Consider the following 56,359-nt stretch of genomic DNA (forward strand, 5'->3'; position numbering starts at 1 on the left):
CAGGCCCGGCGGCGCCTTGGCACTTGCGGCCGATCGTAGGGCATCGATAAACAGAACCTCCAGCAGCCGGTGAAGCACCATCTCGCGCGCGACCCGGTCAGCCCGCGTCTCCTCGTTGATCATGCGGACCAGAGCCATCAGTCGATCTTCACCGTGAACATGGATGACTTCTGGCAGCAGCGACACGAGAAGAGCCCTGTCATCCGAGCCGAAAGCACAATGCCCGACCAGGGCCTTGATCTCTGCCGGTGCTTCGGGGTCGCCCAAGCGAAAGACACCGGGGCTGGTCTCCAGACGTTGGGCAAGTGCGCCGCGTGGCGGCGGCTCCATGCTGCTCATCGTGAAGGAGAAGATCTTCGGGACCAGGACGAAGTCACCCTCACCGAGCACCATTGGGTCACGACCGGCAATCGTCATCAGGCAGTGGCCTTCGACGACAGCGCAGTAGAAGGGACTCCCGAGCTCCGTGCGCTCAACCAGCCACCGACCGCCGCCCGTGACCAGCTTTGAGATCGACGGGCTTGGTTTCAGCAATGATACGACTTCGGCAACCGGATCGGTCATGTTTTTCGGACTCCTGCTAAACAGTACCGGACCTACGCATATAGCAAGTCCGGGTGACCAGGTCCATCTTCAGCCTAGTTAAATGTCAGGAGACGGAAGATGCCAAAGATCCTCATCACCGGTTGCTCGTCCGGTTTCGGCCTCGCCATCGCTCAGAAATTCGTCGACGCGGAGTGGGACGTGGTCGCGACCATGCGCACGCCGCGCTACGACCTTCTTCCCTCGAACAACCGGCTTGAAATCCTGGCGCTTGATATCACGAGCGCCGACAGCATCGCGAAGGCGGTCGAGGCCGCCGGCACCATCGATGCACTGGTCAACAATGCCGGCGTCGGCATGCTCAATGTACTCGAAGGCTCGGAGATGACGAAGATCCGCGAACTGTTCGAGACGAACGTCTTCGGCGCGATGGCGATGACCAAGGCCGTGCTTCCGCAGATGCGTGACCGTCGCTCAGGCGTCATCGTTAACGTCAGCTCTACTGTGACGCTGAGGCCGCTGCCAGCACTTTCGGTCTACAGCGCCAGCAAGGCGGCCCTTAACGCATTCACGGAAAGCCTCGCGCTCGAAGCGGCGCTGTTTGGCATCCGCGCCAAACTTGTTTTGCCTGGCTCCGCGCCGACGACTGGCTTCGGCAAGAATGCCGTCTCGCGCATGGGCATGGAAATTCCCGAGCCGTACACCGCCTTCGTCGACGACTACATGACGAAGCTGCGTTCGGGCACCGAGGTCACGACTGCGGATGCGGTCGCAGAAGCCGTCTGGCGGTCTGTGACAGAGATCGATGCACCGATGAAGATCCCCGCCGGCGCCGACGCGGAAACCTCGTTCCACGAAGCGGGGCATCTGCTCGCCTGAACCTCACCATCCGAAATCCACCTTCGAAGGTCCAGACTCATGAACAATTTGATCAATCTCGCCAAGCATATTCCGACGCCTGAAGCCACTCTCACCGTGGCCTACACGCCGATCCGTCTTTCGATGCGGGGCCGCCAGCCGCTGGAGCTGCGTGTGACTGCGCCCGCAACCGGCGAAAAGCTGCCGGTCGTGCTGCTGTCGCATGGCTACGGTCCATCCAACTATATACCGTCTAAAGACGGCTACGCTCCCCTTGTCCAGTTCTGGGCGGAGAGAGGGTTCGTCGTCATCCAGCCGACGCATGCGAGTTCGCGGGTTGGCGGCCTCCCGTCGGATGCACCCGGCGCGCCCTTTTTCTGGCGCGAACGTGTCGAGGAGATGAAGGCGATCCTTGACCAGTTGGCTGAAATTGAACGGCAGGCGCCGGCCGTTGCTGGGCGGATGAATCATTCACGCATCGGCGCAGTGGGCCATTCCTTCGGCGGCCACACCGTCGGGCTACTGCTCGGCGCGCAGCTGGATGGCGAAGATTTCTCTGATCCTCGCATCTCGGCGGGCGTACTTTTGACAACGCCGGGACGCGGCGGCAAGGACATGACGCCTGAAAGTGCTGCCCGCTTTCCGTTCTTCAATGTCGACTTCTCGAAGCTGACGACACGCTGCCTGGTCGTTTGCGGCGACATGGACAATCCGCATTTTACAACTCGCGGGCCGGATTGGCATGCGGACGCGTTCCACGATGCGCCGGGCGCGGACGCGCTTTTGACGCTGCATGGGGTAGGACACGGCCTTGGCGGTATCGCGGCGCTTGACGCGAAGGAAACCGAGACCGAGGCACCTGATATTCTCGAGGTGACAAAACGCATGACTCTGGCTTGGCTTCGCACAAACCTGGGAGTGGATGATGCGGCATGGTCTAATGCAAGTCATGCCCTTGAGGACGGAGCGGCCCCGCTTGCTACGGTCACGCGTAGCAAGCTCTAGCTTTTGGTCAATTGGATGGCCACTTGGCCTCCCTTGAGACTGGCCGGTGATTGTGCTGAGAAACTAGCTTGCCCGCGGCCCCGACGACACGGCGTGTCGGGGCATTACGGCCGGTGTATCAACTAACCCGGCTCTTGCAGGTACTGTATGCTGGAATACTGAAAGTGCATGGAACGATGCCGGTATCGTGACGAATTGCGGAACAGGAATGCTCTAGGTCTCTTGCAGAAAATAGCGGACTGCGGGTTCGATAAACTCACTATTTTCCCACGTGGGATATTCGGCTCGGATGTGTTCTATCAAATGCCGATCGACGTTAGTTGCCAACCCGATCGATTGGCGAACGTTTCCAAAATATGCCAACACTTCCGCCAAGATCTCGGGCCCACCTATGCTGCCATGTCCCGGCACGACCAGATTTGGTTGCAACTTCAACATGTCTCCAAGTGCTATCTCCCATTGGGAGATGTTCATGTCTTGCGCGGTAATCATGGGCGGAAAGAGTGGCACGATCGGGAACATGCGCTCCTCAGCCAGGTCTCCTGTGAAGACTATGCGCTCATCAGGAAGGAAGACAATCTGGTCGCCCGGTGTATGAGCTTTTCCCCATGTCCGAAATTCTACCGTCCGGCCCCCGAGATCCAGTGTGGTATGGTCCTGATCGTATGTCTGGTCAGGCGGTGTGAGCACAATGTTGTCGAGCAGGTACCTGTGGTTGGGGGGCAGGATGTTGGTTCTGAAGCCGTCAAGAAGCTTCTGGCCCGCTCGGCCAAGATATTCCTTTTGCAAGGCGTTATAGTAGATGCGGCCGTTGTTCTTGAAGACCTGCGCTCCGAAACCATGCTCAGGATGGGCATGTGTGACGGTGAGCACGACTTGCCGCCCGGGCGCAAGTCGTCTGGCGAGTGCCAGGACGCTTTCAGCGCTATCTATCCCGAGACCGCAATCGACGATGAGAACGGTATCTCGGCCAACTATGATACCTATATTGGGTACCAACGGAACCCGTTTGTCCAAAAGGATAAAAACGCCCGATGCCACTTCCACGGGGAAGCGTGCGTCGACCACCGGCAGAGGGCGTTTCGGAAGCGGCAACGCTGCTGCGGATTCCTGGCCTGTCGCAACCTCGCTTGAGGCTCCGAAAGCAATCGCACCCAACGCAGTAAGTTGCAGCATCTGGCGGCGCTGAAAATGAGTGTTCGAAGACATTGCCCTGTAAGTCATGAATTCATCCTTCGAATTGATGGTCGTGCTGTCAACTATGAGCGTGGCGCTCATCCTTCCCATCCCGAAAGCGCTGATTGAAGCAAAGACGATTCTATCGATTTTCAGCATGTAGCCGTATGGATCAGCCAGACTTCAACTGTGGCTGATGCTGGGGATCGCTGGTTTCGATTCCAAACCATCGACTACGATCGAACGTGGTTCACTGATCGAGGAAGCTTATGTTGGATCAACAAGCCGGAAGAGGTATCGCCCGGCTCGTTGTCACCGAAAGAAGGATCAGAAAGTCACGATGATCTTGCCACGCGCCCTGCCAGAGGCCTGGCGCTCGAAGGCTTCTGCGAACGAGGCGATTGGGAAGACACTATCTATCAGGACCGAGTGACCCTTTTCGCGCATCGCCTTAGCCAGATTTGAAAGCCGGCCGGCGTTCGACGTGTGGAACACGAAGCCGCCTTCAACCTTGTGGGCTGTTGCGAAAGCCTGATCGGGCGGAGACACCGTCGACACGAGCTTGCCGGCACTGCGTAAGACATTGAAGGAGCGCTGCTGTGTGTCACCCCCGACCGTATCCAGAACAACATCAACGTCCGAGATGTTTTCGGTGAAATCCTCGGATCGATAATCGATGACTTGATCAGCACCCAGTTCACGCGCGATCTCCACACCATTTCCTGACGCGGTCGCGATAACGCGCGCGCCAAAACTTCTGGCGAACTGGATGGCAAAGCTACCCACCCCCCCGGAACCTGCATGCACAAGTACGGTCTGGCCGGCCTTTACATCCGCCATCTCTACGAGCGCCTGCCAGGCTGTCCCTGCAGCGGTTGGCAATCCGGATGCGCTGTTGAAGTTCATATCTTGCGGAACAATCACCAGCTGATCCTCCGGCACAATGGCGTATTCCGCAAAAGCGCCCCCCTTGGTGGGATCAAGTCGTGCCATGACCCGATCGCCGATGCGCCAGCGCGAAGTCAGTGAGCCGACTTTCTCGACTGTGCCGGCTAAGTCCGTGCCCATCATCGACGGAAAGGTGAGAGGGAAATAAGCATGGACTTCACCGCGCTGCAGCTTGACGTCGAGCGGGTTGAGGGCTGCTGCTGCAATGAGCACGAGCACCTCACCATCTTTCGGTTCCGGCATGGCTACGTCTGTAAGAACAGGGTTTTGGCCGTAGTCTGAGAGAATGATCTGTCGCATTTTCAACTCCTAGTTCTTGACCGGCCAGACACCCATCTGGGCAAACCAACCCATCCAGTCCTCCATGTGCCAGGTGTGGGTGATCCGGCCGTTGTCGAAGGCATGGAACTCATGGATTGGAAGCGAGAATTGGCGCCCAGTCGGGGCGACCCCGAACCAATCTGCGACATGTCGTCCGGTGATGACGGCGCGGACGGCGGCCTTGTCCGGTCCGCCAATCACATCGACGATCTCGATCTTGATGTCAGCGAACGCTGCGGAGAATGCGGCGATCATCGGCTTGAACCCATCACGCCCCGCCGCTTGCCCCGGTGCGAGTGGAATGTCTTGCCATTCCGGAACGACGCTTTCGTCCAGAAGATCGGGGTTTCCTTCGAACGACTTGTAGAACGTACGAAGCGTCTGGAGGTCGGTGGCGCTTATTCCGCTGTAGGATGGCTGTTCGTTTCTCATGGCGAACTCCGTTGGTTGGCGATAAGCAACAGTACGCTCGGCCATTTCATCGTTGAAATCGATATCAGATATGCGGTAATATCCACCACATGGATTTACATGGCATCGATCTGAACTTGCTTGTCGCGTTCGACGCTCTCATGACCGAGCGGAGCGTGACGCGTGCAGGGGTGCGGATCGGGCGTACACAGCCGGCCATGAGTGCTGCGCTCTCTCGTCTTCGTGCACTCTTGCAGGACGAGTTGTTTATCCGTGGCCCGGACGGGCTGCAGCCGACGCCGCGCGCGCTCGATCTTGCCGAACCTCTTGGTCACGCGCTTGCGGAGATCCAAAGAACCCTGGAGTTCACGCAGGTGTTCGACCCCTCGAAGTCGACGGTCACATTCTCGATCGGTTTGTCAGAACACGCAGCGTTCGTTGTCCTGCCAAAACTGCTTGCCGTCTTGCGCGCCCAAGCATCGAGTATCGTTTTGCGGATCCGCAACTTCGATCACCGCGACGCGGTCCTCTCGCTTCTGGATTCTGGGGAGGCAGATTTAACTGTCGGTGTTCCGCACACCCCGGCCGGTCGTATCATGAGCGAACGTCTATTCGAGGAGAGTTTCATTTGCGTCATTCGCAAAGATCATCCGCAAGCCGACGCAGACCTAACGCTCGACGCTTTTCTCCAGATGTCGCATCTTCTGGTTTCTCCGGAAAACGAACGGTTCGGGATGGTCGATGCCGCGCTTGGGAAGATGGGGCTACGACGGCGCCTTGCGCTGACCCTGCCGCAGATGTACGCAGCTCCTCCGCTCGTTGCGTCCTCAGACTTGATCGCGACGCTGATGAAGGGCGTCGTTGACGCTTCCGGGTATCGCGAACAGCTTCACGTGCTGAAGCCGCCATTGGAACTTGGCACTGCCAAGTTCGATATGGCATGGCATAGGCGCAACGACGTTCACCCCGCGCAGCGCTGGCTGCGTAAGGTGATCGCGTCGCTCTTTGAAAAGGCCGCGTCATAAGCTTTTGACTACCGGAACGGTTAGACGGCTTTCGCGAATGTAGCTTGTCTTATTCCTGGCTGAGGAGTTGCCGTGCCGCGCGCGCCCAGTCTTCGACGTGATATGTCCGATATACTCTGCCGTCTTGAACTTCGTGGACATCGATCGTCATGATCCGGAAGGCGCGACCCGACTGGGTGACGCCGAGAAACTCGCCGACAGGCGTACCCTGAGCTTCGCTGCGCACAACGATCCTGTTTCCCATCGTGAGAACATCGCGGATCTCGAACCTGAAGTCTGGTACCTTGGCGATCCGGGCACTCCATCTTGCGATCGTCGCCTCGCGGTCATCGCAGGCATCGGTAGAACCGCAATTCTGCCAGTCCTTGGTCGTGCCAGCTTCGACATGAACGCGCACGTCTGCGGGGGACGCTGCGGTGAGTGCATTGTAGATGGGTCGCACGATCTCGATTGCCCGGTCGACGGATAAGCTTTGTTGTGTAGCAGGCGAAGGCGCGGCCAACGCAATAGCTAGGCCGGCGGTTTGTAGGATGTCGCTCATCGATGCATGCCTTTGGCAAAAGTTGGACCTTCTTTCGGTTGCATGTTCAAGCTATGGACGCTTCGGCTTCAGGAGGTCTGCTATCCCAAGTCCTTCGAAAAACGAGAGCTGCCTGGCGCCGATCAAGGCTTCGATCTCGTCTGTTCCTTTGGCCTGTGGATCGATCGAAACCCTGAACGGTTTCGCTCCGAACGGGAGGTCGAGGACATCCTTCACCGCCGTGCCGATGGATTCGACGGTCAAACCGAGGCCTTTGTCGGCATCCAGTGCCTCAAGCGCCGTCCCGAGGCCGCGAAGTCGATCGGGAAGAACACCGTATTGGCTGACGACGGCAAGGTTTTCCGGTCTGTGCGCGTCCGCGAAATGTTCCGTCCCAGTCGTGAATGCGCCGGGCACAACAATGACACTCTCAATGCCAAAGGGTGCAGCTTCGAAGCTCATTGCTTCAGCCAGAGCCTCGCCCGCTGCCTTGCTGGCGATGTAGGGTCCGATGAAAGGCTCATGGATGCGCGAGGTCGTGCTCCCAATGTAGACCAGAACACCTTCTTTCTGCCGGCGCATGATCGGTAGCGCTGCCCGGTTCACCCGAAGCCAGGAGATTGCGTTGGTGTCTAAAATCCTCGCCATCTGCGCAGGCGTGAAGGCTTCGGCAATGCCGACCATCAGCATCCCTGCGTTGTTGACGACCACGTCAAGACGGCCGTTCTCCAAAAGCACCTGATCGAACGCTGCTCTTATGCTGCCCTCCGACAGGACATCGAGTTCAAGCGCGCGCAGATCAACCTGCTTCTCTGCCGCAAACCGCGACAGGTCCTCGAACCGGTCCTTGTTTCGCTCCTCAAGAGATCGCATCGAGGCGTAGACAGTGTGGCCCGCGATGGCGAGCGCCTCGGCGACGGCGCGACCGATACCGGATCCGGCGCCTGTGACGACGATGACTTTCTGACCCATCGTATCCCTCCTCAAGCCAGGCCGCCGTTGGCGCGCACGACCTGGCCGTTGATCCATCCTGCGGCGTCGGACAGAAGAAAAGCGACGACTTCGGCTATGTCCCGTGGCTGACCGAGACGTTTGAATGGTGCCGCTTGAGCCATGCGGTCGATCTCAGCCTGGCTTTTGCCTGTAACGAACAACTCGGTTTCGACCGGGCCCGGAGCAACGGCATTGACGGTAATCCGTCGCACTCCAAGCTCCTTGGCAACGACACGTGTGAGCGCCTCGATGGCGGCTTTCGTCGCGTTGTAAATGCCGTAGGTTGGGGGATTGAGCGCGAGCGTTGTGCTGGACATGCTGACGATCCGTCCGCCATCGACGAGGCGTCGCGAAGCTTCGCGGATAGCGTTGATTGTGCCGCGGAGATTGGTATCAAGTTGTTCGGTAAGCGCCGCGTCGTCCAAATCCTTGAGCAATGACGGCCTGATGATCCCCGCACTGTTGACGAGCGCGTTCACGTTGCCATAAGCGCCTTCCGCTTGATCGAAGAGTTCTTTGATGTCGGAAGCCGATGAAACATTGGCGCGAACCGCGTTGGCACGCCCGCCGCGCCCGACAATCTCTGCGACAACTGATGCTGCTTCGTCATGATTGTTGGCGTAATTGACGACAACGTTCCAACCGTGCGCTGCAAGGAGCAGTGCGGTGGCGCGACCAATACCGCGCGATCCGCCCGTGACGATAACTGTTTTCTGCATATGACATGCCTCCTTTAGGCTTTCGATCAGCCATTTTACGGAGCTGTCGGCCTGAGATGGAAATCGACTTACGGTATGCGTGATTATCCACCCCGTTGATGATGGTTTCGGCGATCCATACGAAAGTCGTCGTTTGGGTATCTCTCGTGACCGAGGTATCAAGGCAAAATGGACATGACGGTTTGTGGCCGGACCGCGTTTAACGATCCGGCCATGACGCTTCAGTTGAAAATTATGTTGATGGCCCGCAGCGTGCTATCGAAGCGATCTTCTGCTTCGGCGGCGTCGATGCCTTCCTTAAGGATGTCTGTTGGCATCGAGGGCTGCTAAACAAGCGCCATGACCCGATAGTCAAAGGACACTTCGTCTCGCAGATGAGACGATAAACCTGCAGGTTTTGTCATTTGAGCGGCCGGAGGCATTCGCTCCGGATGTCGGAGAAGAGCCTACGCGTGGCCCAAGATCCCAACCCAGGCAGAAGCAAGCAGAGCCGCGCCCAGCAGAAGATTGAATGCTCTTGCAACCGTGCCGGACTGCACGGCTGGCCCGACCCTCGATCCGAGGGTTGCCCAAATGCCAAGGCACGGGATCGAAATCATCAGGAAGATGCAGGACAGAAGCGCATACCGCTGAAGGTCGGCATTCACACCGGCAAAGACGCTGACAACGGCGACCGCCATCCCCCATGTCTTCGGGTTCACCGCTTGCAGGGCCGCAGCAGTCAGTCCGCTCGTCGGCCTGTGCGGTTCGGAGCGCAGGGGTCCGTTCTCCTGTCTGGCGATCTGCCAGGCCAGATAGCTCATCCACAGGGCTCCAGCCCAGCTCATAGCCGTCTGAATGTTGGGATGTTCGGACAGCCATCCGCCGATGCCGAAACCAACAAACATGACCAAAGTTGCCGATCCCACACATGAGCCAAGAACGATGGGAAGCGTCGCTACAAAGCCGTAGCGGGCACTGTTGCCTAGAACCAGAAGATTGGAGGGACCGGGTGTAATCGATGCGACGAAGGCGAAGGTCACGAAGGGCATGAGTTGGTTGATGGTGGTGTGCGCAATCATGGGTGCAGCTTTGCTCCCTTGGTCGCCTTGTCAACGATCTTTTTCGGGCCGCAGATCGCGATCCCGACCAGATCGGGGGCATCCACTGGTTCAGCCTTGAAGACCTCGCGGTTGGCCGCATCATGTCCCGTCCCGAACATCGCACGGACATAAGCAGCCGTGATTAATCCGTTTTCACCGGAGATGCGATGGGCGCGCCTGAGTTCGTTCGCGCCGGCTGCGAAAATCAACATCGGCTGCTCCAGAAGGCGTGCGAACTGTCGTCCAGACGCGTCTTCGTATGGCTCGCCCATGGCTTCGGGGACTGCGGAAGAAATGCCGGTCGCTAGGAACGCGGTGACGTTCAGCTTCTGCCAGGTTGCGAGATCGTCCTGCACGAGAATGGCAACCTTTGTATCAAACATGCTTTATCCTCTGCTTCATACGCGGTACGCTTAATGAAATTCGACAAAATATTCATAACTCTGAATTTCATTCAGCAAAGAGGGTTTCGGCAGTATGGGTGAAGATACGAACCACGTTCGGCCGCGTCTGGCACCCCAAGCCCGTTTGGACGACAGAGACCGAACGCTGTTAGGTATGCTTGCTGAAGATTCATCACGCAGTTACGCCGATCTTGGAAAGTTGCTGCATCTTTCACCTCCTGCCGTGCATGAACGGGTAAAGCGTCTTCGGCAGGAGGGCGTCATCAAGGGAAATGTCGCTCTCCTCGACGGATCGAAGCTCGGGCGACCACTCCTGACCTTCGTGCATGTCGATACGACAAGTTGGGCAGTCACGCGGCATCTGCTGGCGCTCAAGGAATTGCCGGAAGTGGAGGAGATCCATACCGTGACAGGTGAAAGCGCCATGCTCCTTAAGGTAAGAACGCGCGACACCCAGGCGCTGGAAGATCTTCTCGAGCGAATCCACTCTATCGAAGGATTTAAAGGGACCCGCAGCTACATCGCCTTGTCGACATATCTTGAACGTGGCCCCAGTCCCGTATCAACTGAGTAAGTTCGGTTTGTTTACCAAGGTGTCGTTCCGTTGGGCTAAACGAAGGCGCCACTCTGCACTCCTAACACCGCGTAAGAACGCGAAGCTTCGCTCCTTCTTCCGGCGTCATTGCGCCGTAACCGGTCAGGTCTGTCTTGACGAAGCCGGGGCTAACCTTGAGCCCGCGCAGATGACGCCATAGTCGAATCCCTTGATCTGGTAAGCTGGCACGTCCACTGCGGTCTCGCTGGGGCATGTCTGACCAAAGACCGCCTCACGGTGCTCGGCTCGATTGGTATCCGCAACGGCCGGATCGTTTTCTTCCCCTGTGCGCTCAAGCGCCCATTCCTCGCGATAGCCAAGAAAGCCTCTCCCTGGCCGTCCTCCACTCCGTTTCGGTCCGTTGGATGCGGGCCGATCGTCTCCGGTCCTATCGACTGCCATCGAGGCCGCGATGGACGCGGCCCGAACAACCGAAAAGGAATAAGACAATGGCTACCATCGGCTCTTTCACCGCTTCCGGCAACGGCTTCACCGGCACCATCTAGACCCTCAATCTAAACGTCAAGGCGACCATCAGCACCGTCGAGCGCACGTCCGACAAAGGCCCCGACTACCGCATCCTGGCAGGTGCGACGGAGTTCGGCGCAGCCTGGAAGAAAACCTCGAACGAAGGCCGCGACTACCTTTCGGTCAAGCTCGACGACCCGAGCTTCCCCGCTCCGATCTACGCAACGCTGATCGAGGTCGAAGGCGAGGAAGGCCTCTCCTTCATCTGGTCCCGATCAAACCGGGACTGATCCGGAGATGCCCCGCCCGACAGGGCGGGGCTCTTCCTGTGAATGATCACTTGTTCAGTGCATCCTTGAGCGCCTTGGCCGGCGCGAAGGTCAGCTTGTTGGAAGCGGCGATCTTCATGGCTTCGCCCGTTGCTGGATTGCGGCCCTCGCGTTCAGGCGACGCCTTCACTTTGAACTTCCCAAAACCAGGGATGGACGTTTCCGCGCCGGAGCTTGCTGCATCGGTGATCGCCTGGAAAACGGCTTCGACGATGGCCTTGCCCTGAGCCTTGGTCAGGCTGTTATCGGCGGCGATCTTGTCAGCGATTTCGTTGGTAGTGGTCATGAAAATTTTCTCGAACTTGAACAATGCAAAATCCGTGTCAGCTTCTTGTCCCGTTGTCATCGGCGACGATCACGGCTTGGGTTAGATCCGGGGGATGTCCACAACTCGTTTCGGCTTGTAGCCTCGCCTGCGTTTTTCCCGAAGGACATCGAGGAACAGGCTGACAGCCTCGCTTTCGTTGTCAAAGAGATGAACCATCTGCTGCCCACGTGTTCCGATCCGTCCCCACGCGCGTACAACCGATACCTCGCCGAACAAGGTTGGCTGAACGGCAAGGGCGTAGAAGCGCGCCATGTTCTTTTCAGGTGCGATACGTTCGACGTAGAGGTGGTAGGGCTGCGCTATCATAGGGACATGATCCCGTGATCGGAATCCGACGTCCAATGAGAGTTTTGAATCGCAACGTGCTCACCGATTCACGGCGTTGATCTGTCGGCGCCGTTTCAATTACACCAACTCCGACGTGATCCGTCCCACTTCCGCGCCAGGCCTTCGGCAATGAGGATTTCGCCGACAGATCGATTGCCGCGAAAAACGACCCTGAGTTCCGGCCAAAGCGATCCTCGTCTCTCGCTGTGCTCTTCAAGAAGATTGGACCCGAGTTGAGGATGTCGAGAAGACGCTGTTTTGCAGCCATGCCGCGTCGGCGTTCACGTTCGCATCTCGGAGGGCTCAGCTCTGGAGTGTCGATGTCGGCAATTCTGATCTTCACGCCTCGAAGCCAGAAGGTATCACCATCCACGACGCAGGTGATCCTCTGCCCGCTTTCACAAATCGAGAATTGCTCATTCGGTGTCTTTGGTTGCCGCGCTAACCCCGCGTTTGAAAAGCCGCATAACATCATGATGGCGAAGCTGGCAACGGTCGGCGATGCTCTCAATCCTTAATCTCCTCAATGTATATCACGCCCATGTCACTGGCCTTGGGCTGTTTGATGGCCGGACTGTGGAACCGGTTCTCTCCAACACAGGCCTTCATCTCCGCCCGTCTAAACCAGACGGCGCGCCCGCATCGAAGCGGAGCATTTCCCGACGTGAAGACGATCTGCTCGTCACTGCGCATGCGCAACACTTCATGCGGCAGGATCAGCGGCCGGCGGCTGAGCTGCTTCGATCGCGATCGTGACGACCCTTTCATTCCGGAAGATCTGTTTGTCTGGTCGACCTCGACGGTGGTGTCGCCGCAGCGCTTCGAGATGTAGTCAGCCGTATCGGGATCGTTGATGGCTGCGAACGAAATCCACGATGCGGATTCGAACCATTTGCTGGTCGCATCGCGGCCGCCATAGGCCTCGCGCATCTGGCCGAGCGACTGAAAGATCATCGTCAGCGTGATGCCGTATTTGCGGCCGGCGTCGCGGGCGGTTTCGAGAATGCGCAGATAGCCGAGACGTGCCACCTCGTCGAGGAGAAAGAGGGTGCGATCCTTCACGTTGCCGTTGCGGTTATAGATGGCATTGAGCAGCGAACCGATCACCACACGCGCCAGCCCTGGATGGGCTTCCAGCACCTTGAGATCGAGCGCGATGAAGATGTCCGTCTCGCCGTTTGCGAGATCGTCGGTCGAGAAACTGTCGCCGGATACCAGGCCGGCATAGTTCGGGTAGGACAGCCAGTGTGTTTCCTTGACGGCATTGGCATAGACACCGGAAAATGTCTCCGGCGTCATGTTGACGAAGACGGCGACATTCTCCTTCACAAAATTCGAACCCGACTGTTCGTAGATCTTCGTCAGGCGTGCCCGAAGCTGCGGCTCTGGTTCGGAGAGATTGGCCCGGACTCGGCGCAAAGTCTGATCTTTCTCGTCGGTGTGGCCGGACAGGCAAACGTCGGCGATCAGTGCGGTCAGAAGCTGCATGGCCGAGGCCCTGAAGAAGTCCTCGCGGGCGGACGCCGTGCGCGCATTGTCGGTCATGATCCACGTGGCGACGGCGACGATGTCCTCTTCCTTGGTATTGCCGTGACGGCCGATCCAGTCGAGCGCATTGAAGCCGACACCAGACGCGGCGGGATCGAGCACGATCACCTTGCGGCCGGCCTGACGCCGGTGCTCGATCACCATCGGCGCGACCTCGCTCGACGGATCCAGCACCACGAGGCCGCCGCCCCATTTGAGCGCGGTTGGGATCGTCACCGAGGTCGTCTTGAATCCACCGGATCCGGCAAAGACGATGCCATGCGATGATCCGAAGGAACCATCAAAGCAGAGCAGCGGTGACTTGCCTCCCGCTCCCCAGCTTTGTTGATCATCAGCGCGAAACGGCAACGCGGCAACACTGTCGCGATCGACGCGATAACGTTCGCCGATGACGATACCGCCGGCTTCGGGAAATAGCTTTGCAGCTTCGGGCTGTTTCATCCAGTCGGCCTCGCCGTGGACAGCGCGTTTGCCGCCGATCCGCTTCGGGGCTGCCATTGCGAAGGCGGTATTCCCCTTGATCGCGACCCGCAAGGCAAAGACGCTTCCGATGAAGGCGACGGCCGAGCCGAGCATGGTTGCAGGGTCGGCGTAGGCGAGAACCGATTGACCGGCCGGGACGTCGCTGGCAATAGCGGCCAGTCTAACGGCCTCCCGTGTCATAGCAATGATAATGACCACAGCATTTCCAGCCAGCACGCTTAGACCGGCGGCCTTGATATTCGCCGAACCATGGATGGCGAACAGCGCAACAACGCCGATCGCGGCGGCGCCCACATAGGGCAGGGCGAGCCCCGCGCGGCCCAGTGTCAGCTTCGTCGGCGCTGATGTTCCGAGTGCCGCCAGCCGATGTTCCATGCCTGACGTCAGGATCATGGCTGCGACCATAATTGCCGCGGGCAGGATTGCCAGAAGCAGCCTATTCGCCGTCATCGCTGAAGGCCTCCGCGCCGATTGCCATCAGTCGAGCCTTCTCCATCTCGTCGCCCTTGATCCGCCTGTTGGCGTCGATCAGCAGGCCGAGCAACAGAGCACGCTTCTCGTAGCGCAGTCCGGCTTTAACGATCAGGCCGCCGAGCTCGATTTTTTCGCGCGTGTCCTTTTTGCGCGCCTCTGCCGTCGCTGATTTTGCCATCCGCTCAAACCTCACCAGCCCCGCCCGCATCCGCGCCAGGCGACTGCGCCGTGAACGGCTCACCGCCGCTTCCGCTCTCGCCGGTATTCTTTCTCCCGGTCGCAATGCCTTTGCCTCCGCGAAACCGTTTGGCGACGTCCTCGAAGGCAGCCTGAAGCTCTGCCTCGTCAATCTCGATTTCTCCGAGACCGGCCTTCAGTGCGATGCGGCCGATGCGTTCGGCCTCACGGGTCTCGGCCTGCTTCAGCTGATCCTGCAATCTTGCGATCTCTTCCCTGATCCGCGACGACGGTTTCTTCATTCCGGTTGCTCCTTTTTAAGTCTGGGCGTTGCACTTGCGACGCCCAGACTCTCCCGGATGTGCCTGAATTGAAATCTGCAGATCTGCAGATCGCCAAGGGCGATGCTTTTGTGAATGATCCCGCCGTTCCGAAGGAGCGGTTCCAAGGGCGCAATTATACGTCGCTGATGCGACGTGCTGCTCACGGCCCTGGCTGGGCCGTTGGGTGTCGCTCGTTCCTGACGAAGAAGGTTCGCAGTCAGGAGCTTGTCACCGGTGGCCATCGCCCATTTCTCAGCCAGCATTGTCAGCCGCGGCGACGGCCGCAGTGCCGTCCTGTCTGCGGCCTACCGGCACTGCGCTAAAATGGAATACGAGCGGGAGGCCCGCACCATCGACTATACCCGCAAGCAGGGCCTGCTGCATGAAGAGTTCGTCCTTCCCGCCGATGCCCCGAAATGGGCACGCGCAATGATCGCCGATCGGTCGGTGTCGGGAGCGGTCGAAGCCTTCTGGAACAGGGTCGAGGCGTTCGAGAAACGCTCCGATGCCCAGCTCGCCCGGGACCTGACCATCGCTCTTCCGCTGGAACTGACGCCGGAGCAGAATATCGCTTTGGTGCGTGACTTCGTGGAAAGACACATCCTCGCCAAGGGCATGGTTGCCGATTGGGTCTACCACGACAATCCGGGCAATCCGCACATCCATCTGATGACGACATTGCGCCCGCTGACCGAAGATGGTTTCGGGGCAAAGAAGGTCGCGGTGACAGGAGAAGACGGCCAACCACTTCGCACCAAAGCCGGTAAGATCGCCTACGAGCTTTGGGCCGGCTCCACCGATGATTTCAACAAGCTACGGGATGGTTGGTTCGAGCGCCAGAACCATCACCTGGCGCTGGGCGGTATTGATCTTCGCATCGATGGCGGCTCCTACGAGAAGCAGGGCATCGCGCTCGAACCGACTATCCATCTCGGCGTCGGCGCCAAGGCGATCGAGCGCAAGGCGGAAGTGAGGGGTGTGCGTCCTGAGCTCGAGCGGATCGAGTTGAACGAGCAGCGGCGTAGTGAGAATGCCCGCCGCATTCGCCGAAATCCCGGCATCGTGCTTGAACTGATCACGCGTGAGAGAAGCGTCTTCGATGAACGCGACGTCGCCAAGGTGCTGCTTCGCTATATCGACGATCCCGGCATTTTCCAGCAGATCTTGGCACGCATACTCCAGAATCCGGAAACCCTGCGTCTGCAGCGCGACACGATCGAGTTCGCGAGCGGACAAAAATTGCCGGCGCGATACACCACCCGGGAGCTGATCCGGCTTGAAGCGGAGATGGCCCGACGTTCGCTCTGGCTGTCCAAGCGGGAAACGCAAGGTGTCTCCTCGACGGTGCTGGCGGCGACCTTCGCGCGACACGCCCGGCTGTCGGATGAGCAGCGAGCTGCTATCGAGCACGTCGCCGGTTCCGCGCGCATCGCGGCCGTTGTCGGGCGTGCTGGTGCCGGCAAGACCACGATGATGAAGGCGGCACGCGAAGCCTGGGAACTCGGCGGATATCGCGTCGTCGGTGGAGCGCTTGCCGGAAAGGCGGCAGAGGGTCTTTCGAGCGAAGCAGGGATCCAGAGCCGCACGCTGGCATCCTGGGAACTGCGCTGGAAGAAGGACCGCGACACGCTCGATGCCAAAACAGTATTCGTCATGGACGAGGCCGGCATGGTCGCATCAAGGCAGATGGCCGGCTTCGTGGAGGCGGTGGTCAAGTCCGGCGCCAAGCTCGTGCTTATCGGTGATCCCGAGCAGCTCCAGCCGATCGAAGCGGGCGCCGCGTTTCGCGCCATTGCCGATCGTGTCGGTTACGCCGAACTCGAAACCATCTATCGCCAGCGTGATAACTGGATGCGCAAGGCCTCGCTCGATCTGGCGCGTGGCCGCGTCGGCGAAGCGCTCGCTGCCTATCGTTCAGAGGGCAGGGTGCTTGGCTCGGAACTGAAGGCTCAGGCTGTCGAACACCTGATCGCTGACTGGAACCGTGATTACGATCCTGCAAAGTCTATGTTGATGCTGGCGCACCTGCGCCGCGACGTCCGCCTGCTCAATGTCTTGGCGCGTGAAAAGCTTGTCGAGCGCGGCATCCTCAGTGAAGGCCATGGCTTTAGGACTGCAGATGGCGTCCGGCATTTCGACGCCGGTGACCAGATCGTCTTCCTGAAAAACGAAGGTTCGCTTGGCGTCAAGAACGGCATGATCGGCCGTGTCGTCGAGGCAGCGCCGAACCGGATATCCGTCGTGGTCGGCGAGGGTGATAAGCGACGTCAGGTTACAATCGAGCAACGCTTCTACAACAATCTCGATCACGGCTACGCCACGACGATCCATAAGAGCCAGGGTGCGACGGTCGATCGCGTGAAGGTGCTGGCAAGCCTCTCGCTCGATCGCCATCTCACCTATGTCGCGATGACGCGCCACCGCGAGGATCTGGCGCTCTATTATGGCCGGCGTTCCTTCGCCAAGGCAGGCGGTTTGACAGAAATCCTGTCGCGCAGGAATGCGAAAGAGACCACGCTCGATTACGAGCGCGGTGGCCTCTACCGCCCGGCACTCGCGTTTGCCGAAAACCGCGGCCTGCACATTGTCCACGTCGCGCGAAACCTGCTGCGCGACCGGCTCGACTGGACGCTGCGCCAGAGTTCAAAACTTGCCGATCTCACCGCCCGTCTTCGAGCAGCCGGCGAACGGCTTGGCCTGCTGCAAACCCTGAAATCACATACGAACAAGGAGACCCGCCCGATGGTGTCAGGCGTAAAACTGTTCCCCGTACCACTGAGCGATGCCGTTGATCAGAAGGTTGCGGATGATCCCGCTGTGAAGAAGCAATGGGAGGAAGTCTCGACGCGCTTCCGCTATGTGTTCGCCGATCCCGAGACCGCCTTCCGGGCCATGAACTTCGACGCGGTCCTCGCCGACAAACAGGTGGCAATGCAGACACTCGACAAGCTTGCGGTCGAGCCCGCGTCGATCGGACCGCTCAAGGGAAAGACCAGTATTCTCGCCAGCAAGTCTGACCGAGAGGCCCGCCGCGTCGCGGAGGTCAACGCTCCAGCACTGAAACGCGACATCGAAACCTACCTCCGAATCCGCGAGGTCGCCGTACAGCGGATCGAGGCTGAGGAGAAGACGCTACGCCAGCGCGTCTCGATTGATATCCCGGCGCTGTCGCCAGCGGCGCAAAGCGTGTTGGAACGGGTGCGCGACGCGATCGACCGCAACGATCTCCCTGCCGCGATGGCTTGCGCGCTCAGCAATCGCGAAACCAAAGCCGAGATCGACGGTTTTGGCAAGGCGGTGGCCGAGCGATTCGGAGAGCGGACCCTGCTCACCAACACAGCGCACAGGCCTCAAAGTCAGCTCTTCGATAAGCTCTCAGAGGGGCTGGCACCCCAAGAGAAGGAGCGGCTGAAAGAAGCCTGGCCGGTGATGCGGACGGCTCAGCAGCTGTCGGCTCATGAGCGCACGGTTGAAACGCTGAAGCAGGTGGAGGACTTGAAGCTCGCTCAGCGTCAGACACCGGTGATCAAGCAATGAGCGGGCGCGGGGCGATCGTCTTCGTTGCCACTGCCGGGAGCCTCGTGGTGGCTCTTGCGGGGATCGGGCTTATCGGTGGCATCAGGCTGAACCTGACGCCGAGCGAACCACTTGGTATCTGGCGCATCGAGCAGATAAGCAGAGCTCCAAGTGTTGGCGATCTCGTGTTCATCTGCCCTCCGCCCACGCCGCAATTCGAAGAGGCCTGGCAGCGCGGCTATGTTCGGCAAGGACTGTGTACCGGCGGTTTCGCGCCGCTTATCAAGACCATTGCAGCGCTTCCCGGCCAGCGCGTCGCCATTGGCGACACCGTCGCGATCGACGGCACCGTGCTCGACGCGTCTCTCATCCGCGAGAACGACGGACAGGGCCGTTCAATCATCCCCTATTCCGGAGGCATCGTGCCGCCGGGACATCTGTTTCTTCACTCATCCTTTGCGAGCTCCTATGACTCCCGATATTTTGGACCGATCCCGATCTCTGGGCTCCTCGGCCTTGCCACGCCGATCCTCACCTTTGATCCCTGACCGCTTGCGCGGACCGATCCTGATCGGGCTATCGATCGCGGTGGGCGCGGTGGCCTGGAGCGGAAACATCACGACCATCCCGGTCGCAGTGTTCTTTCCATTGCTTTGGGCCAAGTCGCCGTCACGCGTGATCGCGGCTGCCGTCTCAGCGGGCTACTTTCTCGCCGCGTCCCGCGGCTTGCCGCAGGGCGTCGCGAACTTCTACGCCGCCGATCTCTGGCCAGGCCTCATGTTATGGGTGATGGCGTCGTCAAGCTTTACCCTGGTGCACGCCCTCCTCTGGACAAGGCAACCGGGAGGGGTGCGGGCGGTGCGGTATGTGGTGGCCATGGTGCTGATGGCTCTGCCGCCATTCGGCGTCGTCGGCTGGGCGCATCCACTGACGGCGGCTGGCATCCTCTTCCCGGGTTGGGGATGGTGTGGTCTTGGAGCGACCGCGATCCTGTTGGTCGTCATGACCGGTCGACGGTGGCAAATCGCGATCGCAGTCCTACTGGGACTATACGCCTGGTCTGCCACGGACTGGACGCAGCCAAAGGTACCAGACAGCTGGAAAGGGGTCGACCTTGCGCTCGGGCAAAATCTCGGTCGAGACGGCGCCCTCCGTTATCATCGTGACTTGATTGCAACCGTTCTTGCGGAGGGCGAAGAGGCCCGTCTCGTGGTTTTGCCTGAGAGCGCGCTTGGCTTCTGGACACCGACCGTTGCACGAGTCTGGCAGCGTGGTTTGCTGGGATCCGGCATCACCGTGATCGCAGGTGCGGCGGTCATCGCTGCTGCAGGCTACGACAATGTCATGGTGGCCATCTCAGCCACTGAGGCCCGTATTCTTTACCGGGAGCGCATGCCGGTCCCTGTTTCTATGTGGCAGCCGTGGCGGGCCTGGATGGGTAAGGGCGGCGGCGCGCGGGCTTACTTTTTTGCCAATCCGGTCGTTGACGTCTCGGGCATGCGGATCGCACCGCTGATCTGCTACGAGCAGCTCATCCTCTGGCCGATCCTGCAGTCGATGCTTCAATCCCCGGATATCATCGTGGCGACCGGCAATAGCTGGTGGACCTCTGGTACCTCGATCATTGCCATCCAGCAGGCGAGCGCTGTCGCATGGTCGCGGCTGTTCGGCGTTCCGATCGTCATGGCTTTCAATCAGAACAGCTTTCATTCAGATATTCGGGGAATGACAAAATGATTGACGCGGCCCTTATTCAACAATGCGCCGACAGAGCTTTGAAGTCTGAGATCGTCGAGATGTTTATCGATCGGGCAGGGTCGCAGGATCCGCTGGCCATTACCGTGCGTTCTGGAAACCGTATCGTGCTCGTTCCGAAACCCACGACGTCGGACGAGGCCCTCGCACTGATCCGGGACAACCTCGGCCGCAATACCGTGCGTGTTGGTATCACGCAATATCCTGCCGGGCTCGGCATTATCGGGGCGGGGCAGCTAAAGCCCGATCTCGTCGACACCTGTGAAAACATTCGTATGGGTACCGCACTGTTCGCTAGGGTCTATCGGATCGTCACCAAGTGGTATGGTAGCCCAACGGCGAAAGATGTTCTGCCGCAGGTCTTCGATGACGCGATCATCGCCTGGCAGACCGGGTATTTCGAGGGAGTGGCGGTGTTCCGGGCAGAGGATCCGGGTGATGTAAAGCTCACTGAGCCTCAGCCGGTCCGGCGCGATGGCGCCGAGACACAAGCTGGCCTTCTTGAAAGCGGAACCAAACCCGATGCGCCCGCAGACGCTGTGGCACCCGATGCGAACAAGGCAGGGATTCGGATCGATCTGTCTGGGATTGGAGGCAGACCATGATCAGATGTTTCTGCAGATCTGCAAAACGTTTGTTTATCCATCGCTCTAGCGAAAACAATATCAGCCCTTTATAAGGGCGGCAGGGCAGTACGCGCTGCCCGGGGGTGTGGAAACCCCTGCTTAGCGGTTGGTGCCGGCCGGAACGGCGCCAGAATCCTCTGACCATTTGGCCGGGGGCCTGTGACGTATGTCCAGGCATCTCGGTGTTAAAGGTCACAGGACTGTCTAAGCACAGTTTCCAACCCCCGGCTTGGGATCAGGGATTAGCGTTTGCGGGGGCGGACCGCGGGCAAACCTTGGGGTGGAACAGGCATGTCATCAGAGAATGAAACAGTGACGGACACATGCGAACTTCGCCCGGTTGTAGGGCTGACGCGCGGGCTTTCCGCGGCGGACCTTGAAACTTTGACGGTCGACGCGATCCGCACCCATAGGCAACTCGTCGGGAAGGCGGATCAGTTGTTCCAGGCCCTGCCCGACGACTATAAAACTGGAGCGATTGCCGGCGGCGCCCAGCATCTGGTCTACATCGAGGCGATGATCGCAATGCACGCGCAGATGATCGCGCTCAACACGCTGCTCGATATTCTGGGCTATATACCGAAGGTCCCAGTCAACTAAACTTGGTTTTTCAGATGAGTTTTGCGCGGATCGCCAGCGCGAGCAGATGATACATCGTGTGAATCTCGAGACGTTTCCTGGTCTCGTAGAGCTTGCTCTTGACCGAGTTGTATTTGACCCCTTCCAGATCGGCCGCCTCTTCCATGGTCTTGCCGACGGCAATCCATTTAAGGTAAGCGGCTTCCTTCGCATCGAGCCACGCCGGGGACTGTATGGTGGGTGTTAGTGGCAGGAGAGACATGCGGGCATGGAGTTGTCCGACGGCCGCTGCCGCCGCGATGGCGTCGATGTCACGATCGAGGTCAAGCACTGGTTTTTCCGAGGCCAGGGTAAACATCGACATCGATCCGTTGGCTGCCTTCACCGGGATGGTAATGCCGGAACGGATCCCGAAATCGGCGGCATTCGCATAGAACGCACGCTCGGCTTTCGAAAGTCGTTTGCCATCCAAGTCGTAACCCCATGCAAAAGCTTGTTTGACGGACTTGGCGCGTTTCACGACGGGGTCGACGGCCGCGAGTTTCTGCTCAAAATAGATCGACCGCCACTCGGGATGATAGTTCGAGACCGCAAGCGTATGGCCGGGCTGGATGTGAAGGTAAGCATAGCCGCCAAATCCCGCCTCGTCGGCGAGGTGACCAAGGGCTTGCTTGATAATGCTCTCGTCACCCTGGAGTGCGGTGATGTCGGTGAGCTTGTCCAGCCAGTGCTGCATTTTCTTACTCCGTTTTGGTGTTCAGATGGAACAGGTCACGAGAGCTCCTCGATGTTTATTATAGCATGTAATAAAAACAACCTTAGATTGCATAACATACCTTATGGAACTCGCTTCGGCCCGTAGCCGAAGCAGCCTGGTGACAGATCTTCCGATCCAGATTTGGACCCTATCTGCTGATGGCCTTAGGATCCAAAAAGACTTGCAGCAAGGGTGCAGGACACGATCGCGAGCCAACAGGAGGCAGTTCGTTGAAGTATCATCACACGAATATGGCTTCGCGCGCCGATTTGCGCTAATCTGCCGAAACCACCCCAGATTACAGCGGCAAAGCTCGCCAAGCCAAGAAAAATGACAAGCTTCATCAGGAAGTCCGGTGCATTTGGCTGCGGTAGAAGAACAAGCCCAAACACAACGGCTTTGGGGTTGAGCGTCGTCGTTACGAATACACGTCGAGCAGTTACACTGCGATCCAGGCCATCTTCGCTTACTGCGACCCAAAGCTTCATGGCAAGATACATAACCCAAATCGCTGCTGCGGTCTTCAGTACCAAAGCGCTTTCCGGCCATAGACTGATCAGTTCCCCCCCAAGCCACGTGAGGGGCAAGATCATTGTAAGGTAACCGAGCAGTTCAGCAGGAAGCAGTTTTGGAACGAGACAAAAACTGTTACGTGCCGACGCCAACCCCATCAACGTGTTTGTGGGGCCGGGACTTAACAGGAGAATGAAAACCGTTAAGATATACGCGGGGTAGCTCATTGCAGGCTCTCTTGTCAAAATCTTCGGTTACACCAGCTTGTATTCAAGCTGGTGCCATCGGCTTTTCTCAGGTCCAACTATCTGTCTCGTTGGTGTGAGGAATGCTGGACTGGCTTCCCGGACGCGAGCAAGCAATAGCAGCGGCCTTGGCAGCTCGTCGCATCGCTGCCTCGAGCGAGAGTCCTCGATCGAGGGCTGATGCGAGGACGCCTACAAAACAATCACCCGCTGCGGTCGTATCCACCGCATTCACGCGCAGCGCAGGGACCGTAACCCTCTCGCCATTGATAAAAGCTTCGGCCCCCTCTCCCCCCATGGTGCGTAAGACGCCGGTTTCGAGAGCGTCGGACAGGGATCTTGCGGTCGCCTCGCAACCAATCCAACGGGCAAGAGCTTCTGCCTCGTCTTCGTTGACGATTACGATGTCCACGAGCGATAAAAGGTCGCGATCAAGCTGGTGGGCCGGCGCCAGGTTGAGGATCGATTTTGCGGAATGATTGGAAACCCGTCTGATGAGATTTTCGATCTGAAGAGCGTCGTTCTCCATCTGCAGCAGGACGTAACTTGCGTTATTAAGCAACTCATCTTCAACGCCATCGGACTGGGCCGCCAGGTTGGCGCCTGCAGCAACTGCAATCATATTGCGCCCATCGGCATCGATCATAATTGCGGCAGAGCCGGTGGGCTTTTCTGATCGGGCCACACGGCTGATATCGACTTCGCGTTCCAAATTCTGAAGGGCGATCGGGGCCATCGCGTCGTTACCCACCGCCCCGATCATGACGACATCTGCGCCATCCCGTGCAGCTGCAAGAGCTTGGTTGGCTCCCTTCCCTCCAGCCTCCGTTCGGGATCCAAGGGCTAAGACCGTCTGACCTGCTTGAGGCATCTCGTCTACTAGGTAAATGAGATCAGCATTAATGGACCCAAACGTGACGATCATAGCTAAACCCCTATTAACTGATGGCGGGCAGTGTTAGCCACCACCGCGCACATTACGGTATCGGAATTGATTTATCTTTTAGAATCCATTTCTAATTATCTCAAGGGTAAAGAAGGCCACTGAACAGTTCGGTCTAACGAAGTCGCCGAGATCGCCAGCGAGAGGTTCTGGAAGCCTATTCCAAATTGGAAACAAAGATTGTAGGCTTGCTTAAAAGGAGATTATGTTTGACCGTTGCAGCCGTATCACGATGCCTAACGCTCTTAGAGGTTTTAGCTGGGGAAGCAGGATCAATCGAGTTATCCGACCTTGCCGGACGACTTGATATGCCAGCGAGCGCAGTCCATCGCCTTTTGACGACGCTGATTAGCCACGGTTGGGTTACTCAGGACGCTGCAAGCCAAAACTACGCCCTCTCTCTTCGGTTGAGCGCCTTGGCGTTCCGAAATCTCGACGCCCGTAACGTTCCGGACGTGGTCCAATCTGTCCTGAACAGGCTGGCTGCGGAAACGCAGGAATATTGCCGTCTAGCGATTCTGGAAGGCCAGGATTTGGTATGGGTAGCGCGTGCTCAAGGTGCGATAACCGGGCTTCGATATGATCCGGATATGGGACAAGAGATCGTTCTTCACGCGACGGCAAATGGCAAGGCATGGCTTTCGACTCTGCCTGAAGAACGCGCGCTGGAGATCGTCTATTCTCGCGGGTTTACCGCCAAACGGAAACTCGGTCCTAACTCCGCTCGGTCAATCGATGAACTCAGAGTGCGACTAAATGAAACCAGAGAGCGGGGTTTCGCAACCTCTGTCGAGGAAGGCGAGGCCGGTACCGCAGCAGTCGCAGTCCCCTTTCGAACGAGTTCTGACGCCGAAGCGCCGGTTGCCGGAACGATATCCGTTGCGGGACCACTGATGCGCATTACCGAAGATCGTTGGCCCGACTTGGTGAGTGCGCTCAAAAAGGCTGCGGGCGAGCTCAGCGATATCTGGCCTTTGCGCGTTCGTCAGCGAACCATGACGCCGCTGATCGTAACAACCGGCGCAGTCCGGTAGCATCGTTGCCGAGTACGCCAGCAAGATGAGAGACGCTGAACCTGGCAATGGCTGCCTACGGCATTTGCGATTTTCATGATCTGTCATCGCGCCTGCGATCCTGCGAGCCTTTCCGCCAAAGAAGCGGGTTCTCAACTTTGCTAGTGGCCCAAGCTAATCGGACAAATGCTCACCGATTGAGTTCGCTCTCTTTAGACTTCGCCATCCCCCCGCGCCTGTTGCCCCGACAGGCACCAACCAATTTTCCGCTGGATTTGAAAGGCACTTTCGTTTTAGAAATCATTTCCAATTCAATTTGCAAGTGGAGAGGGTTTGCGATGAGCGTAACAAGGTGGGAGGACGACGCCACGCTTTGGCATGGGCCAAACTATGGGTCGGAGACTTTGAAGTACCATCCAGACGTCAAATCGGCAGCGGTGGCAGGTCGGATCATTACGTGTGTCGAGATTGTCGACTGGAGTGGTACAGGTACAAAGGACATGCTGATTTCAGCATGGGACGCCTGCTACGATGGTCGTGTTTTTCTGCGCCGCCAGGTTGGTACCAATTCTGATGGCACACCAATTTTGGGCGAAGAAGAGCTGGTGGAAGGGGTCCGCGGTTACGTGACGGCGGTTAAGGATGGAGATCTCTTCCATCTCGTCTCCGCTTCACGGCTGCGCAAACAGATTTATGTGTTTCCCAACATCGGGAGAAAAGGCGCGCCGGAATTCGGCGAGCCCGTGCGCCTCGATCTCGACGCAGACTGGGTCAAGGGTAACGAATATTTCCATATGGCCCGGTTCCACGATATCGACGGCGACGGGGTCGCAGAACTTCTCGTCGGAAGCGACTACTGGAACGACTATTGGCCGAACGGTCTGGAATGGAACGACGAAGGTTATCGCGGCTATGACGACGCGGGCCGTTGGCTCGGCGGTCCGCTGCGTGGCTTCCTGTACGCATTCAAGAACTCAGGTACCCTCGCAGCCCCTGTGCTCGAAAAGGGTCATGCCCTCGTCGCCGGCGAAACCCCGCTTGAAGTTTATGGGCAGCTGGCGCCTGCTTTCGGCACGTTTGGAACTCGTCAGCAACACGTCGTTGCCGGCGAGTTCTGGAATATCCTGCATATTGCTCGGCAGCGCGAAGATGGAACCTTCGAGCCAACCAGTCTGGTGCGCAGTGTCGACGACACAGTGCTGGAACTCGAACACTGCATCCATCTTCCCTGCGTCGTCGATTGGGATGGCGACGGTCGCGAGGATATCCTTTATGGCGCCGAAGACGGCTATATCAGCTTTCTCAAGAACGTCGGCGATGGTGAGGATGGCCTCCCACGTTTTGAGCAACGCGGCCGCATCGAGACCACCAAGCCGTTGATCCACGCAGGTATCCTGCCAAGCCCGACAGCTTATGACTTCAGTGGCGATGGACACTACGATCTGGTCGTTGGTAACAGCACAGGCGAGCTTCTCTTTTACCAAAGCCGAGAGGAAGCCGGCACCATCTTTCTCGAAAAGGAAGTCATGCTGAAGGGTGGCGACACGCCGATCCGGATTGCAGCTGGCTTGACGGGGTCAATCCAGGGACCGTCGGAAAAAATGTTTGGCTATTCCTGCCCGACGCTTGCCGACTGGACCGGCAATGGCAGCATTGACATTTTGGTCAGCGACGTCACGGGCCGTCATCGGCTGTTCCGCAACACCGGTGAAAAGGTCCTGCCGCCACGCTTCGGTGAGGAGGAGTTTCTAACCTTCAACGGCAAGCCCTTGAAGACAGTCTGGCGGGTTCGACCGGCGGTCGTTGATTGGCTTAACGACAGCGACCTTCATTACATCGCCTTGGATGAGGACGGGGTGCTCAGTGACTGGAAGAAGGCGTCCGACACGGAACTTGTCGATAAACGCTTCCTCCGTTGGGAAGATGGCGAAGCAATGCGCTTTACGGTTGATGTCGGCGGAGGTCGCGGTCGCGTGAAGCTATGCTTCTGTGATTGGGAGGGCTCAGGTCGTACCGATCTGATTTTTGGGACCCATGCTCGCGCCTGCGTGCCGCCAGACCCAAAGACCGGCGCACCACGCAACACGACAAAGCAGGCAGGCTTGTTCTACTCCCGCAATGTCGGCACACCGGACGAGCCACGGTTTGCGTTGCCGATTCCAATCAAGCACCGTAACGAGACCATTCAGATGGCTATGCACGTGGCTTCCCCAGAAGTTGTCGATTGGGCTGGCCGTGGAAGCCTCGATATCGTCGTTGGGATCGAGGACGGCAGCATTGTCTGGCTGAAACGCGAGGAATTGTCGTGGTGAGCGGCGTCATCATTCGGGGTACGACAAAGCTGATTGGCATAATCGGCGATCCTATCGCCCAGGCTAAGTCGCCAGCTGCGGTCAATCCTCTTTTTGCGGCACGCGGTGCGGATATCGTGTCTGTTCCGCTCCACGTCCCCGCGAGAGACCTGGCTACGATATGGGCTGGGCTTAGGGCAATGCCGAACCTTGTCGGTTTCGGCATCACGCTACCTCATAAACAAACTGCGATCGATCTTTGCGACAGTCTCGATCCGGTGGCTGCCCGGGTCGGAGCCGTCAATTTCGTTCGGCGAGAACGCGACGGCAGTTTTCGAGGCTATCAATTCGACGGCAAGGGTTTTGTCCGCGGGCTTCAAACGAAAGGAATAGCGATTAACGGGCGCGACGCTCTCATCGTTGGCGCCGGCGGCGCTTCGGTCGCCATAGCCTTCGCGCTCATTGAAGCAGGTGCCAAGGGTATCACGGTGTCAAATCGAACAATTGAGAAAGCCAAGGCCCTGGCGGACTCGGTGAATGCTGCCTTCGGGAGAAACGTTGCAAGAGCAGGTAACGCTGAACCCGAAACAGGCCAGCTCGTCGTCAATGCCACATCACTCGGTCTTAACGAGACGGACGCCCTGCCGATTAATCCAGACCTCCTGCAGCCTGGCATGACATTAGCTGAAGTCATTGCTCAGCCGGAGACGACCAGGCTTCTCGCGCTTGCTGCCGAAAAGGGTGTGGAGACCCATTCCGGGATGCATATGATTACTGGCCAGGCCGACCTTACCGTTGACCATATTTGCGAGCTTTGGTCATAGCTGTCTAAACGACATATGATCGGCATGTCTGACCCGTCAGCATGCCGAACGGTAACCATCGAAGATCATATAGCTGACGCATACCCTCTCCGCGCACCGTCCTCGAAACCAAGATTCCGGATCAACACCTAGCTTCAGAGAGTGACCTACCCTAACGAACGTCGCTGCGTGCCGGCAGATCATCTCTAACCGCGCGAGACGGTGACGGGCAAGCCCGTCGTGGCTGCCTCATGAATAGACAGAGTTGCAACAAGGGTACGAAGTCCGTCCTCACCATCGATCAGTGGCGATTCCTCGCGTCGGATGACGCGACAAAAATGCTCAAGTTGCGCAATGTAAGCCTCGTTCTGTTGAGTAACCCGCGATTCACGCGAGATTGGCGATAGCCAGCCCGGCTTTGCCTGATTGACGTAGCGCCAGATCAATAGGTCTGGAAATTCGAGCGAGCCCCCCGATCCTAGGAAACGGAAAGCGTTTTCCCGTCCTTGGTAGATCAGTGGGTTCTCTCCGGTCGCCGAATCCCACGACCAGGGTGCGGGAGAGGCATCCGAGGCAGTGATAGTCCCAATCGCACCCCCGTCGAATTTGAGCATCGCAACCACGGTATCCTCGACCGAATTTCCGCGTCCCTTGTTGCTGACGATCGCGGAGACTGTTTCAATCTCGCCGCAGAGATGTCTTAGAAGGTCAATCTCATGAATGAGGTTGATCAACACGGGGCCGGCACCCTTTTCTTTCCGCCAGGACACGTCGAAGTATTCGTCCGGCTTTTTGACGGCCCAGAGAACGTTTACCGCAAGCAATCGCCCAATGTAGCCCTCGCTCAGAAGCCGTCGCGCCTCTTTTACCGCCGAGTTGTGGCGGCGATGATGCCCAACCAGGATCGGGGTATTATTTCGCTTGGCGAGGTCAACAAGCCTCTGTGCGTCAGAAACGGTGTCCGCTATTGGCTTTTCGATCAAAACCGCGACACCGCGCTCTAGCGCACGTCCAGCTGTCTCGAGATGCAGTTGCGTAGGCGTTGCAATGATGACGCCGTCTGGTTGGACGCGATCCAGCAGGTCCTCAACGTTAGCGAAGCTTGGGACACCGAGTTCAGCCCCGACTTTCGAGGCCACTGGACCCGGATCGCTTATACCGACCAGTTCGCAGCCTGCGTGAGAGGCACAGTATTTTGCATGACGATACCCAATCCAACCAACCCCGATAACAGCAATCCGGGGTTTAGCGATGCGATTGTTCACGTTCAAATTCCTCCCAACATGGCTTGTAGATAGTCGCGGAATGCTTTCGAGACCCGGTGATCACTGAATGGCTGAGACAGTGATCTCGGTTACGTTCCCAAGTCGCCAGTCAGAGCGTTTCGGATCACTTTTGGACAGGAAGGCGACTGATCAGTCCAAAGGCTTGATTTCACCAGACCTATGGCGGTTACGAGCCCGGCTTCCGGACAATGCCGGAGATGCACGCAAGGACTGTTTGCTGATAGTCTTCCCTTGAATTATGACCGGTAGGCGAAGCGCAAAAACAAGACACTTGGCCCGCATTTGTAATTGTCAGGAAATCCCGCTGCAGGACCTGCAAGGCGCTGACCCTGCAATTTACGAGGATCTAAAAGACGGCGGGCTGAAACCCGCCGTCGTCGATCGCACCCGTTGAAGGGTAGCCGGATCTCACTTGGCCTCGTCGCGCCACAGTGCGAGCTGGGCGTCTTGCCACTCTGATGTCTTGAAGTCTTCGTCGATCTCAAGATAATTGCGCGCTGCGGGAGTCCACTGCGGCCAAGCAGGAACCCCTGGTGCTGTAGGTTTTCCGGTCTTCACGAAATTAACCCACAGTGCGTGCATTGCTGTGGCACGCGCCTGGATCGCTGCATCGGGGACAATGTAACGCGCCCTCAAAGCCTCGACATTATCGAAAACGTAGGACATTTCCGCCCCGTGAAAAGCAAAGCCGGCGTTCTTGCCGCTGGGGGGTGCCCAAGTCCAGTAGTAGGCATAAGTCGATCCGCCCGCCGACGAATGGCCGTCGGCAATCATCCAGCTCGGTGCACCAAAAAGGCGGGTGGCTCCAAATCGCCGCTTCCATTGCTCTTCTGTCAGGCCAGGGTGAAAAGCCTTAAATCTTTCAAAGACCGGTCCCGAAGCGTCTTTCCCCAGCCCAGCAATCTCGTCGCGATTCCATCCGATGAGCAGCGACACGTTTTTGTTGACGCCTGACGCAATTGTCTGGCGGGGTCTTGCGGCTAGCAAATCCCCATCGACGAAAGGGGCATTCTGGAAACCTGGCACTTTGTCGACGAAATTCTCCACCGGTGCAGTCAGGATATCACGCCCCTGAATGCCTCTCTTCGCAAAGGCGGCCGCCACGACGTCGGCCGAAGCATACACTTCGTCTTTTGTAAGGACTGTGCCATCCCCGCCGCTTTGCGAAATGACCCCTCGATACAGTCCGGCAGTGGCCGGAGCGCCAAGCATAGCGCATACGTCGTATCCGCCTGCCGATTGACCTCCAATCGTTACGTGATCCGGGTCTCCGCCGAACGCGCTGATGTTTGCGCGCAACCATTGGAGGGCGGCGATCTGGTCCCAGACTGCATTGTTGCCGCTTCCTGCGTATTCCGGGCCAATCAGCTTGCCCAGTTCAAGGAAGCCGAGGATGCCAACACGATAGCCGACGGTGACGAAAACTACGCCATCGCGGGCAAAACTAGCGCCATCGACCCGATCCTCTAGTTGCCAACCAGAAGAATTACCGCCGCCATGAAAGAAAACATAGATGGGATGCGGCCCGGCTGTCGATGGTGCGGTGATGCTGAGTGTGAGGCAATCCTCGCTGACCTTGGTATCCGCTGGCGCATTACTATTTATCGCGTCCTGCAGCGCCTGGATCGGGGCCGCTGGGTTCTCAATAGCTTTGCGCGTTCCGCGCCATCCGGGATGCTGTGCGGGCCGCTTGAAACGAAGCGTGCCGATCGGCGGGGCCGCGTAAGGGATCCCTCGGAAATAGCGAATTCCATTCGCGGCGGCGACCCCTTCGAGCACGCCTTCCCGAACAGTGGCGAAGGTTGACGTGCCCTCAGGCACGGGTTCGACACTTTCCCTATAGCCGCCGGGATAATCGGTCTGTCCAGCCTGTGCCATTGCTTTGTGGACGATACCAGTGAAAAGGCCAGCCGCTGCCAGGCCCTTCATGAGTTCGCGTCGCTTGTACATCATTCCTCCTATGGTGCATTCACGAAAGAGAAGTTCGGTTCAGCCGTCGAACAGGTGGCAACGCCCTCAGGGCGTCAGCACGTCGTTCCAAAGCATCAAGTTCGCTGCAAGTAGGTCACTCCCGAGTCAATGATGGAACGGCGTTCCGTTAATGTAAACTGTTTTTTCAAGGACAGCGGGGAAGCGCGCTGCCTAATCCCACACGCAATGAAAATGAAGCGAGTATCGACCAGACCCCCGGTAAGGGCGCCAGACTGCAACCTACACAACCTGCCTCAAATTCTTTCCAGGTTTATCGATTAGCCGCAGCCAAGATGACTGTGGCGCTCTCTCGAGATAACCCAAGTTCAGGCTCGAATGTCTTTTCCCTGATTTTGCAGTCTTAGGCCCTGCTCCTGCCACCGAAGCAGACCGACCTGGCCAGTTAGCGACAGCGTGACGACGGCATGATGCAAGTTTTGGCCAATAAAACCGAGGTTTGTCGGGTAGATCTCCGGCATCCACACTTGGTCGAGCAACTCGCCACGCGGTGAGACCACTGTTATGCATCCGGATACTAACGTTGATATGCAGATGTTGCCGGAAGCCGTGACCTTCAGGCTGTCAAAGCGCTGGAACCCGCCAACGCCAATTACAAGCTCACCGCCATTTTGGCTTGGAAAAGGCTCCTTATGGAGGCTTCCTGGCTCAGCGATGGCGTAACTCCACAATCGTGCCGTCTCCATCTCTGCGACGTAGAGGGTCTTTAAATCTGGCGACAGACCAATTCCATTTGGTGTGAGAAGTGGGAATGCCACCTTCTTGATCAGACTGCCATCGGCTTTTCCGTAATAGACACCACCGTGGTCGCGCTGAAACTCCCGGACCCTACCCGTGTCAGTGAAATAAAAGCCACCCTGATCATCGAAAACGATATCATTAGGTCCGTTAAGTTGTCGGCCGTCGCACCGGTCATATAAGATTTTGACCTCACCCGTATCGACGTCCACCCTCTGGATCTTTCCACCGCTATAATCTGGAGGCAGCCCAACGGGCCGCAACCATCCACCCTCCTCGGCCCAAGAGAAGCCACCGTTGTTGCAAACGTAGAGCGCTCCATCCGGCCCTAACGCCATCCCGTTCGGGCCACCGCCGGTCTGGGCCAGTACTTCGTGTTTTCCCCCTCCGCTGATCCTAACGATGCGACCGGCCCCGATCTCGACAACGGCAATCGAACCGTCCGGAAGTTCGACCGGTCCTTCCGGAAAGCCGAGTCCCGTTGCAATTATCTCAATGTCGGTTTTCGTCATTTATCGCACCGATCATGAACGAAGTCGGCATGCGACTTAACTAGTCATTTCAACATCCTCAGGTGCTCCACCTCTTTCGGCAGATCGGTATCCGGCCTCAAGCACGGCGAGCGCGCGCTCCGCTTCTAGCAGACCTGCAACGGGACGAGTTCCGCTGGCTAGATCCGCCCAGCTCCGACGCAGGAAGACTGGGTAATATTCGTCGGTGTTGTACTCGATATCCACGGCAAACGCCTTCCCTTGTTCGGGCGACTTGGCGTAGAATTGATCGGCATACCCTCGAATATAGCGTTCACGATGAGAGAGCGAAAACGCAAAGTCTCGTTGATCATCGGCGGTCGAGGGGTACAAGTAGCCAGTCTCGATGACCCCTATTTGTCCCGCGGCAGTTTGGCAGGTGAACACTGCCTGTTCGTCGACAGTTACGTCAGGTCGGTAGATCCGAACCTCGCCTGCGACACGGATGATGGGGCTTTGCGTGAGTGTCGAGATCAAGTCGATGAAGTGAATGCCAACATTGAGCATCGATCCCCCCCCAGCGTGGTGCTTGTCGAGCATCCAAGCGCATCCATTCCGCTCGTAACGGGCAACCGACCCGACGATGAACCTGAAGGACAAATGTTGAAAGCCGTCCGGCGTTAACCCTGCGGCCGGTGATAAACGATCGGCCAATTCACTTACGCGTTGAATAAAAGGCACACTCACGTAAACGCCGCGTTGTTCGGCCAAAGTGCGTATACGACGAACCTCCTCCAAGTTAAGCCCGCATGGCTTTTCAATCAAAAACGGCGTACCCTTAACGATCAGTTGCTCAGCAAGTTCGGCCATGTCGGAGTGCCGGCTCAATACCAGCGCGAAGTCAAAATCTGCGTTCAGAAGCTCTTCATTGGAGCCGTAGAGTTTACAATTGAGCAGATTTGAAAAACGAGAGCCTGCAAACGCAGCGCTGTCTGATATTCCAACGACCTCGATTCCCGGATCTTTTAGCGCAGGGATGTAAAGTGGAAAGTGCCAATGGCTGACGTCGAAAACTGCGATCTTCATCCCAACTCCGTTTATTGCGGGTTCATCAAGCAAGGAGCCGGTGGCGGAAGTGTTGGCCAGCCGGACGCGGACTGACGTGTTGACCGCCGTCAAGCGGCTCCTTGTGAAACGCCCTCCACAATGCTATTGGAATAGCATTCCGACAAACCGAATATCGTGGTACCATGCGCCTTGTCAAATCTCTTCTAGACCGCTGCTTCGACGTCATTACGCTGTTGAGCGAGAACGCGAGTGGGCTCTCGCTTGGCGAGATCAGCCGTCGGCTGGATGTCCCAAAGAGCGCGGCGCATCGCCTACTCAATAGCCTATGTGACTTGGGCTGGGCGGAACAGGACCCCGAAAATGGGTTCTACCGACTTTCGTTGCGTCTCGCCGTGATGGGTCAGCGCCTACTGGCCGGAACACGCATTCCAGACATCTGCCAACCGATCCTAGACAGATTGGCAAGCAATACTAAGGGACTGGGCAGGATTGCGATCCTGGATCCTGATGGCTTGACGTGGATTTCCCACTCACAAGGGATGCGATCTGGCTTGATCTACCAGCCGGAACTCGTTGCAAAAGTCCCGTTGCATACGACTGCGAACGGAAAAGCCTGGCTCGCGACCCTGGATCGGGAGGAGGCGTTGGCAAGGGCAGTAGCGAGTGGACTGGGCCGCACAGATTTGGGGGGGCCGCGGGTTATCACTTCTAAGGCGACGTTTTCTGCAGCCTTGGATGAGACTGAAGAACGGGGATGGGCAACTGCAATCGAGGAAGCAGAAGCGGGTGTCGCTGCTGTTGCCGCTGTCATTCGCGTGGGCACGCAGCTTGTTGGAACGGTGAGCATCGCAGGACCGATCCACCACTTTTCGCCGCTTGTCCTTCCGCAATTGGCGGAACAGGTGAAGGCGACTGCGCAGGAACTCTCCGAACTTTGGCCCTATCGGATCGCATCGCCTACGCTGCAAACCGGCCTTTCGAAATCTTCGCAAGTTGTTGGTAACATTATCTAAAAATTTTTTCTAGTTTCTGGTGTCGCGGAGCAACACCAAGGCCTGTTGACACCCGCCTTTCTTAGTGGAATAACGTTCCGATAGCGATCGGGGAGATCGCGGTGGGTTGAGTGGCCGCGTCGGTGGCCGGTAGGAGGAAAATAGTTGGCCAATGTTGAGCTGAAGTCCGTTCGCAAAGCCTACGGCGCCGTAAGCGTCCTTCATGGTGTGTCTGTCGATATCCAGGAAGGGGAATTTGTAACCCTCGTCGGACCCTCGGGTTGTGGAAAATCGACCCTATTGCGGATGATCGCGGGCCTGGAAAATATTACTGGCGGCGAAATCCAGATCGGGGGTCGCACCGTCAACGACATCCCGCCGAAGGCTAGGGATATCGCCATGGTCTTCCAAAGTTACGCCCTCTATCCGCATATGACAGTTGCGGAAAATATGGGATTTTCGCTGAAGCTCAAAAAGGCTCCGCGCGAAGAACGAGAGACCCGCGTTCAACGCGCTGCAGAGATCCTCAGTCTCACGAAGCTTCTTGATCGCTACCCTCGCGAACTCTCGGGCGGCCAGCGCCAGCGCGTGGCGATGGGTCGCGCAATTGTCCGCAATCCGCAAGTTTTCCTATTCGACGAGCCGCTTTCTAACCTTGACGCAAAATTGCGAGTGCAAATGCGTGCCGAGATTAAGGAATTGCATCAGCGGCTTAAAACCACGACCGTGTATGTTACCCACGATCAGGTCGAGGCGATGACAATGGCCGATAAGATCGTCGTCATGCACGACGGTTATGTTGAGCAAGTCGGTGCGCCGCTTGAACTGTATGATTACCCTGCCAACGTATTTGTAGCTGGATTTATCGGATCTCCATCGATGAACTTCCTCAACGGCCGAGTAGAGGAAGGCCGGTTCGTTCTCGAGGACGGACACAGGCTTCCTCTGCCTGCGGGCGTCGCCGATACGTCGGAAAAGGTGATCTACGGCGTGCGTCCTGAGCATCTCGCGATCAGTGACGAGGGGCTGCCTCTCACCGTGACAGTCGTCGAACCGACCGGCTCCGAGACCCAGATCATCGCTCGGCATGGCACGCAAACCATCGTCTGCATATTCCGAGATCGCGTTCTTCCGAAAGTTGGAGAGACCATCACCGTGGCTCCGGATCTTTCACGCGTTCACCTCTTCAGCGAGAGCACTGGCAGGCGCTTGTCTTAACGACGCGCCGCCGCCTCCCACTCTTCCTGATACGGACACAGGGGAATAATCGAATGTCGATACCACCGCTGCAAGTCAGCACCAATCAAGGCGCGGCGCACCTGGCGAGCGACGTCGTGGACGCCACTGACAACCCGAACCGCTTTAGCTGGTCTCCCTTTCTCTGGTTTACACCCGCGATCCTGATCCTTTTTCTTGTCACGCTCTATCCGACAATCTTTGTGATCTGGTTGAGCTTCCAGAAAACGAAATACTATGAGCTCGTCGGCTTTACCGGTCTCGCAAATTACGTCGAAGTGCTGCGCTCATCCGAGTTCTGGGACACGACGATAATTTCTCTGACCTACGTTGGAGGGTCGCTGGCCGGCGCGATAGTCCTTGGCATGGCCTCGGCACTGGTTTTGAACCGCGCGGGCGTCACTGGCTCTACGCTGCGGGTGTTCATTCTTTTCCCTTGGACGCTGTCCATGTCTGTCGTTGGCAGCATCTGGCTCTGGCTCCTCAACCCCTCGTTTGGGCCGGTTCCCTACGTGATCCAGAAGCTGGGTATCGATCCCGGCCTGATGCTAGGGGATCCAGGCATGGCATTGCCCCTCATCATCATCGTCACGGCTTGGTGGTCATTTCCCTATGTCATGGTGATGGCGACAGCAGCCATGCAGTCCATTCCGAAGGAACTCTACGAAGCTGTAGAGATTGATGGAGGCGGCGCGTTCGTGAAGTTCCGTTACGTCACACTCACGGAGATCCTCCCCACCTTGGGAAGCACCGCGCTTACGCTTTCGATCATGTACCTGACCTTGATGACGCTGATCATTGTCATGACTGGCGGTGGACCACTGGGGTCGACCACCACACTTAGTTTCGAAGCTTTCCGTGGAACCGTTCAGGCGGTCAATATTGGGCCAACTGCAGTTGTTTCGATTGTCGTCCTTATCATCAATGTCGCCCTTGGTGCTCTTTACAGCCGGCTGACCGGCCGCGCTACCGGATAGGATCAGATATGAGTAACGCTCTCTCGAACCGATCGAACGGTCAAATACCCGCGATCCTGGGGTCTCTGCTTGTTGCGATTATCGTTCTCGGGCCAGTGCTTTGGGCCTTTGCGACATCTTTTAAGACGGAAGTGGAAGCGGTTGTCATTCCGCCTACTATTTGGCCGACGGCGCCAACCTTGGAAAATTACACAAAGGTCTTCCAGGATCCTTCTTTCCTCAACGACCTTTGGAACTCCGTTGCCTACTCCGTTGGCGCCGTGATCATAGCTCTCCTCGTTGGAATTCCAGGAGGATACGCCGCAGCCCGCTTTTCTTTCAAAGGCAAACGGACGTTGATGCTCGTTATTCTCGGGACCTCTATGGTGCCGGGCGTGGCGTTGCTGGTTCCCACCTACTATCTGCTGGAAAAGGTTGGGTTGCTGAACAGCGGAATCGTGGTGACGATCATCCTTTCAGCGCGAATTATCCCGCAAACGGTCTGGTTCATCGCCAACTTTGTTGAAGCCGTTCCAGTCGAGATCGAAGACTCCGCTATGATCGATGGCGCGTCTCGTTTCCAAATCATTTGGGAGCTGATCTTACCGCTCATTCGTCCTGGCCTCGCAGCTGTCGCGACAATAGGTATCGTGACCACCTGGAACGACTATATCACGGTGGCGGTCTTTGCGCCCGAGGTCGCAAAACGGACCTTGCAGGTCGCCCTCGTCAACCAGGTCTTCGACGCTGTCGGTATTTCCTGGTCTTACATGTTGGCCTTCGTGATGGTCGCATCATCACCGGTGATCTTCATGTTTGGCTTCGTCCAAAAGTGGTTCATCTCGGGCCTGACGGCCGGCGCTGTAAAAGGCTGATGACCTACAGAAACATCCACACACCATGTTCAACCTGGGAGGAAGACGTATGCATACCATTTTAAAACGGAAACTCATAAAATCATCCGCAGCGCTGGCGATCGGGACCGCCATCTTTGCTTTCGTTACACCACAAGCCTTCGCCGAAAGCACGAAGATCGTCTACCAGACGTACCTGGATCCGAACAATTCGAAAGACCCACGTTCGGCTGCCCAGACCAAAATGATTGACGCGTTTCAGTCGAAGAACCCTGACATCAAGATCGAGGTGCTTGTCGATTCAACCGGAGCCACTGCATCCCGTGCGATCAAGTCGGGCAGCCAGACACCTGACGTGATCCGCGTAACCGGACAGGGCGTCGCAGAATTTGCCGCCACTGGAAATCTTCTTCAACTCGACGATTTGGTGAAGAAGGATGGCATTCCCGAGGACGACTTTCTCCTACCCCTTTCGAACGCACGACTGGGGGGAAAGCTGTTCGTAATCCCTCAAGATTTTCGTATTCCGATCCTCTTCTATCGCAAGAGCATGTTTGAGAAAGCCGGCGTCAAGCCGCCGACGACATGGGATGAAGTCTGTGCGATGGGCGCCAAGTTCGGGCAATCGGACGTCATCCCATTTGCCGTTCCACTGGGAGCCACCGGCGGCCTTGGTGGCGCTCAGGCTCTTGGAGAATTTCTCTTGAGCACGATGCTGCCTGAACAGGGTGGTCAATACTTCACCTCTGAAGGCAAGATCGCGTTCTCAAAGGAGTCGTTCATCAAGGCGGCAGAGACGATCAAAGGCTTTTACACGACGTGTAAAGTGACGCCACTACGCAGCGCACAGATGGGCTTCAATGAATTACATGACGCGCTGCGGTCCGGTGGTGCAGCGTCAGCCGTGTTCGGACTCTACCGCTACAAGACGGTTCAGAGCCAACTCGGTGGTGATGATCTTGCCTGGGCTCCGGCGCCTGCTTATTCGGCAAACGATAAACAGACGGTCTACAGCTATAATATTGGGATCAACAAGAAATCCGCCGATCAAGAAGCTGCCTGGACCTTCGTAAAATACATGGTGTCCCCGGAGGCACAGGCTCTTGCAGCCGAGGGTGGGGAAGTCGTATCGCGTAAGTCAGCGTACAGCGCGCCATACTTTCAAAGTGAAGCCGGTAAAGACCAGAAGAAATGGTCTGAACTGGTCATCCAGCGCGGTCAGACTATGACTTACACCCCCATCATCACAAACTATCACACCATCCTGGGCGAAGCTTTCCAAAGAATGGTCCTGAAGGACGGATCGCCGGCAGATGCTTACGACGAACTGATCAAACGATATGACGCAGCACTCGCAAAGGCGCAGTAGCTAGCCTCCTTGAAACGAGAGTGGATGGCGGGTCACCGCCATCCAGCTCCCAACCGACAACGCAATCCACGGTCGCCGTCGGAACCTCGATGCTGATTTTTGTGTTTTGGGCGGCCTCAGTCTCGCTCAACGGCGGCTGAAATGCCGATTGGTACTGCTGTGCCATACGCTCTCACATGTCGTGCGCAAACCCTGGTCCAGGGAAATTACATTCAGACTGATGAAAGGCATCCGCCATGAGATATCGATATCTTGGAAGAACCGGAGTTCAGGTCAGCGAGTACATGCTGGGCACGATGAGCTACGGAGCTGATGGAAATACTGACGAGAAGGAATGCATCCAGATTTTGCACAGCGCGCTCGATCGAGGCATCAACTTTATCGACACGGCTGACACTTATTCCCATGGTGAATCCGAAGAGATCGTCGGCAAAGCGATTGCCGGTCGTCGAGACAAAGTGGTGCTTGCGACCAAGTTTCGTTTGACGGCTGGTGAAGGACGCAACGAACAAGGCGCGTCACGCTACTGGATCATGAAACAGGTCGAGAACAGCCTGCGGAGGTTGAACACCGATCATATCGATCTTTACCAGATGCACCGGCCCGACCTTCAGACCGATCTTGAAGAAACACTCGGTGCTCTCAACGATCTCGTGGCCCAGGGCAAGGTTCGCTATATCGGCTGTTCGACGATGCCCAGCTGGTATCTTGCAGAGACGCAGTCCGTAAGTCGTTTAAACAAGACAGCGCGGTTTATCAACGAAAGCTCGCCCTACTCGATTTTTCAACGAGCCGTGGAGAGAGAGACCCTCCCCGCCGTTCAACACTACGGCATGGGGTTCACCGCCTGGAGCCCGATGAATGGCGGCTGGTTGACCGGAAAGTACAAGGCCGACGTCTCGGTACCAGCGGGATCCAGAGCCGAGCGAGTCCAGGGACAGTGGGGACAGCATTACCCAATCCTACAAACTCGCTTCGATATGCAGCGGGAGGGGAACCGGCGCAAACTGGAACTGCTTCCAAAACTTGAGAGCATTGCGACAGAGGCCGGCGTGTCTCTGATGCACATGGCTCAAGCGTTCCCACTGGCGCACGCCGCTGTGACATCTGTGATCCTTGGCCCCCGCACGCTCGAGCAGTTCAAGAGCATGGAAGCGGGATTTGAGACAGTCCTTCAGTCCGCAACGCTCGACCAGATTGATGCGCTTGTTCCGCCAGGATCGCTCATCGAAGAAGCCGACCGTGGTTATGTTTCTCCGTGGCTAGCGCCAGAGGTTCGTCGTTATCTGGGGAAGGCTGCCTGACGAAACGCCGAATGCGATCGGGCTTTGGTGGCAGATAAGCCGTCTGTCTGCCAATCGACCACGCGCCCTGACGCCGTTCCCGCGACCTAGCATGGTCACAACCATCATTTTCAAACCAAGAGGGGCCGATGACGAACATTGTCTTCAACCACGCCACAGTGCGGGAGAGAGCAGATATGTTGACCTATCTTCGTCTCTGCTCGGAGCGAGGGCTCAAAGCCGTTTCCATATGGGGAGACGAGATCGCCAAGGTTGGCGAAAACGACGCTCTTTCTGTCTTGCAAGATTTTGGAATGAGGGTCTCGGGATACAATCGTGTTGGGCCGTTAAATGATTATCAATCCGACCTGGCAGAGGCGGAACTCGAGCGCGCGGCGAAGTTCGAGGCTGACCACGTCTTCCTATTCACGGGTGGCTTGCGAGACAATGAAAAGGATTTGGCGTCAGCAAGACGAAGAATTGAAGATACAGTTGGCAAGGTCCTCGACAGCGCACGCAAGATCGGCGTGAAGCTGGCCATTGAGCCACTCCATCCCATGGTCGCGGGCGACCGCAGCGTCATCTCAAGCCTCTCCCACTCAAATTCTATCTGCGACGCGCTGGGACCGGGCATCGGAGTAGTCGTCGACGTCTATCACTGCTGGTGGGATGAGCGACTGCCAGTCGAAATCGCCCGTGCAGGCGAAGCCGGCCGGCTCTTCGGGTTTCACGTCAATGACTGGCTCATCCCAACCCGGCATGTCCTGACAGATCGGGGCATGATGGGCGACGGGATCATCGACCTGCGCGGCATCCACTCGATGATGAAACGAGCCGGATACGATGGAGCGGTCGAGGTGGAAATCTTCTCGACCGACTGGTGGTCTCGCGACCCGGCGCAGGTGATGGATATCGCCATCGATCGCTGCCGGAACCTGTTCAGCGTGGATTAAATCATGCGAGTGAATATTCCCAACCTCGACGGCAACTCGCGTGTCTATGCTGTCTTCGGCGACCCGATACATCAGGTTCAAACGCCGCGACTGATAAACCCGATCTTCGCGGCCGCCGGGGTCAACATCTACGCAGTGCCATTCCTGATAACCGCTGAACGTTTCGCGGCGGCGTGGGAGATATTTTCTGCCATACCCAATCTCTGCGGTATCAGCACGACGATCCCTCATAAGGTCGCAGCGGCCAAGAGGTGTTCAACGCTTACGCCAACTGCGAAGGCCGTGGGAGCCGTCAACTGCGTGCAGCGAGGAGAGGACGGACAGATGCACGGCGCGCTTTTTGATGGTGTAGGCTTTATTGAAGGTCTTGGAGAGGCGAAATCGCGACTGCTCGGCGCTCGTGTGCTGATTATCGGAGCAGGTGGAGCTGGCCGCGCGATCGCGTTTGCCCTCGCTGAGGAAGGTGTTGCCAAGATCGAGCTGATGGATCTGTCAGCTGAATCTGTCGTCTTCACTGCGGGTATGGTCAACACTTTGCGTGGTGAAGAATGCGCGGTTGCGGTCGATGGGTCGGCAGGGTGGGACTACGATATCGTCGTCAATGCATCGCCGATCGGCGTCAAGGGTGACAGCAAATTCCCTATGCCGGCTTCCGCGATCCGGCCCGAGATGCTCGTCGCTGATATCGCCAGCTTAAGTGAGGAAACCGCACTATTACGCGCCGCCAAGGCGGCCGGCGCAACGGTGTCTGACGGCAATGACATGCTGCTTGCGCAGATCCGCCTGATGGCGGGGTTTGCCGCAGGTTTGCCGGCAGGAACGGCACTTTGACAACCAGGGAAACAGAGAAAGAGTATATCATGAAAATCCAAGCCCAGGGTATCGTCCCGGTTATGCTTACCCCGTTCACGCCGGATAATCGGATCGATTGGGAGGGTCTGGAGCGACTTGTCGAATGGTATATCGCCAATGGCGCCGACACCCTCTTTGCCGTTTGCCAATCGAGCGAGATGCAGAAGCTATCGCTGGAAGAGCGGGTCGAACTTTCGAAAAACGTCGTCTCGTTGGCTGCCGGACGCGTGCGGGTGATCTCGTCGGGACACATCAGCGACGGCCGCGATGACCAGCGCGCCGAACTGGTGGCGATGGCCGATACAGGCATCGATGCGCTTGTCCTGGTCAGCAACAGGCTCGACACAAAGAATGAGGGGACGGAAGCATTTCGCTCAAGCCTCGACGCCATCTTGAGCTGGCTCCCGAGCGATTTGGCCCTCGGTCTATACGAATGCCCGGCTCCTTATCGCCGTCTTCTGAGCGATGACGAGTTCAAGCTGTGCCGCGACACCGGCCGCTTCGTAACACTGAAAGACGTTTCCTGCGATCTCGAAACCGTCAAGCGACGCGTCGCGCTCTCCGGCGATTCCGGCTTTGCCATTGTTAACGCCAATGCGGCCATTGCCGCCGCCGCTATTCGCGCGGGCTCGAAGGGGTTCTCTGGTGTTTTCACCAACATCCATCCCGACCTCTACGCCTGGCTTTACAAACACGCGTCTGAAGATAGCGATCTGCGCCGCGAACTCGAAATCTTTCTTGCGCTCGCAGCGATGGCTGAACCGATGGGATATCCGGGTCTTGCAAAAGTCTGGCACAAGCGGCTCGGCACATTTGACAGCATTCATTCTCGCGTCACGGATTATGACATTGCCGAGCGGCACTGGGCAGTCATGGATCTTCTGGACCATATCCAGCAGGGAACGCAGAGTTTTCGCGAGCGGATCAAGCAGGCGTCCTAAGGGTAGTGCCCGGCGCATCTTGCTCTCAGCAGCATGTGTCGCCGGGCACGCCTTCGTTCAAGGCACTGGCCATCGAACGATCGGATGCCTTCATCAGCCGCCGTCGAAATGACCAAGAGAGACATGACCTCTATGCCAGCTACTCCCGAGATCAATGCATCGGCTCAACAGCTATACAGCCTCCGCTGTGACGGAAGCCAGATACCAACCGCCCAGCTTGTATCAGTACCCTCAACGCTTGAAGATGCCATCGTAGTACAGAGCCAGTTGTCGAAGCTCGAAGGAGCAGACCTCCACGCCTGGAAAGTGGCAAAATCGCCCAGCGGCGACCCCGTCGCCGCTCCGCTTCATCCCTATCTGGATAATCTTCCACGTGCGGTGCTTTCGTGGCGGAGGGGTATGAAAATCGAGGTAGAAATCGCTGTTGAGCTCAGCCAGGATTTGCCTGTTCGCAAGGACACTTCCTATGAAAGAGCCGACATCGAGGCCGCGATTTCCAACGCTTACCTGGGCGCTGAACTGGTTTGGAGCGGCATCTCGGAAGGCGGTAGCATCTCTTTCCCCGCCTTCATGGCAGATCGCCTGGGAAACCTGGGGTATGTGCGGGGGCCAGCCCTACCTCTAGCAGTCCTCCAGCCCGGCTCGAGCACCTCTTTGAAGCTTTGGCTCAACGGCCAAATCGCCTTCGACGCGGCCGGACAACACCCAACCAAAGACCCACTCACCTGGCTCTGGGATTACGCCAACAATCACTCAAGGCCTTCAACGGCGCTGAGAGCAGGCTCGATCATCACGACGGGTAGCCTCTGCGGTGCAATCGAAGTTGCCGGGCCGGGCGATGTATCAGTTCAACTAGGCAACGACGACGACATGCACTTCGCCTTGTCGTAGGCCGACCCAACATGCCCTGAGGAATCCAACATGACGCAGCCGAACGCTCCTTATACGGTCAACACCTATTCCTACACGAGCCGTTACACCGCTCTGGATTGCTTAAATCATCTTTCTGATTTGGGGTTTTCCAGCTTTGAGATGATGCTTATGCCGAGCCATTTCTGGCCCAGCACCTCTACAGCAGGGGAACGCAAGGCGATCGGAAGGCTTCTGGAAGAGCGAAAAATTCGCATCGAAACCCTTAACCAGCCAAATCTCGATCTCAATCTTGCAGCCGTTACGCCCGAATGCCGCGACTATTCTTGCGCCGTTGTTGCGTCTGCGCTGGAACTGGCGGCTGACTGGGGCGCATTCGGGGTCGTCGTCAACCCAGGAAAGTCAAATCCGGTTTTCCCGACGAGTATCGAAAAACTTACCGAAGGTTTCAAATACTCTCTCGATACCTTGGTGCCACGCGCAGCAGAACTGCAAGTGAAGCTGATCGTTAAGAACCACCCACTGTCATGGCTATACAAGGGAGCCGACCTGTTGGCCTTTTTCGACCGTTACGGATGGGCGAATATCGGGCTGGGTTATGACGTTGCAAACGCGGCCTTTGGACGCGACCCGGCAGTAGAGGCGATTTCTCTGATCAAGGAGCACCTCTCAGCGATCTACCTCGCGGATACGCCGCTGAGCGATTTTCGTCACGATCCAGTCGGAGGCGGTGAAGTGTCGTTCGAGCCCGTCGCCGACGCCTTGAGGCGCATAGGTTATTCCGGACCCTCGATTTTTGAGGTCGTTTCAGCCGAACCTGACAGAGCACTTCTGGAAAGCGCATACTATCTCAACAGGCTTCGCTGGCCCGGGTGATCGCAACCGTATCTGCCGGAACCCGCATCTTTGACAGTCGTGGTGACCGCGCGAAGAAATTCTACGAATGTTTGTGAAAAATTGGACGTCGCGTTTAACGCGGCCTGGAGGGACCGATGATCATCAATACTTTTTCATATCTTTGGAAGTGCACTGCAATCGAGGCAATATCAGAACTTGCCCGGCATGGCTTCAAGGTCTTCGAAGTTCCCGTGAGCTCCCCGCACTGCTGGCCGGACGAAATGTCGGCAAGTTCGCGTTCGGATGCGAGAAAGCGACTTCAGGATCACGGGGCGAGTGTCCGGTCGCTAAATGCTGGTGGATACGATATCAATCTCGCCAGCCCCGCGGCCAATATGAGGCGCAAAAGCACAGACCATATAAAGGATGTCCTTCAACTTGCAGTCGATTGGGGTGTTGCCGACGTTGTGATCTCTCCAGGGACGCGGCGTCCAATGATCTCCCCAACGATCCCTCAGGCCCTTGGCTGGTTTTCCGAAAGTCTCGACGTGCTTCTGCCGGTCGCAAAGCAAGCGGGCGTGCGGTTGCTCATGGAAAACACCCCATATTGCTTTAGACCGACGATCGGAGAGTTGGTCGATCTCGTAGAAGAGATCGGCGATAAAAATCTGAGCATTGTCTATGACGTCGCGAACGCCGCTTACATAGGCGAAGATCCAGTTGCCAGTCTTATGTCGCATCACTCACACATTGGTCTTGTGCATATTTCTGACACGGGTACGGACGTGTGGGGACATGATCCTATAGGCACGGGGATAGTCGATTTCGAAGGTCTAGGGCGCGCCGTCGCCTCTGTGTTTAGTGTCGATGATGTTGTTCTTGAGATCATTCGCGAAGAAAGACCCCTTCAGGAAGTCAACGACGGAGTGGAGGAACTGAAGAAAAAGGGCTGGAACATCAAGGCATGAACCTTGCGGCCTCATTCGCAGCCCCGGTTATCATCAACACGCCCGGAGCTAGGCTGCCGCTTGCTCAAATCCTAATGGATAGCATCCATCGCGACGATGAGCCGCGGCGGCGCTGATCTTGGCTACCGGCGAATTCGAACTAGCAGGAGTTACTTATATGAGGGTCTTGGTCAGCGGAGGAAGTCGCGGAATTGGCGCGGCGGTGTGTATCCGGATTGCAGAAGCAGCGGCTTCAAGAGGAGAGCGTGCTCAGATTGCGATATGCGGTCATGGGTTGTCCCAGCAACAAGAGGATGTTGCTCAAGCCGTGCGCGCGATAGGCGGACAAGCGATCCCTTTGTCGGGAGACCTGGGTGACCCTGAGGTGCCAGCGGCGCTTGTGGCGGCTGCGGTGGCAGAATTCGGCGGTCTCGACGGACTGGTAGCCAATTCTGGAATAGCAAGCCCCGGGGCCCTATCCGAATTGTCGGTTGCCGATTGGGATCATATGCTTGCCGTTAACCTTCGGGGTCCCTGGTTGCTTGCGAGAAGCTGCTATCCTTATCTGAAGCAGAACCGTGGTGCCGTATGTTTCGTCTCTTCGATGTCAGGCCAACTGCCTCACGCTGGATCCGGCGCTTACAGTCCCGCCAAGGCAGGGTTGACCATGTTAGCGCAGACGCTGGCACTGGAGTGGGCACCGGACGGCATACGGGTCAACGTCGTATCGCCCGGCATGACGCGCACTCCCATGACTGAAAAAATGTATGCCGATCCGACATTAAAAAAAGCAAGAGAAGACCTCATCCCGCTCTCCAGGATCGGAGAGCCCGAGGATATTGCCAACGCCATCGAGTTTTTAATGGGGCCGAATGCGGCGTTTGTGACTGGCCAGGATCTCTGTGTGGATGGAGGCTTCTCCAAGTCAATCCTCAGCCATATTCCAGGAAGGCCCAGATCTCAGAGCTAGCTTCACTTTCTGACCTGGCTGTCAGCGAACCTAAGTTTCAGGACGGAGACGTTGCAGAGCCATAATTTCCCAAGAGGACATGCGGGCACACAAGCGGCCACTGCCCGCGCCGGGCAGGAACACGCGTGCAGTTAGAATGTCTGCTCCTCGGCTGCGGCTGCACCAATGACAGACAGGCTCAGCGGGTTGCGACATTTTCACGATGATTGCCGTTGACGAGATTAACGATCTCCCGCGCCGGCCAAAGGTCGGCAATCTCAAGGGCGATCGTGTCAAGAACGGGGGCGAATTCTGCCATCCGCTCTCGCGTTAGCCGAGCTGCCGGCCCCGCGATGCTTATAACCCCCACGGCGACGAGATCCCGCCCTACAATGATTGCCTGGGCCATCGCACTTGTGCCGAGTTCGCCCTCCTCTATCGACACACCGTAGCCGCGCTTGCGGGTGACCTCGAGCTCGGCTCGAAGGCTAGCCTCGTCGTGTGCTATCGGCCTGCCGCTACCTACCGTGGTTTTAAAGCCTTTGGACTTGACGAGCGCTACGGCCACCTCTTCATCCAAAGTGACCAGCCAGGCCTTACCTACCGAAGTCGAGTGAAGATCTACCGGATTTCCAAGGTAGGGGTCATATCGAAGCGGAGAGGAAGACCCTTGCGCCTTTGCGATCCAAAGCAATCCGTTACCATGCACGACCGCAAGACGGACAAGTTCTCCAGTATGTCGAGCGAGCCGATCAAGGGATGGCTGACAAATGTCTGACGTTCCGGACGCACTTAGAAACCGAAGGCCGACTGCAGCGAGCTTGACGGTCATGCAGTATCGCTGGCTCATCTCATCCTGGACAACAAACCCTCGTTGGCTCAAAGTGTTGAGCATCCGATGGGCAGCGCTTTTCGGGATATCGAGTTGCTGGGCGATCTCGCTTACCTTCATCCCTGCAGGCTTGTCAGCGATCAGCTCTATTATTTCCATGACGCGATCGACAAAATCACCAAGTGGCATGAGATCCTCGAGTCGGGGTGAGACATGCTAATCATGTCCCTCGATCTTTAATGTCAACAGTGATCTATGGCTGGTTTCTGCACCAAGACCACCGAACCGGCGTCTATGACCTGACGTTGAAGCAGTCAAGGCAAATGGTGGGATACCCGCATTCTCATAATTTCCTTCGATGCCCTCGTGAGCACATCCGCCTTTTGTGGAATTACCCTCAGGTTTCGATGACTTTCCTCTCTCGCATGCGCGCAGTCCCAAAGGGACATGCCACCAAGACCTATCTGGACTTGACCTTCACACAGGGACGATGCGCCGCTTTGAGCTAGGGCTTTGGGAAGCTGGAAGCGCGCTCGCCCAGCTAATTCGACTAGCTGTCTTCGGGTGCCAGCTCAACTTCTGTTTCATCGAGCAGCGACAGGTCGAACACCTGACAGGACAACCGTGATCTACCCGGATCGAAAGCTTCGCTTCCCTCAAGAAGTTCTCTTTCGTCCTCGCTTTTTTCACCGAGTTTCGCGATAATCTCCGGGTCGAGGTGGACATGACAGGTTGCGCATGCGGCCACGCCTCCGCATGAGGCCAGGACGGGTAAGCCATGATCCCTCAGCGCTTCCATCAAAGACTGGCCCTTCTGCCATTCGACATCGTGGTAGGCACCTTCTCGATCCTTGACCTTGATGTTGCCGGACTGTCTTCCGCTGTGTGTGGCGTGCGATTGAATGGCGTTCATTTGATTGATCTCCCTTAACGAGGTCCGTGGGTTTCTTCGAAAGCTGTGACCGTTTCAGTCAGCTTGACGGCGGGGTCCCCAGCCTTTTCGATGTCCAGGATGGCGCGAGACGCGATGAGCTTCTTGCCGATCATGAAGTCTTTGAGCGTCCCGACGTTGTCGATCGCGACAAGGCGTTTTTCTTTCAGATAGAGGACAGCGAAGCGGCCGGACTCTATGTTGCCGCGGACGACCACGTGGTCATGGCCGTGCAAGAGCCCCGCGGTTTGCAAGCGCACCCCATATTGGGTTGTCCAGAACCACGGCACCTCGTGCTTGACCGACTGGATTCCCAGAATATCATCGGCGACAGCGAGTGCCTGAGCGCTCGCGTTCTGCACGCTTTCCAGCCTGACGGACCCCGTCCCATTCTCATTTGGTGAACGCGCAACGTCGCCGATCGCGTACACATCCGGATCTTCAGTCCGAAACTGGGCGTTCACCAGAATGCCGTCCTGACAGGCCAACCCACTCGCCCTAGCGATTTCATCGTTAGGCTGCACACCTATCCCAACAACCACCATGTCAGCCGGATGTACCGAGCCATCCTGTGCGATCACCCGCCCGACGCGATCTACGCCCTGCAGCTCACTGACACCTGTCTGCAAGAGAATTTTGACGTTATGCATCCGGTGCAGGTGTTCGAAATAGCGGGAAACGTGCTCACCCGTCACACGCTTCATCAGGCGATCCTGCGCTTCAATAATCGTCACGTCCTGCCCGGCCTCAGCTGCAGCCGCCGCGACTTCGAGGCCGATGTAGCCTCCCCCGATCACGACGATGCTCCTGCACCGACCGATAGCACGATGTATATCTTGTGCGTCGGCCAGTGTCCGCAGCATGTGAACACCGTTCAGGGATCCGCCAGGCACGGGTATTTTGCGTGCTCGTGCGCCGGTCGCAACAATCACCCGGCTGTATGGTATCTGTGATCCATCTGCGAGTTCAACAGTCCGCAAACCACGATTTATAGCCGTCGCCATGCGTCCGCGCATGAGATCTATTCCGTGCTCGGCGTAAAACTCGTCCTTATAGAGTTTGACAATGGCATCCGGACCGTCTTTGAGAATTTCCTTCGATAGAGGCGGCCGCTCGTAGGGAAAGGCTTGATCCTGATCAAGGAGAACAACGCTGGGTGCGGGGGATGCAGATTTCAGAGCTACAGCAAGCCGGACACCTGCATGTCCGGCCCCAATGATGACTACCGGTGAAATGGGCATGAGGCAGCTCCATCTAGTGGTTGGATGTCGATGCGGAGTGTCTCCGGCCCGTTGATCATGCTGTTCCCTTTGAGAAACACGAGGTCGCGATGCGGGTCGAAGGTCACTCGCTTGAGCTTCCGTCCAAATAGCTCTGCCAGAATACGCATTTCAATACGTGCAAGCGGTGCCCCAAGACACCCATGGATACCGTAGCCGAAGCCAAAATGATGCGTCGGATCACGGTCGATGTTGAACTTGTCCCCGTCGGGCCAGACAGCGTCATCGCGATTTGCGGATGCGATCATAAGCCGGACCAAGGTATGGCGAGGGGCAAGATACCCACCTATTTCGACTTCCGACGCGGTTCGTCTTACGGAGCGATGCGTTGGCCCCCGCATTCGAACGAGTTCTTCCACGAAGCGGCGCGGCGCCTCCGGGTCTACTCGAAGCCTCTCAAGGAGAATTGGGTTATAGTGTAGCTCCAGAAGACTGCCTGCTATCAAGCGCGTGCTTGTCTCAAAGCCGGCGATGAATACGAAGGCGCAGAGTTCTGTCGCCTCCTTCTCCGAAATAATGCCGTCATCTAGCCATGCTCTCGCGAGCGACCCGCCGACCGATTGACTTCCCTCCTTGTGTAAGCGGCGCAAGTGTCCGTTCACATAATGGAAAAACTCCTGTGCATCTTTTTCGTCGTTCTCGCTGCCGGGCGCGTTTCTGGCCAACCGAGCAAAGTACACGAAGGTTTGCTCACACCAGTGGTTCACCTGATCAAGGTCATAAACGGGCAAGCCGACAAGTTTGCTGATTGTGGTCATTGTCAGCGGACGCGCCAGAGAACCTACCACTTCTCCGCCACCAACAGCGATCATGTCGTCGAGCAGCTTCGAGGCGGTCTGTCGAACTTGGCTTTCTACGGACGCGATGACTTTGGGCGTAAATGCAGAGGCGACTACTTGTCGCAAGCGCGCATGATCTGGATCATCCATCGCGGTGATGAATGCGAGCTCCCGATTATCCGTGACCTGGGACTGAAATAATTTCGGCCTGCGCAGTGCAGCCCGAACATCATCGTAACGGGTCACGATCCAGACATCCAGATCTCCATGGGCAACGCGCATCACGGGCGCATTTTCCCGTAGCCATGCATAATGTGCGTATGGCTCTCCCTGCGCTCCGTCTGCATCGATCAGCTGATAGGGCGTAATGCTTTTTGGCCAGTTGAGCTCGTGAGAATAGGGCGGGACCAGGACGTTTATGGAATCTAAGGGAATAGACATCGGGCTTCCGACCTTCCTTATCAGCGACTGATACATCCACAGAGAGACCCGAGAGGGCGTTAAGATGGTCCGGCTGAAAGAGCACGCCACTAATCGTCAGCTCTTTCAACCGATGCGGGATGACTTTTAAACAACCCGCGATTTGGGGACGGCAGTCTGGTTTTCGCGCCGACCCGGTTCTTAAGCGGCTACGCTTTGGCCGAACGGTGTCATCCTGACGTGCATTGACGATAGGCCGGTGAACTGGAACGTGCCGCCGGTGTAGGGAACGATTGGGATCTCCCTCGCCACTTCGACTTTGGAAACGAGGTTCGCTACGGAGGTGTACACGATACGCGCCTCTGACCGGGCCAGCCACATTCCCAAGCATGTGTGGACACCATAACCAAAGCCGAGGTGCCCAGTCGGATCGCGGTCCATGTCGAACGAATCCCCGTCAGGGAATTTCGCGTCATCCCTGTTTGCCGAGCCCGAAAGCAGTTTGACCTGGGAATTTGCCGGGATGCGGAAGCCCGCCACCTCAACGTCCTCTGTTGTGATCCTGGCAAGCATCTGCGGTGCAGACCGGTGACGGGCTAGTTCTTCCACGAAACGGCCGACATCCTCCGGATTCCCGCGTAACCTCTCGAGAAGGTGCGGTTGCTCCGCCAACGTTAGAAAACCGTTTGAAATCAAGATGGCGGTTGTATCGAACCCGGCGAGAAACATGAAGACAAGGAAATGCAAGGTATCTTCCTCGCTGATGAGGCCCTGCTCGATTTGATCCGCGAAGGCCGCAACAATCGTCCCGTTCTGGTTTCTTCTGGCTTCTTCCAGCTTCCCTCGCAAGAACTCGATCAGCTCGAGAAATCCTTTTTCGTCACCGTCGCAGCCGGGAGCGTGTCGCGCCACTCTTCCCTGGAAGAAGACTGACTTCACTGCAAGATCGCGCAATCTCTCGAAGTCTGTGAGAGGAAAACCCAGAAAGGCACAGATAGTCCCCATCGTCATTTGTTCGGAAAACTCGCTGCATATGTCACCTCCCCCACGGGCCAATATTGGGAGAAAGTATCTGTCGAAGGTTTCCTGCAGATTTTCCTGGAACGCCGAGATCGCCTTTGGCGTGAACGCCGAAGCTACAAGCTTGCGCATTCGCGTATGTTCCGGTGCATCCATGATAGTGATGAACCGGAACTTGTCCTGCTTAACAACAGCAGACGAGAAGCGTTTGAAATCACGCAGTCCGTTCTGAACGTCGGCAAAGCGAGCAACAAGATAAAGATCACCTTGAGGCACATGCGCCTTCAGGACCGGCGCATTCTCTCGCATGAACTTGAAGTACTCAAAAGGGTTCGCCTGGATTTTTTCGCTATGAGGGTCGTATGGGCCCAGCTCTTCCGGCCATGAAATGTCGAGAACGTCAGGGACTTCGCGCATGGAAATATCCTTTTTCTTTCGTCAACCCGTAACCGCCGCTACCGATCTCGCGTCGGATGGAACGCTGTTCTATTTGCTCATTGCATCGAGTTCGTGTCAACAGAAATCTCACAATCAGCCGTTTATTGGGTTCGTAGTCTCTGGCGTCCATCACGAATGTCCTGTTGCCGGGCGATAGGCCGCCCGAGCAGCCGGAACCCTACGCAGCGCATTATCGTGATGAGGTAATATACGAGGGCTTGCTACGGCTGACTGACCAGTAGGAAAGTTGAAATAGCATTGCGGTTTGGAATCGAATTCCATATTGTGCCTCTACCATCCAAACGGAGAGACCAGATGAGAGTTCTAGTAAGTGGAGGAAGTCGCGGGATTGGAGCGGCGGTTTGCATCCGAATTGCCGAAGCTGCGGCGTCGCGGGGTGAGCGCGCGAAGATCGCCGTCTGTGGCCGTGAACCGTCAGAGGGGCAGGAGGACGTCGCCCGTTCGGTTCGCGCTTTGGGAGCTGATGCTATCGCGCTGTCCGGTGACCTCAGCAACGTCGAAGTGGCCGCTGGCTTGGTAGAGTCGACAGTATCGGAATTCGGCGGTCTCGACGCTCTCGTTGCCAATGCGGGAGTAGCAAGCCCTGGCAAAATCTGTGATCTAACCGTTGCAGACTGGGACAATATGTTCGAGGTGAACCTTCGCGGGGCATGGATTTTGGCTAAATACAGTTACCCGCATCTGAAGGAGAGCCGAGGTGCCGCATGTTTCACATCCTCGATGTCGGGACAGGTCCCACATGCAGGGTCTGGTGCATATAGTCCAACCAAAGCGGCCCTGGCCATGTTGGCCAAAACCCTTGCGTTGGAGTGGGCTCCAGACGGCATTCGCTCAAATGTCGTCTCACCCGGGATGACTCACACTCCGATGTCCGCAAAGATGTACGCTGATCCTGAGATCAAGCACGCAAGGGAGAAACTGATTCCGCTTGGGAGAATCGGCGATCCCGTAGACATCGCCAACGCAATTGAATTTCTGATAAGCCCGCTTTCAAGCTATATCACTGGTCAAGACCTCTGCGTCGATGGTGGTTTTTCAAAGTCAATCCTCAGCCACATCCCGGGCCGTCCAAGTTCGAAATCTTAGTTTATGATGATGCCGAAACCCAAGCGAATCCAGCAGATAGCGGAATTGGGAGCGCCAGTGATCAAGGTGGCACTTTTACGACAGCGTTGACCTGATCCACGAAACCAAAGCCACTCCTGGGCGGAATGAGAGAATTATAAACGCGGCACGGCCGCCTCGGAAAATGAGCACGTGATGTTCATCTCGGCTCTTCAGCGATACAGGCCGGAAAACACAATGTCCTGATCTACCAGTACGTTGAAATTGTACCCCGGTCGGATCTCCAACGTCGGCTGCACATCCATATTCCGCTGGATCGTACGGTCGGCCACCCGCCCGAAGGTCTCGGCAAAATTGCGTCTCGCCGCATCCGACGCCGTATCCTGGGTGGCCAACGTCGAACTCTGCGGGACAGCCATATCAATGCCAGTCCCGATCAAGGCGATCATGACCGCCGAGCCGAAGGTTTTAAGATAGTGGTTGTGCACCTTGTCATTGAAGCCACCGTACCCTTCAGCACCCGTGCCGGCCATGCCGCCGATTTGCAAAGTCGAGCCGTTTGGGAAGATGATGTCTGACCAGACGACGAGCACGCGGCTCTGGCCGAATGACACCTTGCTATCGTAACGACCGAACAGTTTCGTGCCTTGCGGGATCAGCAGGCGATGGCCTGTTGCGCTGTCATAGACATTCTGGCTGACCTGTGCGGTGATACGCCCTGGAAGATCTGAATTGACGCCTGTTATCAACGTCGCCGGAATAACCGAGCCTCGCTTCAGTTCGTAGGGGGACTGTTGCGGCACGACGCGGTTCGGCAGGTAGCCGAGATCCTTGAGGTCGGCATTGAAGAAATCTTCCTTAGAGCTCTGTCCGTTGGGATCGACATGTGGTCCACCCAAGCCAGCACGCAGTGCTGCGGCGTAAAGATCGGAGGCGTTTGCGCTCGCCGCGGCTGTCGTCGTCCGGGCTCCGGCGCTCTCATTTTTTTCCGACCGCGCGTCCAGCTTGCCGCGATCGATGGCGAGAGGCGCGTCGTAGGCGGAGTCTCGTGCTTGCATTCGGGCCATCCGCTGGCGTTGCTGCTCGCGCAGAACCTGTTCCTGCTGCTCACGGGCGAGCCGCGCTCGCCACACCTCTTCCGACTCCAGTTCCGCTCCGCGCCGTTGCTCTTGTCTCTGTTCGGGCTGCGTGAACGGATTCGCCGCCTTCTCTTCGGCCTGCTTCGTCTCGACTGGGGTCGGCTGGAACGTCGTCTGCGGCTGTGGCTCGCCGATGATGCCGTCGGCGACGCCCCTCTTGATCTGGTCGGCATAGGTCGAGGCCGGATTGCCCGAACTGGTGTCCGGACCACTATCCTTGCCGAAGTAAAGCCCGCGCGAGGCAAGCCCATAGAAGATAATGCCGAGAAAGACGACCAACAGCACGATCACGACGATGACCGGCACGCGGTTCACACGCTTGATGCCGGACGTTGTATCACTGTTCGCGGCACCGCCAAGCCTGAGAGACTGCACCATGATGTTTCCCCCTCACCCGCGCCGCATGAGCGACAAAGCGCTTGTCGGTGTCGCACCCGCTGTCGTCACGGTGTAGGCCCGACCAACCTCGACGCTACTGGTCGAGAGCCGTGCCAGCACCTGGCCGTCATAGGGCACGATGACATAGGCGAGCGGGATGACGGCCGCGCCGCCATCCGTCTTCTGATCGGCGACAACGGCATAGCCCCATCCCTTCAGGGCTGCTTCAAGTGCCTGCCCGAACGCCGAACCGTCTTGTTTGAGCACAACGGTCGCCTTCCCCTGTCCGATCTGTTCGGCAAGACGGCTGACCATATCGCCCGCAATGGCGCCCGCCGCCGGTCCGGAGATCTCTGGCGGTGCCGCGCTAGCGGCGAGACCGTCGGTGCCCATCGACTGGCAGCCGGAAAGGAGCATGGCGAGGCCACTGGCTATGGCCAGGCAGCGGAAGGGTCCGAGGCTGTTCGCGCTGCGGCGAAGGAGGTTCAGCATCATCGCCCTCCCCTGCTGATTGTCACCTTCTGCTGTTTCCAGCCAACGCCTGAGACGAGGACAGCGCGATCGATATTGTAATCGACCACCATCATGTTGTTCTTCATACGATAGTTGACGATGCGGTTCTGTCCGCCGGAGACGACGAAGAGAACCGGCGCATCCTGACCGGAGATCGACCGCGGAAACTGGATGTAGGTCTTTTGTCCATCCGAATAGACCCGGGTCGGCCGCCAGCCGGCACTGCCGGAGACGGAATAGGCAAAGGTCAATTGCTCAGCCGTAACGCCGGCACCGGGGATCGTGCTGGCTTCCAGCCTTGCGTTGACGTCGGCAAGTTTTGTCGAGACGTCCTCGGGGTATTCAAAACCGACGCGTGCCATATACTGCGTGGCATGCGATTTCAGCTGGATATGATAGGTCCGCCGCGACGTCGTCACGACCATCGACGTGACCAGACCCGGCTCCGATGGCTTGACGATCAGATGGATCGCCTGCCCACCTGATGCACCCGAGGTCGCGGGTTCCACCTTCCAGCGCACAGTGTCGCCGACCAGAACGTCGCGAACGACCTCGCCACCCTGAAGCTCGATGTCGCAGACCTGCAACGGCGAGCAAACGACAGACGGCTGCACTTCTCCATAGAGGAAAATCACCTTTCCATCGGCGCCTTTCGTCACGAGCCCGCGGCTTCCACGCCATTGTGTCGAAATGCCCATGCCTTTCGCCTCGTTGGCAGTGACACCATCGGCGGCAATTGCGTGGAAGGGGGCGAAACCCATCACCGGGAAAATGAGCAGCATGGCGGCGCTCGCAGTCAGCGTGGCCCATATTCTGAATTGTCTTATGTTCATGTTGGGAGCCAGGCCTTTCAAA

Annotated in this window: 57 protein-coding genes and 2 pseudogenes (1 of these 59 cut by a window edge); 28 read left to right on the top strand and 31 right to left on the bottom strand. The window is 57.4% G+C overall.

What is annotated here, in order from left to right; all coding sequences use genetic code 11:
- Positions 1-564: cupin domain-containing protein (locus BSG19_RS23255; RefSeq protein WP_139274813.1), on the bottom strand; the 564-nt coding region annotated here is incomplete at its 3' end.
- A gap of 99 nt (positions 565-663) precedes the next feature.
- On the opposite strand from BSG19_RS23255, the gene BSG19_RS23260 reads away from it, so the two are divergent.
- The gene (locus BSG19_RS23260) at positions 664-1,422 is read left to right on the top strand and encodes an SDR family oxidoreductase (RefSeq protein WP_092990404.1); all 759 of its coding nucleotides are present in this window, start codon (positions 664-666) and stop codon (positions 1,420-1,422) included.
- 39 nt (positions 1,423-1,461) lie between these two features.
- Positions 1,462-2,406: an alpha/beta hydrolase family protein gene (locus tag BSG19_RS23265; protein ID WP_092990405.1), complete on the top strand. Its 945-nt coding sequence runs from the start codon at positions 1,462-1,464 to the stop codon at positions 2,404-2,406.
- Between the two features lie 213 nt (positions 2,407-2,619).
- Here the strand turns inward: BSG19_RS23265 and BSG19_RS23270 are convergent, their stop codons facing one another.
- The 3 genes from BSG19_RS23270 to BSG19_RS23280 form a co-directional block, all read right to left on the bottom strand.
- Positions 2,620-3,684: an MBL fold metallo-hydrolase gene (locus BSG19_RS23270; RefSeq protein ID WP_244529399.1), complete on the bottom strand. Its 1,065-nt coding sequence runs from the start codon at positions 3,682-3,684 to the stop codon at positions 2,620-2,622.
- 225 nt (positions 3,685-3,909) lie between these two features.
- Complete coding sequence (locus BSG19_RS23275) at positions 3,910-4,830, bottom strand: NADP-dependent oxidoreductase (RefSeq protein ID WP_092990406.1); 921 nt, start codon at positions 4,828-4,830, stop codon at positions 3,910-3,912.
- Positions 4,831-4,839: 9 nt separating this feature from the next.
- Entirely contained in the window at positions 4,840-5,283 is a 444-nt protein-coding gene (locus BSG19_RS23280; RefSeq protein ID WP_092990407.1) for an ester cyclase, read from the bottom strand.
- 89 nt (positions 5,284-5,372) lie between these two features.
- Here BSG19_RS23280 and BSG19_RS23285 point away from each other — a divergent pair, with 89 nt between their 5' ends.
- Positions 5,373-6,287 carry a LysR family transcriptional regulator gene (locus BSG19_RS23285; RefSeq protein ID WP_092990408.1) on the top strand — a complete coding sequence of 305 codons (915 nt, stop codon included), beginning with the start codon at positions 5,373-5,375 and terminating at the stop codon, positions 6,285-6,287.
- Positions 6,288-6,336: 49 nt separating this feature from the next.
- Here the strand turns inward: BSG19_RS23285 and BSG19_RS23290 are convergent, their stop codons facing one another.
- The 5 genes from BSG19_RS23290 to BSG19_RS23310 form a co-directional block, all read right to left on the bottom strand.
- Positions 6,337-6,729, bottom strand: a complete 393-nt coding sequence (locus tag BSG19_RS23290) for an ester cyclase (RefSeq protein WP_244529400.1) — start codon at positions 6,727-6,729, stop codon at positions 6,337-6,339.
- 150 nt (positions 6,730-6,879) lie between these two features.
- Complete coding sequence (locus tag BSG19_RS23295; protein ID WP_092990410.1) at positions 6,880-7,779, bottom strand: SDR family oxidoreductase; 900 nt, start codon at positions 7,777-7,779, stop codon at positions 6,880-6,882.
- An 11-nt stretch (positions 7,780-7,790) separates the two neighbouring features.
- Positions 7,791-8,519 carry an SDR family oxidoreductase gene (locus tag BSG19_RS23300; RefSeq protein ID WP_092990411.1) on the bottom strand — a complete coding sequence of 243 codons (729 nt, stop codon included), beginning with the start codon at positions 8,517-8,519 and terminating at the stop codon, positions 7,791-7,793.
- Positions 8,520-8,965: 446 nt separating this feature from the next.
- Positions 8,966-9,580, bottom strand: a complete 615-nt coding sequence (locus BSG19_RS23305) for a LysE family translocator (RefSeq protein WP_092990412.1) — start codon at positions 9,578-9,580, stop codon at positions 8,966-8,968.
- Positions 9,577-9,984 carry a DUF2000 family protein gene (locus tag BSG19_RS23310; RefSeq protein WP_092990413.1) on the bottom strand — a complete coding sequence of 136 codons (408 nt, stop codon included), beginning with the start codon at positions 9,982-9,984 and terminating at the stop codon, positions 9,577-9,579. The genes BSG19_RS23305 and BSG19_RS23310 overlap by 4 nt, the downstream gene beginning before the upstream one ends.
- A gap of 94 nt (positions 9,985-10,078) precedes the next feature.
- On the opposite strand from BSG19_RS23310, the gene BSG19_RS23315 reads away from it, so the two are divergent.
- Together BSG19_RS23315 and BSG19_RS23320 are read left to right on the top strand one after the other, a co-directional pair.
- Positions 10,079-10,579: an Lrp/AsnC family transcriptional regulator gene (locus BSG19_RS23315; protein ID WP_092990414.1), complete on the top strand. Its 501-nt coding sequence runs from the start codon at positions 10,079-10,081 to the stop codon at positions 10,577-10,579.
- Positions 10,580-11,049: 470 nt separating this feature from the next.
- Positions 11,050-11,358, top strand: a pseudogene (locus tag BSG19_RS23320) (DUF736 domain-containing protein).
- Positions 11,359-11,404: 46 nt separating this feature from the next.
- Here the strand turns inward: BSG19_RS23320 and BSG19_RS23325 are convergent.
- From BSG19_RS23325 to BSG19_RS26480, 3 genes and pseudogenes are all read right to left on the bottom strand, one after another.
- Entirely contained in the window at positions 11,405-11,683 is a 279-nt protein-coding gene (locus tag BSG19_RS23325) for an HU family DNA-binding protein (protein WP_092990461.1), read from the bottom strand.
- An 81-nt stretch (positions 11,684-11,764) separates the two neighbouring features.
- Positions 11,765-12,031, bottom strand: coding sequence for a WGR domain-containing protein (locus BSG19_RS23330; protein ID WP_092990415.1), 267 nt, complete (start codon positions 12,029-12,031; stop codon positions 11,765-11,767).
- A gap of 95 nt (positions 12,032-12,126) precedes the next feature.
- Positions 12,127-12,464 (bottom strand): annotated as a pseudogene (locus tag BSG19_RS26480) (thermonuclease family protein); the annotation flags it as partial.
- On the opposite strand from BSG19_RS26480, the gene BSG19_RS26210 reads away from it, so the two are divergent.
- Positions 12,373-12,570, top strand: a complete 198-nt coding sequence (locus tag BSG19_RS26210; RefSeq protein ID WP_170866086.1) for a hypothetical protein — start codon at positions 12,373-12,375, stop codon at positions 12,568-12,570. The pseudogene BSG19_RS26480 and the gene BSG19_RS26210 overlap by 92 nt on opposite strands.
- Here BSG19_RS26210 and traG read toward each other — a convergent pair.
- From traG to traC, 3 genes are read right to left on the bottom strand one after another with little or no spacing between them, the layout of a single operon-like run.
- Positions 12,560-14,533, bottom strand: coding sequence for a Ti-type conjugative transfer system protein TraG (gene traG, locus BSG19_RS23340; protein WP_244529401.1), 1,974 nt, complete (start codon positions 14,531-14,533; stop codon positions 12,560-12,562). The genes BSG19_RS26210 and traG overlap by 11 nt on opposite strands.
- Positions 14,520-14,735: a type IV conjugative transfer system coupling protein TraD gene (locus tag BSG19_RS23345; RefSeq protein ID WP_170866087.1), complete on the bottom strand. Its 216-nt coding sequence runs from the start codon at positions 14,733-14,735 to the stop codon at positions 14,520-14,522. Before BSG19_RS23345 ends, traG begins: the two co-directional genes overlap by 14 nt.
- A 4-nt stretch (positions 14,736-14,739) precedes the next feature.
- Positions 14,740-15,036, bottom strand: coding sequence for a conjugal transfer protein TraC (gene traC / locus BSG19_RS23350; RefSeq protein WP_092990417.1), 297 nt, complete (start codon positions 15,034-15,036; stop codon positions 14,740-14,742).
- A 255-nt stretch (positions 15,037-15,291) separates the two neighbouring features.
- Here traC and traA point away from each other — a divergent pair, with 255 nt between their 5' ends.
- From traA to BSG19_RS23375, 5 genes are all read left to right on the top strand, one after another.
- Entirely contained in the window at positions 15,292-18,594 is a 3,303-nt protein-coding gene (gene traA / locus BSG19_RS23355; protein ID WP_092990418.1) for a Ti-type conjugative transfer relaxase TraA, read from the top strand.
- A complete protein-coding gene (gene traF / locus BSG19_RS23360; RefSeq protein ID WP_092990419.1) occupies positions 18,591-19,121 on the top strand; it encodes a conjugative transfer signal peptidase TraF in 531 nt (176 codons plus the stop codon). Before traA ends, traF begins: the two co-directional genes overlap by 4 nt.
- Positions 19,111-20,310, top strand: a complete 1,200-nt coding sequence (locus BSG19_RS23365; RefSeq protein WP_244529402.1) for a conjugal transfer protein TraB — start codon at positions 19,111-19,113, stop codon at positions 20,308-20,310. Before traF ends, BSG19_RS23365 begins: the two co-directional genes overlap by 11 nt.
- On the top strand, positions 20,307-20,933 hold the full coding sequence (locus BSG19_RS23370) for a TraH family protein (protein ID WP_092990421.1): 627 nt from the start codon (positions 20,307-20,309) through the stop codon (positions 20,931-20,933). Before BSG19_RS23365 ends, BSG19_RS23370 begins: the two co-directional genes overlap by 4 nt.
- 312 nt (positions 20,934-21,245) lie before the next feature.
- The gene (locus tag BSG19_RS23375; protein ID WP_092990422.1) at positions 21,246-21,554 is read left to right on the top strand and encodes a transcriptional repressor TraM; all 309 of its coding nucleotides are present in this window, start codon (positions 21,246-21,248) and stop codon (positions 21,552-21,554) included.
- A gap of 10 nt (positions 21,555-21,564) precedes the next feature.
- On the opposite strand, the gene traR is transcribed toward BSG19_RS23375, so the two are convergent.
- The 3 genes from traR to BSG19_RS23390 all read right to left on the bottom strand — a co-directional run bounded on the left by traR (position 21,565) and on the right by BSG19_RS23390 (position 23,973).
- Positions 21,565-22,269 (bottom strand): autoinducer-binding transcriptional regulator TraR, encoded by a 705-nt coding sequence (traR, locus tag BSG19_RS23380; RefSeq protein ID WP_092990423.1) that lies wholly within the window; start codon positions 22,267-22,269, stop codon positions 21,565-21,567.
- Between the two features lie 185 nt (positions 22,270-22,454).
- The gene (locus BSG19_RS23385) at positions 22,455-23,030 is read right to left on the bottom strand and encodes a LysE family translocator (protein WP_092990424.1); all 576 of its coding nucleotides are present in this window, start codon (positions 23,028-23,030) and stop codon (positions 22,455-22,457) included.
- A 67-nt stretch (positions 23,031-23,097) separates the two neighbouring features.
- Complete coding sequence (locus BSG19_RS23390; RefSeq protein WP_092990425.1) at positions 23,098-23,973, bottom strand: ribokinase; 876 nt, start codon at positions 23,971-23,973, stop codon at positions 23,098-23,100.
- 227 nt (positions 23,974-24,200) lie between these two features.
- Here BSG19_RS23390 and BSG19_RS23395 point away from each other — a divergent pair, with 227 nt between their 5' ends.
- The 3 genes from BSG19_RS23395 to BSG19_RS23405 all read left to right on the top strand — a co-directional run bounded on the left by BSG19_RS23395 (position 24,201) and on the right by BSG19_RS23405 (position 28,119).
- Positions 24,201-25,025 carry an IclR family transcriptional regulator gene (locus tag BSG19_RS23395; protein ID WP_092990426.1) on the top strand — a complete coding sequence of 275 codons (825 nt, stop codon included), beginning with the start codon at positions 24,201-24,203 and terminating at the stop codon, positions 25,023-25,025.
- Positions 25,026-25,504: 479 nt separating this feature from the next.
- Positions 25,505-27,316, top strand: coding sequence for an FG-GAP repeat domain-containing protein (locus tag BSG19_RS23400; RefSeq protein WP_170866088.1), 1,812 nt, complete (start codon positions 25,505-25,507; stop codon positions 27,314-27,316).
- Positions 27,313-28,119, top strand: coding sequence for a shikimate dehydrogenase family protein (locus BSG19_RS23405; RefSeq protein ID WP_244529403.1), 807 nt, complete (start codon positions 27,313-27,315; stop codon positions 28,117-28,119). The genes BSG19_RS23400 and BSG19_RS23405 overlap by 4 nt, the downstream gene beginning before the upstream one ends.
- Before the next feature lie 185 nt (positions 28,120-28,304).
- Here the strand turns inward: BSG19_RS23405 and BSG19_RS23410 are convergent, their stop codons facing one another.
- From BSG19_RS23410 to BSG19_RS23425, 4 genes are all read right to left on the bottom strand, one after another.
- A complete protein-coding gene (locus BSG19_RS23410) occupies positions 28,305-29,363 on the bottom strand; it encodes a Gfo/Idh/MocA family protein (RefSeq protein ID WP_139274814.1) in 1,059 nt (352 codons plus the stop codon).
- A gap of 429 nt (positions 29,364-29,792) precedes the next feature.
- Positions 29,793-31,337, bottom strand: a complete 1,545-nt coding sequence (locus BSG19_RS23415) for a carboxylesterase/lipase family protein (protein WP_092990429.1) — start codon at positions 31,335-31,337, stop codon at positions 29,793-29,795.
- Between the two features lie 344 nt (positions 31,338-31,681).
- Positions 31,682-32,623 (bottom strand): SMP-30/gluconolactonase/LRE family protein, encoded by a 942-nt coding sequence (locus tag BSG19_RS23420; RefSeq protein WP_092990430.1) that lies wholly within the window; start codon positions 32,621-32,623, stop codon positions 31,682-31,684.
- A 36-nt stretch (positions 32,624-32,659) separates the two neighbouring features.
- Positions 32,660-33,760 (bottom strand): Gfo/Idh/MocA family protein, encoded by a 1,101-nt coding sequence (locus BSG19_RS23425; RefSeq protein WP_139274815.1) that lies wholly within the window; start codon positions 33,758-33,760, stop codon positions 32,660-32,662.
- Between the two features lie 71 nt (positions 33,761-33,831).
- Here BSG19_RS23425 and BSG19_RS23430 point away from each other — a divergent pair, with 71 nt between their 5' ends.
- The 13 genes from BSG19_RS23430 to BSG19_RS23490 all read left to right on the top strand — a co-directional run bounded on the left by BSG19_RS23430 (position 33,832) and on the right by BSG19_RS23490 (position 46,709).
- On the top strand, positions 33,832-34,662 hold the full coding sequence (locus BSG19_RS23430) for an IclR family transcriptional regulator (protein WP_092990432.1): 831 nt from the start codon (positions 33,832-33,834) through the stop codon (positions 34,660-34,662).
- 144 nt (positions 34,663-34,806) lie between these two features.
- Positions 34,807-35,859, top strand: a complete 1,053-nt coding sequence (ugpC, locus tag BSG19_RS23435) for an ABC transporter ATP-binding protein (RefSeq protein ID WP_092990433.1) — start codon at positions 34,807-34,809, stop codon at positions 35,857-35,859.
- A gap of 53 nt (positions 35,860-35,912) precedes the next feature.
- Positions 35,913-36,854, top strand: coding sequence for a carbohydrate ABC transporter permease (locus BSG19_RS23440; protein ID WP_092990434.1), 942 nt, complete (start codon positions 35,913-35,915; stop codon positions 36,852-36,854).
- A gap of 8 nt (positions 36,855-36,862) precedes the next feature.
- Positions 36,863-37,708, top strand: coding sequence for a carbohydrate ABC transporter permease (locus BSG19_RS23445; protein ID WP_092990435.1), 846 nt, complete (start codon positions 36,863-36,865; stop codon positions 37,706-37,708).
- Positions 37,709-37,757: 49 nt separating this feature from the next.
- Positions 37,758-39,056 carry an ABC transporter substrate-binding protein gene (locus BSG19_RS23450; RefSeq protein WP_170866089.1) on the top strand — a complete coding sequence of 433 codons (1,299 nt, stop codon included), beginning with the start codon at positions 37,758-37,760 and terminating at the stop codon, positions 39,054-39,056.
- A gap of 284 nt (positions 39,057-39,340) precedes the next feature.
- Positions 39,341-40,360 (top strand): aldo/keto reductase, encoded by a 1,020-nt coding sequence (locus BSG19_RS23455; RefSeq protein ID WP_210185413.1) that lies wholly within the window; start codon positions 39,341-39,343, stop codon positions 40,358-40,360.
- 128 nt (positions 40,361-40,488) lie between these two features.
- Positions 40,489-41,292, top strand: a complete 804-nt coding sequence (locus tag BSG19_RS23460; RefSeq protein WP_092990438.1) for a sugar phosphate isomerase/epimerase family protein — start codon at positions 40,489-40,491, stop codon at positions 41,290-41,292.
- Between the two features lie 3 nt (positions 41,293-41,295).
- Positions 41,296-42,123, top strand: a complete 828-nt coding sequence (locus tag BSG19_RS23465) for a shikimate dehydrogenase family protein (protein WP_092990439.1) — start codon at positions 41,296-41,298, stop codon at positions 42,121-42,123.
- 29 nt (positions 42,124-42,152) lie between these two features.
- The gene (locus tag BSG19_RS23470; RefSeq protein WP_092990440.1) at positions 42,153-43,085 is read left to right on the top strand and encodes a dihydrodipicolinate synthase family protein; all 933 of its coding nucleotides are present in this window, start codon (positions 42,153-42,155) and stop codon (positions 43,083-43,085) included.
- Between the two features lie 84 nt (positions 43,086-43,169).
- Positions 43,170-43,976, top strand: coding sequence for a hypothetical protein (locus tag BSG19_RS23475; protein ID WP_092990441.1), 807 nt, complete (start codon positions 43,170-43,172; stop codon positions 43,974-43,976).
- A 30-nt stretch (positions 43,977-44,006) separates the two neighbouring features.
- Positions 44,007-44,831, top strand: a complete 825-nt coding sequence (locus BSG19_RS23480; protein WP_092990442.1) for a sugar phosphate isomerase/epimerase family protein — start codon at positions 44,007-44,009, stop codon at positions 44,829-44,831.
- 116 nt (positions 44,832-44,947) lie between these two features.
- The gene (locus BSG19_RS23485) at positions 44,948-45,760 is read left to right on the top strand and encodes a sugar phosphate isomerase/epimerase family protein (RefSeq protein WP_092990443.1); all 813 of its coding nucleotides are present in this window, start codon (positions 44,948-44,950) and stop codon (positions 45,758-45,760) included.
- Between the two features lie 118 nt (positions 45,761-45,878).
- A complete protein-coding gene (locus BSG19_RS23490; RefSeq protein WP_210185414.1) occupies positions 45,879-46,709 on the top strand; it encodes an SDR family NAD(P)-dependent oxidoreductase in 831 nt (276 codons plus the stop codon).
- A 178-nt stretch (positions 46,710-46,887) separates the two neighbouring features.
- Here BSG19_RS23490 and BSG19_RS23495 read toward each other — a convergent pair whose 3' ends face one another.
- From BSG19_RS23495 to BSG19_RS23515, 5 genes are all read right to left on the bottom strand, one after another.
- Positions 46,888-47,709 (bottom strand): IclR family transcriptional regulator, encoded by an 822-nt coding sequence (locus BSG19_RS23495; protein ID WP_092990445.1) that lies wholly within the window; start codon positions 47,707-47,709, stop codon positions 46,888-46,890.
- Positions 47,710-48,070: 361 nt separating this feature from the next.
- Positions 48,071-48,433: a 2Fe-2S iron-sulfur cluster-binding protein gene (locus BSG19_RS23500; RefSeq protein ID WP_092990446.1), complete on the bottom strand. Its 363-nt coding sequence runs from the start codon at positions 48,431-48,433 to the stop codon at positions 48,071-48,073.
- Positions 48,434-48,447: 14 nt separating this feature from the next.
- Positions 48,448-49,692, bottom strand: a complete 1,245-nt coding sequence (locus BSG19_RS23505; protein ID WP_092990447.1) for an NAD(P)/FAD-dependent oxidoreductase — start codon at positions 49,690-49,692, stop codon at positions 48,448-48,450.
- Positions 49,674-50,951 carry a cytochrome P450 gene (locus BSG19_RS23510; RefSeq protein ID WP_170866090.1) on the bottom strand — a complete coding sequence of 426 codons (1,278 nt, stop codon included), beginning with the start codon at positions 50,949-50,951 and terminating at the stop codon, positions 49,674-49,676. The genes BSG19_RS23505 and BSG19_RS23510 overlap by 19 nt, the downstream gene beginning before the upstream one ends.
- 180 nt (positions 50,952-51,131) lie before the next feature.
- Entirely contained in the window at positions 51,132-52,367 is a 1,236-nt protein-coding gene (locus tag BSG19_RS23515; protein WP_092990449.1) for a cytochrome P450, read from the bottom strand.
- 336 nt (positions 52,368-52,703) lie between these two features.
- On the opposite strand from BSG19_RS23515, the gene BSG19_RS23520 reads away from it, so the two are divergent.
- Positions 52,704-53,495, top strand: coding sequence for an SDR family NAD(P)-dependent oxidoreductase (locus tag BSG19_RS23520; RefSeq protein ID WP_092990450.1), 792 nt, complete (start codon positions 52,704-52,706; stop codon positions 53,493-53,495).
- A 191-nt stretch (positions 53,496-53,686) separates the two neighbouring features.
- On the opposite strand, the gene trbI is transcribed toward BSG19_RS23520, so the two are convergent.
- The 4 genes in view from trbI to BSG19_RS23540 are tightly spaced (at most 17 nt apart) and all read right to left on the bottom strand, a layout consistent with a single transcriptional unit that may run on beyond the window.
- Positions 53,687-54,991 (bottom strand): IncP-type conjugal transfer protein TrbI, encoded by a 1,305-nt coding sequence (trbI, locus tag BSG19_RS23525; RefSeq protein ID WP_092990451.1) that lies wholly within the window; start codon positions 54,989-54,991, stop codon positions 53,687-53,689.
- Between the two features lie 12 nt (positions 54,992-55,003).
- The gene (trbH, locus tag BSG19_RS23530; protein ID WP_092990463.1) at positions 55,004-55,483 is read right to left on the bottom strand and encodes a conjugal transfer protein TrbH; all 480 of its coding nucleotides are present in this window, start codon (positions 55,481-55,483) and stop codon (positions 55,004-55,006) included.
- Positions 55,483-56,337, bottom strand: a complete 855-nt coding sequence (trbG, locus tag BSG19_RS23535) for a P-type conjugative transfer protein TrbG (protein WP_092990452.1) — start codon at positions 56,335-56,337, stop codon at positions 55,483-55,485. Before trbG ends, trbH begins: the two co-directional genes overlap by 1 nt.
- A gap of 17 nt (positions 56,338-56,354) precedes the next feature.
- Positions 56,355-56,359, bottom strand: the end of a protein-coding gene (locus tag BSG19_RS23540; RefSeq protein ID WP_092990453.1) for a conjugal transfer protein TrbF. The gene runs 658 nt beyond the window's last position; only the last 5 of its 663 coding nucleotides appear in the window; its start codon lies beyond the right edge, outside the window; the stop codon is at positions 56,355-56,357.

Source organism: Rhizobium sp. NFR03 (assembly GCF_900111275.1).
GTDB lineage: Bacteria > Pseudomonadota > Alphaproteobacteria > Rhizobiales > Rhizobiaceae > Ferranicluibacter.

Bases quoted from the DNA above. Each gene is read 5' to 3' on its own strand.
- BSG19_RS23485 (WP_092990443.1), top strand. From the start codon at position 44,948: ATGATCATCAATACTTTTTCATATCTTTGGAAGTGCACTGCAATCGAG.
- BSG19_RS23510 (WP_170866090.1), bottom strand. From the start codon at position 50,951: ATGTCTATTCCCTTAGATTCCATAAACGTCCTGGTCCCGCCCTATTCT.
- BSG19_RS23390 (WP_092990425.1), bottom strand. From the start codon at position 23,973: ATGATCGTCACGTTTGGGTCCATTAATGCTGATCTCATTTACCTAGTA.
- BSG19_RS23430 (WP_092990432.1), top strand. From the start codon at position 33,832: ATGCGCCTTGTCAAATCTCTTCTAGACCGCTGCTTCGACGTCATTACG.
- BSG19_RS23515 (WP_092990449.1), bottom strand. From the start codon at position 52,367: ATGCGCGAAGTCCCTGACGTTCTCGACATTTCATGGCCGGAAGAGCTG.
- BSG19_RS23305 (WP_092990412.1), bottom strand. From the start codon at position 9,580: ATGATTGCGCACACCACCATCAACCAACTCATGCCCTTCGTGACCTTC.
- trbH (WP_092990463.1), bottom strand. From the start codon at position 55,483: ATGCTGAACCTCCTTCGCCGCAGCGCGAACAGCCTCGGACCCTTCCGC.
- BSG19_RS23505 (WP_092990447.1), bottom strand. From the start codon at position 49,692: ATGCCCATTTCACCGGTAGTCATCATTGGGGCCGGACATGCAGGTGTC.
- BSG19_RS23370 (WP_092990421.1), top strand. From the start codon at position 20,307: ATGATTGACGCGGCCCTTATTCAACAATGCGCCGACAGAGCTTTGAAG.
- BSG19_RS23495 (WP_092990445.1), bottom strand. From the start codon at position 47,709: ATGCCACTTGGTGATTTTGTCGATCGCGTCATGGAAATAATAGAGCTG.
- BSG19_RS23330 (WP_092990415.1), bottom strand. From the start codon at position 12,031: ATGATAGCGCAGCCCTACCACCTCTACGTCGAACGTATCGCACCTGAA.
- BSG19_RS23520 (WP_092990450.1), top strand. From the start codon at position 52,704: ATGAGAGTTCTAGTAAGTGGAGGAAGTCGCGGGATTGGAGCGGCGGTT.
- BSG19_RS23295 (WP_092990410.1), bottom strand. From the start codon at position 7,779: ATGGGTCAGAAAGTCATCGTCGTCACAGGCGCCGGATCCGGTATCGGT.
- BSG19_RS23265 (WP_092990405.1), top strand. From the start codon at position 1,462: ATGAACAATTTGATCAATCTCGCCAAGCATATTCCGACGCCTGAAGCC.
- BSG19_RS23440 (WP_092990434.1), top strand. From the start codon at position 35,913: ATGTCGATACCACCGCTGCAAGTCAGCACCAATCAAGGCGCGGCGCAC.
- BSG19_RS23315 (WP_092990414.1), top strand. From the start codon at position 10,079: ATGGGTGAAGATACGAACCACGTTCGGCCGCGTCTGGCACCCCAAGCC.
- traC (WP_092990417.1), bottom strand. From the start codon at position 15,036: ATGAAGAAACCGTCGTCGCGGATCAGGGAAGAGATCGCAAGATTGCAG.
- BSG19_RS23465 (WP_092990439.1), top strand. From the start codon at position 41,296: ATGCGAGTGAATATTCCCAACCTCGACGGCAACTCGCGTGTCTATGCT.
- BSG19_RS23460 (WP_092990438.1), top strand. From the start codon at position 40,489: ATGACGAACATTGTCTTCAACCACGCCACAGTGCGGGAGAGAGCAGAT.
- BSG19_RS23310 (WP_092990413.1), bottom strand. From the start codon at position 9,984: ATGTTTGATACAAAGGTTGCCATTCTCGTGCAGGACGATCTCGCAACC.
- BSG19_RS23375 (WP_092990422.1), top strand. From the start codon at position 21,246: ATGTCATCAGAGAATGAAACAGTGACGGACACATGCGAACTTCGCCCG.
- BSG19_RS23300 (WP_092990411.1), bottom strand. From the start codon at position 8,519: ATGCAGAAAACAGTTATCGTCACGGGCGGATCGCGCGGTATTGGTCGC.
- BSG19_RS26210 (WP_170866086.1), top strand. From the start codon at position 12,373: ATGTCGGCAATTCTGATCTTCACGCCTCGAAGCCAGAAGGTATCACCA.
- BSG19_RS23470 (WP_092990440.1), top strand. From the start codon at position 42,153: ATGAAAATCCAAGCCCAGGGTATCGTCCCGGTTATGCTTACCCCGTTC.
- BSG19_RS23480 (WP_092990442.1), top strand. From the start codon at position 44,007: ATGACGCAGCCGAACGCTCCTTATACGGTCAACACCTATTCCTACACG.
- traR (WP_092990423.1), bottom strand. From the start codon at position 22,269: ATGCAGCACTGGCTGGACAAGCTCACCGACATCACCGCACTCCAGGGT.
- BSG19_RS23400 (WP_170866088.1), top strand. From the start codon at position 25,505: ATGCTGATTTCAGCATGGGACGCCTGCTACGATGGTCGTGTTTTTCTG.
- BSG19_RS23415 (WP_092990429.1), bottom strand. From the start codon at position 31,337: ATGATGTACAAGCGACGCGAACTCATGAAGGGCCTGGCAGCGGCTGGC.
- BSG19_RS23325 (WP_092990461.1), bottom strand. From the start codon at position 11,683: ATGACCACTACCAACGAAATCGCTGACAAGATCGCCGCCGATAACAGC.
- BSG19_RS23275 (WP_092990406.1), bottom strand. From the start codon at position 4,830: ATGCGACAGATCATTCTCTCAGACTACGGCCAAAACCCTGTTCTTACA.
- BSG19_RS23475 (WP_092990441.1), top strand. From the start codon at position 43,170: ATGCCTTCATCAGCCGCCGTCGAAATGACCAAGAGAGACATGACCTCT.
- BSG19_RS23270 (WP_244529399.1), bottom strand. From the start codon at position 3,684: ATGAGCGCCACGCTCATAGTTGACAGCACGACCATCAATTCGAAGGAT.
- BSG19_RS23345 (WP_170866087.1), bottom strand. From the start codon at position 14,735: ATGGCAAAATCAGCGACGGCAGAGGCGCGCAAAAAGGACACGCGCGAA.
- traF (WP_092990419.1), top strand. From the start codon at position 18,591: ATGAGCGGGCGCGGGGCGATCGTCTTCGTTGCCACTGCCGGGAGCCTC.
- BSG19_RS23455 (WP_210185413.1), top strand. From the start codon at position 39,341: ATGCTGGGCACGATGAGCTACGGAGCTGATGGAAATACTGACGAGAAG.
- BSG19_RS23285 (WP_092990408.1), top strand. From the start codon at position 5,373: ATGGATTTACATGGCATCGATCTGAACTTGCTTGTCGCGTTCGACGCT.
- BSG19_RS23260 (WP_092990404.1), top strand. From the start codon at position 664: ATGCCAAAGATCCTCATCACCGGTTGCTCGTCCGGTTTCGGCCTCGCC.
- BSG19_RS23280 (WP_092990407.1), bottom strand. From the start codon at position 5,283: ATGAGAAACGAACAGCCATCCTACAGCGGAATAAGCGCCACCGACCTC.
- BSG19_RS23450 (WP_170866089.1), top strand. From the start codon at position 37,758: ATGCATACCATTTTAAAACGGAAACTCATAAAATCATCCGCAGCGCTG.
- trbG (WP_092990452.1), bottom strand. From the start codon at position 56,337: ATGAACATAAGACAATTCAGAATATGGGCCACGCTGACTGCGAGCGCC.
- BSG19_RS23420 (WP_092990430.1), bottom strand. From the start codon at position 32,623: ATGACGAAAACCGACATTGAGATAATTGCAACGGGACTCGGCTTTCCG.
- traG (WP_244529401.1), bottom strand. From the start codon at position 14,533: ATGACGGCGAATAGGCTGCTTCTGGCAATCCTGCCCGCGGCAATTATG.
- BSG19_RS23445 (WP_092990435.1), top strand. From the start codon at position 36,863: ATGAGTAACGCTCTCTCGAACCGATCGAACGGTCAAATACCCGCGATC.
- BSG19_RS23500 (WP_092990446.1), bottom strand. From the start codon at position 48,433: ATGAACGCCATTCAATCGCACGCCACACACAGCGGAAGACAGTCCGGC.
- trbI (WP_092990451.1), bottom strand. From the start codon at position 54,991: ATGGTGCAGTCTCTCAGGCTTGGCGGTGCCGCGAACAGTGATACAACG.
- BSG19_RS23385 (WP_092990424.1), bottom strand. From the start codon at position 23,030: ATGAGCTACCCCGCGTATATCTTAACGGTTTTCATTCTCCTGTTAAGT.